A 57,671-nucleotide genomic window follows, 5' to 3' on the forward strand; every position below is an offset into this window, starting at 1 on the left:
CGGCCTCCTTCCTGGCGGCCGTCCCGCTCACGACGGCGCTGCGCTCCCTGCCACGGCGGCCGGTGCTGTGCGGTGCGCTGCTGGGATTCGCCGCCAGCAACACGCTGGTCGCGCTCTCGTCGTCGTATGCGCTCACCTTCGCGGCCCGGCTGCTGGCCGGGGCCATGGGCGGCACGCTGTGGGCGATGCTCGCCGGCTACGCGGCCCGTATGGTGCCCCCCGCGCGGCGCGGGCGGGCCATCGCGGTCGTGCTCGCCGGGATCACCCTCGCCCTGTCCCTGGGCGTGCCCGCCGGTACGGCGCTGGCGGGTGCTGTGGGCTGGCGGGCCGCCTTCGGGGCACTGGCCGCCCTGGCCGTGCTGCTCGTGGTGTGGGTGCGCCTGCGGGTGCCCGGATTCCCCGGCGAACCCCCGCACGCGCGCGTGCCGCTCGTGCGGGTCGCCGTGCGGCCCGGGATCCGCCCGGTGCTGTGCGTGACGCTGTTCCTGCTGCTCGGGCACCAGGTGATGTACACGTACGTCGCCCCGTTCGCCGCGCACGCCGGCTACGGCCGTACGGGGCTGCTGCTGGCCGTGTTCGGGACCGCCACGGTGGCCGGGATCTGGCTGACCGGCGTACTGGTCGACCGGCATCTGCGGCCCACGCTGCTCGTGTCACTGGCCCTGTTCGTGACGGTCCTGCCGGCGCTCGGCGCCGCGGCCGAGTGGCTGCCGGCCGGCGCCGGTGGCGGGGCGCTGCTGCTCGGCGCCGTCGCCCTGTGGGGGGTGGCCTTCGGCGGGGCGCCGACCCTGATCCAGACCGCCCTGGTCGACGTCTCGGGGCCGCCCGACGCCGACGTGGCGACCTCGCTGCAGACCACCGTGTACAACGCGGGGATCGCCGCGGGGTCGCTGAGCGGCGGTCTCGCGCTGGACGCCCTGGGCCCGGGCGCGCTGCCCTGGACGGCGCTGCCGCCCGCCGTGCTGGCGCTGGCGACGGTCGCCCTCGGACGCGGACATGCCTTCCCGGCCGTACGGCCCGGTACGACCGCCGACGGGAAGCGGGCAGCCGTGCCGTCGGCGGCGGGTGACGGGCCGTCCGGCGAGGTGCTCACGGCCACCGAGGCGCGCGTCGACCGGCGCCCGTGCTGACGTGCGCCGGGTCAGCCGAGTTCCAGCGTGGAAACGCCGAACACCCGCTCCGTGGCGTGGTCGCGGACCGGGCCGGTGTACATGCGGGCCGTCTCGAACGAGGCGCTGAATCCGGCCTCTTCGGCCAGCGCGACACCGGCCGCGTTCGGTTCGGGGACGTCGATCGCCACCTCGCGGCCGGCGACATCGGCGGTGAGCGCGGCGAAGAGGGCCCGGGCGTCCTCGGCGGTGTCCGCGAAGAGGGGGCCGATGCGCAGGCTGTCGCGGCCGGGCCGGATCACGCCGTAGCCGGTGAGACGGTCGCCGTCGTGGCGGACGACCGCGCGGTGGCCGGGGACGCTCAGCCACTCGGCGAGGAAACGCGGCCGGTCGGCCGGGGTGCAGGCGCCGTCGTAGGCGGTGAGGGCGGCCAGGTCGCCGGGCCCGGCTGGGCGGACTCCGGCGGGCGGCGCGGTCTCGGGCGCCGTGCCGGTGAACCGGATGGTGCGGTAGGCGAGTTCGAAGCCGGAGCGGCGGTAGTTCTCCTGCTGGTCGACGACTCCGTCCAGGCCGACGACCCGGTCTCCGGCGTGGGCCAGGGCGGTCTTCCAGGTGGTGAGGCCGTGGCCGTGGCCGCGCAGATCGGGACGGACCAGGTAGAAGCCGAGGAAGGCGTAGTCGGCACCGTAGTTGACGACGGAGATCGCCGACACGGGCTCTCCCTCGATCCGGCCGAGGAAGAAGCCGTCGGGGTCCTGGGCGAAGAAGGCCCGGCCGTCGGACAGTCCCGGATTCCAGCCCTCCGCCGCCGCCCACTCGCCGACCACGGCCCAGTCGGCGAGGGTCGCCTGTGTGACGACAAGGTCCTGGGGGGCCGGAGAGGTCATCGGTGCGCTCCATTCCATAGGGGTTCGGATGTGGCGGACGGCGTGCCGCGCCGACCGCATCCGCAGCATCCTTGCCGATCACACCCCGCCCGCGCCACGGGGGGATCAGCCGTTGCGTGCCTCAAACCGCCCGGCCGACGGCGGTGTTGGAGAAGGCCGGCACAGGCGCCGCCGCGGACGTGGGACCGGTCCCGCTGCGCGGCCGGGGGTTCCCGCATCGCCTGTCCGGCCGGAGGTTCCCTCGCCCGCACCCCATGCCCGGCCGGAGGTTCCCTCGCCCGCACCCCATGCCCGCCCGGAGGTTCCCACGCCCGCACCCCATGCCCGCCCGGAGGTTCCCGCACCCCGCGCATGTCTCAGGCCCCACCGGGCCGACGTCCGGTGGGGCCTTTCGGGTGGGGTCAGCGGTCCCGGCCGGGGCGGAAGCGGCGGTACAGGACCGTGCCGGTGAGGAGGAGGGCGGCGCTGCCGGCGACCGCGGGGGCGGTCAGGTCCGCTCCGGTGTGGGCCAGCGTGGCCACGGTCGGCCGCGGTGCCGGGGGCACGGTGCGCGGCGCGGGGTGCGACTTGACGGGAGTCGGCGCCTTCGGAGGCGGCGTGGGCGTGGTGGTGTTGGCGGAGTGGTTGCCCACGGCCGGGTTGCCGACGCCGACCACGTTGACGCTGTTGCCGGTGACGTTCACCGGCACGTGCACCGGCAGCTGGATGGTGTTGCCGGAGAGCACACCGGGCGAGTCCTGCGTCCCGCCCTGCGCCGAGGCGCCGCCGGAGGTGGCCGAGGCGTCCTTGTCGGTGCCGCCGTTCTCACATGCGTTGCCGACGGCGGGATTGAGGAGCCCCACCACGTCGACCGTGTTGCCGCACACGTTCACCGGCACGTGCACCGGCACCTGGATGGTGTTGCCGGAGAGCACACCGGGCGAGTCGGCGGCCGAGCCGTCGGCCGCGGCCCCGTCGGCCGCGAAGGCGGCGCACACCGGCATCGCCACGGCCATCGCGCCGGAGGCGGCGACGACTGCGATCCCACCGTTTCGGGTTGCCCGTCTCATAGGTTTCCCTGCCTTCCAGACATCGTCGCGGGCACTCGCCCGCGTCGGATAAAACGCGGGCGACCCGTTCGGGTTATGGCTTTTCGGCTTTTCACCCCACCGGGTGACATGATCGCTCGAATCGCACGTAAAGTAATCGAATGATCACCAATCCGAATGGAGCGCGCGAAGGCTAGATCATCGGGCACCGTCCCACTCGTCCGGAGGCGGCCCCCACCGGGCCCGCATATGGTGAGCGAGGGTGCCGTCCCGGTCCGCAGCGGGTGCGCCCCGGGAGGCGATCGATGCTGGCCAAGCTGTCCACACGGCCCGCCGCGCGGCGCTGCGCGGGCGCCGGAGCGCTCGCCCTGGCACTGCTCGGGGCCGGGCTGCCCGCGGCCGCGGCCGAACGGCCGCAGCCGGACCTGTCCCGCTTCTACCGGCAGAAGGCCGTATGGGCCGCCTGCAAGGGCGCGGACACGGCCAGGGATCTCCAGTGCGCGAAGGTGACCGTCCCGCTCGACTACGCGCACCCGGGCGCGGGGACGCTCGACCTCGCCCTGGCCCGCTACCGGGCGACCGGCCCGTCCCGGGGCTCGGTCCTGCTGAACTTCGGCGGACCCGGCGGAGCGGGCGTCAGCGAATTCGCCGCGGGCGGCAAAGACTTCATGGACCTGACCAACGGCTACGACGTGGTCACCTTCGATCCGCGCGGTGTCGGCCAGTCCTCCCCCGTCAGCTGCGGCGACGACCAGGGCGCGGCCGCCCCGGGACCGGCGCCGGAGGGCAACGGCGACATCACCCGTCCGCAGGCGCTGCTGAAGCAGCTGCGGCGGTCCGCCGACCAGTGCGCCAGGAACTCCGGTCCGGTGCTGGCACACATAGGCACCGTGAACGCCGCCCGGGACATGGACGTCATCCGCCAGGCCCTCGGCGACAAGAAGCTGAACTACCTCGGCTTCTCCTACGGCACACGGCTCGGTGCCGTGTACGCGGCGCAGTTCCCGCACAAGGTGGGCCGGATGGCCCTGGACGGCGTGGACACCCTGACCGAGCCGCTGTCCGAGCAGGGGCTGGCGGGCGCCGAGGGGCAGCAGACGGCGCTGGACGACTTCCTGGACTGGTGCACGACGGACATCGCCTGCCCGTTCGGACAGGACTCACGGGCGGCCGGGGCCCAGGTCGTGCAGCTGGTGCGCTCGCTCGACGAGAACCCGGTGCCCACGGACTTCGGGAGCCCGTTCTCCGGGCAGGACCTGGTGGGCGCCATCGGACAGGCCCTCTACAGCAAGGAGCTGTGGCCCTCGCTGGAGCGTGCGCTGGCCTCCCTGGTCGAGGACGGCGACACGCGGCGGGTGCTCAGCTTCTCCTCCGGCGGCGGTTTCGCCGTGCCCGTGCGGCAGGACGGCCGGGCACCCGGCCAGGACCGGGTCCGGGAGAAGAAGGCCGGCCAGGACCGGGAGAAGAAGCGGAACGGCGGGCTGGTCGACGCCCAGGACGTCCCCGCGGACAACCTCCCGGCCGCGCTGATGGCCATCAACTGCGCGGACGACCCCGACCGGCCCGCCGCGGCGCGGATCACCAAGGACCTGAAGGACCTGCAGACCGCCTACGACAAGGCGTCCCCGGTCTTCGGCCGCTTCCGGCTCACCCAGCTGCTGATGTGCTATGGCCGCCCCAAGGGCACGGACTTCATCCGGGACCACGTGAAGAACGTCCAGTCGGCCGAGATGCTGCTGGTGGGCACGCGCGGCGACCCGGCGACGCCGTACCGCTGGACCGAGGAGACCGCCAGGCGGCTCGGCCCGTCGGCCGTGGTGCTCGACAACAAGGGCGACGGACACACCGGCTACTCGTCGTCCACCTGCGTGCACCGCAAGGTCAACGACTTCCTGCTGTACGGATCCCTGCCGGCCGGCGGCAGCTCCTGCCCGGCGGACGGAAACGCCTGGAGCTCCATCCCGAACGCGACCAACCGATGACAGGAGCGGCGCAAACGGGTAACAGGGTCGATCCCGGCACAACCTCCTGGCCGCCCCGGTCGTCACACCAGGTACGGCGCGCCTCGGCCCGCCGTACCTGTACCTGACCACGACAGGGGAACCCGCCATGCGCATCCGCGCCGCCATCGCCGTACCCGCCGTCTCCGCCGCCGCCGCGGCCCTGCTGCTGGCCGCTCCCCAGAGCCAGGCGGCCCCGGGGCACGCCACGCCCGCCCGCTGCGCGGAGAAGGCGCTCACGCTGCGGGCCAAGGCCGCCGCCCACGATCCGTCCCTGGTACGCGTCGGCGTGACCAACCGGGGCACCCGCGCCTGTGTCGTCGACCGCGTGCCCACGATGACCTTCGGCGGGCTGGACGGGGCCGCGCTGCCGGTGCCGCAGGGCGGCACCGGCACGTATCTGCTCGGGGCGGGCAAGACCGGTTACGCGGCCCTGCGCACCATCGCCGACCCGGCGGACCCCGAGGCCCGCCGGGCGGACTCGGTCACGGTGGCCGCGTCGGCGTCCCAGTGGGGCAGCACCTTCACCGCCGCGCAGCTCGGCACGGGACGGGACGTGCGGGTGTGGGAGCCCGTGACGACCTGGTGGCAGCCGACGGCGGCGGCCGCGGACCGGGCGCTCGGCGTCAGCTGAGGGTCACCTCCGGGGAGTAGAGGTCCAGCCACTGGGCGAGGTCCAGGGCACGCTCCAGGCCGCGCCGCCCCGACTGGGTGCTGACGGGGGTCTCGCGTTCGGCGGCCTCCCGGACACGCTCCCGGTCGACCAGGTCGAAGACGGGGTGGGAGCGCCGGGCCAGGAGCTCCTGCGCCTGGCCCTGGAGGGCTCGGCCGTACCGCGGGTCCTGGGTGGACGGGTACGGACTCTTGACCCGCTCGTACACCGACTGCGGCAGCAGGTCCGCGGTGGCCTCCCTGAGCAGGCTCTTCTCCCGGCCGTCGAAGGACTTCAGCGACCAGGGGGTGTTGTAGACGTACTCGACGAGCCGGTGGTCGCAGTACGGCACCCGCACCTCCAGGCCGACGGCCATGCTCATCCGGTCCTTGCGGTCGAGCAGGATCCGGACGAAGCGGGTCAGGTGCAGATGGCAGATCTGCCGCATCCGGTACTCGAAGTCGCTCTCGCCGTCCAGGCGGCGGATGCCGGCGACGGCGGTGCGGTAGCTGTCGGCGACGTAGGCGTCCAGGTCCAGCGACTTGGTGAAGTCGGGGCGCAGCATCTCGGTGTCGTCCCCGAAGTGGCCGGCGAAGTTCACCAGCCAGGGGAAGGTGTCGGCGCGGCGGGCCTCCTCGTCGAAGAACTGGAGGTAGCCGCCGAACACCTCGTCGGCGGACTCGCCGGAGAGGGCGACCGTGGACTGGTCGCGGATGGCGCGGAAGAGCAGCAGGAGCGAGGCGTCCATGTCGCCCATGCCGACCGGCAGATCGCGGGCGCGGATCCCCTGTTCGCGCACGGCCGGGTCGGCGAGGGACTGGGCGTCGAGGACGATGTCCTGGTGGTCGGTGCGGGCGAGCCGGGCCACATCGTGCACGAAGGGCGTGTCCGGGGTGCCGCGCAGCTCGTCGGCGACGAAGTTGTCGGTCTGGCCGACGAAGTCGACGGCGAAGCTGCGGACCTTCTCCCCCTGTTCGCCGAGCTGCCGGGCGGCGAGCGCGGTCATCGCGGAGGAGTCGAGACCGCCGGAGAGCAGGGTGCAGCGCGGGACGTCGGCGACCAGCTGGCGGCGCACGATGTCGTCGAGGAGCGAGCGCACGGTGGCGATGGTGGTGTCGCGGTCGTCGGTGTGCGGCCGGGTCTCCAGTTGCCAGTAGACGCGGCTGCGCAGGCCGTTGCGGTCCACGGTGACCACGGTGCCGGGTTCGACCTCGCGCATGCCGTCCCAGACCGCGTGTCCGGGGGTCTTGACCATGGTGAACATCTCGCGCAGGCCGTCCAGGGCGACGCGCGGCCGGGCGAGCGGGTTGGCGAGGATCGCCTTGGGCTCGGAGCCGAAGAGCACGCCGTCCGGGGTGGGGTGGTAGTAGAACGGCTTGATGCCCATGCGGTCGCGGATCATCACGAGCTGATCGCGGCGGCCGTCCCACACGGCGAAGGCGTACATGCCGTTCAGCCGCTCGGCCACGGTGTCGCCCCACTCCAGATAGGCGTGCAGGACGACCTCGGTGTCGGAATCGGTGGTGAACCGGTGGCCGCGATCGGCGAGTTGACGGCGGAGCTCGGTGAAGTTGTACGCCTCGCCGGAGTAGACGAGGGCGACGGTTCCTTCGGGCGTGTCGACGGACATCGGCTGGCGGCCGCCGGGGAGGTCGATGATGGCGAGCCGGCGGTGTCCCAGGGCGGCGGGGCCCTGGATCCAGGTGCCGCGGTCGTCCGGGCCGCGGCAGGCCATCGTCTCGGTCATCGCATCCAGTGCGGTGGACTCGGCGGTCAGGTCACGGTCGAAGGAGACCCATCCGGTGATGCCGCACATGCGCTACCTCCTGCCTCCGGCCCGCGACCCTCCCCCGCTCACCTGGGCTTTCCGGCATGGGCGAAGACGACCGCAGAACCAGTTGTATCGAGCACCTATACGACGAGCCTCCGTCAGGCGGGCGCGGCGGGCAAGGCAGGGGATTCCCGCCTCCCAGTGTTTTCGGCCGTGTTTTGCCGTTGTTAAATCCGATGACCGCCGTGGCTCCCGGGCCGGGGCACCGGGAACCGGCCAAAGGTAAAAACTTCACCAATCGTCTCGTGCGTCACGGCTGTGGGGTCAGGAACGAGTCGAGTGCCGCGGTCAGCTCGGCCGGCTTCTCCACGGGCAGCTCATGGCCCGCGTCCAGGATGCGCACGACCGCGTCCGGGTAGGCCTTGGCCATCCTCAGCATCTGCTTCACCGGCAGCTGGACGTCGTGGTAGCCGTGCACCATCAGGGTGGGCGTACGGATCTCACCGACGCGGTCGAGGACGTCGAAGGCCCGCATGGCGCCGTACAGCGTCATGACGACCTCGCGCGGGGTGCCGGCGGAGGCACGGATGTACTCCCGGACCTCCTCGCGCGGGTGGCCGGGGGCGAAGGCCCGCTGGATGTTGGTGGCGATGAACAGCTTGTAGGGCACCAGGGTGGAGGCCGCCATGAGCAGGCCCCGGCCACGGCTGTAGGTCATCCGGCCGATGGAGTTGACCAGCACCATGCGCTCCACCCGCTCGGGGTGGGCGAGCGCGATGGTCTGCGAGATCATCCCGCCCATGGAGTGGCCGACCAGCACGAACCGCTCGACCTTCAGGTGATCGAGGAGGGCGAGGACGTCCCTCGCCAGCTCCGCGATCGTGCGCACCCCGGCCCCGCTGCTCTCGCCGTGCCCGCGCAGATCCAGCCGGATCACCCGCCGGCCGGTGGAGAAGTGCGCCAGCTGGTGGTCCCAGCGGTGCCGGTCGGCCGTCCAGCCGTGGACGAACACCAAGGGCACGTCCTCGGCGTCGCGGGGGCCCTCGTCGTCGTACGTCAGGGCCGCTCCGTCGACTTCGAGCTGCGGCATGGGGCCTCCTGGGGTGCGTTCGGTTACTGCCCGGTACGGTAACCGGCCGTACCGGCCTCCGTCACCGGCCTCCGCCAGGGAATTCCCACCGGTGCCGCCGGGAGATTCTCACGGGTGCCCGCCCGGAGACCCCACCGGTGTCCGCCGGGGACTCCCACCGGTGTCCGCCGGGAGTCCTCACTGCTGTCCGCCGAGGAATTCGACGATGTGCCCGAACACGTCGAGGGCGGCGCCCCGGCCGAGGAAGGTGTCCAGGTGGCCGTAACCGGGGATCTCGGTGTACGAGACGTCCAGCTGCGGCTGCCGGTGGGCCAGCACCTCGTGGCAGAGCCGCTGCGAGTCCAGCCACAGCCCGTTCTCGCTGCCCGCGAGCAGCAGCACCGGGGTGTCGATGCGGCCGGCTGCGTCCAGCGCGTTGGGCGGCAGCGCCCGGTAGCGGTGGTCGGTGTCGTGCCAGCGCACCACGCTGCGGGCCAGCTCGATCCGGCGCAGGTGGGGCAGGATCCACAGCGGTGCGGGGCCGAGGAGCTCGGCGAGCCGGTCGTGGGTGACGGCGTCCAGGTTCTCGTGCACGAAGAGTGAGGCACCCGTGCCCCAGGCCGAGTTGTGCAGGATCTGACAGGTCGGGTCCGGACAGCTCGCCCTGCGGGAGGCCAGGGCGAACAGCGGCGTGTACTTCGACCACAGGCCCACCTTGCGGAAGTCGACCGGGATGTGGTCGATCCGCGTCTTCAGCAGCTCCCCGGCCACGGACATCCGCAGCGAGGTCCGGCCCGCCAGCTTCGGCGTCAGGAACACCCCTTGGGACACCACACCGGCCAGGCCCGGGACCAGCCCGGCCGCCATGCTCATCGAGAGGGTGAGCGAGCCGATGCAGTGGGCGATGACGGACAGCGGCCGCTCTCCGATGCGCTGACGTATGTGGGCGACGGCCTCGGGGATGTCGTACAGCGCCACGTCGTCGTAGGTGTACCGGCGGCCGGTCTCGTTGTAGGGCAGCCGGCAGCTGCCCCGCCAGTCCAGCAGCCAGGGCTCGTAGCCCTCGTCGAGCAGGACGTCGACGAGGTTGCGGATCTCCGGCAGCAGGAACATGTCGGCGGAGGCCGTGTGTCCGTGCAGGAGCAGGACGGCCGGGCGGTTCGGCTCGCCGGTGTCCACGCGGGTCAGGCCGAGGCGGACGCCGTCGCTCGCGCGCAGCGGTATCTCCTCGATGCGGGCCGGGTCGAGGCGGTGCCGCAGGGGGCGCAGGGCCGCGCCGGTGCGGACCTTGCGGAGCGCCGGCCGGGCCGTCCGGGAGGGGGTGGTCCTGAAGATCATCGGTGGTGCTCCGTGAGGGTCGGGGTGCGACGCAGGTCGAGCAGGTCCGCGGCGGCCCGGGCGAAGGGGGCGACGAGGCCGCGGCCCATCTCGAGGCCGAACCAGGCGAGCCAGGTCAGCTTGGCGGCGCGCTTCTCCTGGCCGGTCAGACGCGGGTCGACCTTGATGCCGTCGATCTGGTCGCGGACGTAGGAGTCGGCGGGTACGACGACCTCGCCCAGCAGGCTCGCGGCCTCGCCCTCGCGGCCGATCTCCACGGTGAGCGCGCGGGTCTGCCGCCACAGGTCACGGCGGGCCCGGGCGTATTTGCGGCCCTCCAGCCACCACAGGCCGCCGTCCGGGTCGCGCAGCGTCAGCCGGTAGCGCAGGAGCTGGTGCCTGAGGCCGTGCTGCTGCGGGATGCCCTCGTCGGGGCGGACCCAGACGTCGCCGCGCTCGACGGTCAGCGGAGCGGGGTGGATCGCGGTGCAGGTCACCGTGCCGGCTACGTCCACCCGGCGCTCCTTGACCAGCTGGTACATGCTCGCGATGGACAGGGTCAGCGCCATCGAGCACGGGGTCTCGGCGGCGGCGCCGACCGGGCCGACCGTGCCCTCGGTCGTCTCGGCGAACCAGAGGTAGGGCTGGTCGTCCTTGTGCGGGAGCCGGGCCAGGCCGTCACCGGCGAGCTTCTCGAAGGTCTTCAGCTGTGCCTGGGCGTCGTAGCGGGCGGCGGGGGTGAGGCCGAGGGCGGCGACCAGGGCGTCGGTCCGCTCGGCGCCGGCGGCGGGGCCCTTGAGGGTGGCCTCGCACAGCTTCAGCGCGGTGGGGCTCTGCAACACCCGGGAGAGGAAGCCGAGTTCGGGTACCGGCTCGGCCTCCAGACGGGCGAGGGTGTCGGTGCGCCACTCGTCCCAGTCCTGGACGCGTACGTGCATGCCGCCGAAGGCCATGTCCCGGACGACGTCGTCCAGGGTGTTGGGCACACCCGTGAGGTTGTAGTCGAAGCCCCAGGCGTCGGGCTCGCAGACGGCGGCGACCGCGACCCGGCTGACCCAGTCCACCGGGGCCGCGTTGAGGTAGCGGAACGCCGGTACGGTGCGGAAGCGGCCGAAGGCGGAGATCAGCCCGCTGCTGAGGTCCTGCGGGTTGTAGGCGCCGGTCCTGGTGTGGCCGCCGATACCGCCCGGCCGCAGCGCGGTGACGACGAGTCCGTGGTCGCGGGCACGGCGCAGGGCCACCTCGGCGGCCCACTTGGACTGGTCGTAGCCGGAGACGAGCCGGTCCACGTGCGCCAGCGGGTCGTCCTCGCCCATCGAGGTGATGCCGACCTCGTTGAAGACCGCGACGGACGAGATGTGGTGCAGCGGCTTGGGGCGGCCGGTCGCGGCGAGTTCGGCCAGGGTGAGCGCGCCGAGGACGTTGCTGCCGCGCAGCGACTGGTAGCCGCGCAGGAAGTCCACGGCGGCCGCCACGGCGACGACGCTGTCGAGTTCGTGCGCGAGCGTGTGCCACTGTTCGTCGGTCAGGCCCAGGCGGGGACGGCGGATGTCGCCGGGCAGCACGGTGATGCGGCGGCGCACCTCCGAGGACCACGGCAGCCGGTAGCTGCGCAGCTGGGCGCCGAGCCGTTCGGTCGCGGCCGCCTCGTCGGCCGCGCGGACCAGGCAGTACACGTGGGCGTCGGAGTGCCGCAGCAGGTCGAGCAGCATGTGGCTGCCGAGGAAGCCGGTGGCGCCGGTCAGCAGGATGCGGCGCGGCGGCAGCGGTTCGGGTACGTCGGTGAAGGGCAGCCGGTCGGCGAGGGCGAGGTCGGCCAGGATCTGGTCGAGGTCCTCCCGCCGGGCCCGGGAACGGGCGTCGCCGTCGCGGTACGGGCTGCTCGGTACGGCGGGCGGGGTGCGGGGGGCCGGGACGGGCAGGGTGCCCGGAGCAGGTGCGGGGGTCGCCAGGGGGGCCGGCGGGGCCGAGGGGGCCATGGCCGAAGACGGCCCGGCGGCGGGCCTCATGGGCGTCACGGCCGAAGACGTCGCCGCCGAAGACGTCAGCGCCGCGGGCGTCTCGGCCGAGGGGACCGCCGAGGGGACCGCCGAGGGGACCGCCGACGCGGCGGAGGGCGTCGACGCGGCGGAGGAGGCCTCTGCCGTCGTGCCCCCGAGCAGCGGCAGCCACCTCCGGGCCAGGCTGATGGGCCGGGCGTCGGCGAAGATCTCGTCGAGCTCGACCTCGATGCCCAGCTCGCCCTCCAGTTCGGCGACCAGCTCCACCGCGTGGACGGAGGTGCCGCCCGCGTCGAAGAAGTCGGCGTCCGGTGCCAGCCGGCCGGCCGGCAGATGGCGGCCGGCCGCGGCGGCGATGGTCGCCGTCAGACCGTCCAGATCCGGGACCTGGGCGGGGGCGGGCCCGGTCACCGCGCCCGCAGCCCGGACCTTGGCCAGCAGGCCGGCCACGCCGAGTCCGCCGTCGCTCCGTTCGATCGACTCGGCGATCGCCCGGCGGCCGGCCGTCGCCGGATCCTCGTTCACGTCACGCATGAGAGCCCTTCGCGTTGTGCTTGGTCGTGTTCCTCACTGCTGCTCCCAGGAGCGGAACGCCCGCAGGTGTTCGGGCGTGGCGACGACGTCCAGCCGCCCGTCGTCCGGGTCGGCTCCGCCGAGCGCGGCGAGCAGCCGGCGGGCCGGGGCGTTGCGCGGGGTGCGCTCCGCGGTGAACCGGACCTTGGCGCAGCCCAGCTCCTCGGCCCGGTCGGCGAGACGGGCGAGCAGCCGTTCCTCGACGCCCCGGCCGAGGGCCCGGCAGCTCATCAGCCAGGCGAGGACGTCGAGCCGGTCCCCGTCGGCCCTGACCGCGAGGAGTGCGATCTGGCCGTAGTCGCCGAACCGGTCCCGGGCCGCCGCCGTCCACACCTCGCCCTGCTCGCGCCAGCGGGCGAGGTCGCCGCCGTCGGCGGTACGGGCACGCAGGGTGAACTGGTTGGTCCGGCGCACGAGTTGCTCACCGCGCTCGACGTCGTCCTCGCCCAGCTCCCTGATGTCGACTTCGAGGTCCAGCCGGGCCAGGAACTCCTCGAAGCCGGCGCCCGCACGGGCGGCGTCCCGCTCCTGCTCCTGTGCGTAGAACCGGGCACGCAGGCCGTCCTCGGCGGTCGCCGCCCGAGGGACCAGGGGCCACAGCCGGAGCATGAACGAGGTGAGTTCGGCGGCGGGCGGGCAGGTCACGGACAGCACCTGCGGCAGCGCCGAGCGCATCTTGGCGATCTCGGCCGGGTTGTCGTCCAGGAACAGGAAGCTGTCCAGGCCGAGATTGAGGGTGCGGGCGGCCTCGGCGAGCCGGCCCGGCTTGGGGCCCCAGGCGGCGGACAGCACGCTGAAGTGCTCGGCCTTCAGCACACTGTCGGGACGGTCCAGGACGGCACGGACGGTGGCCTCGTCGTTGTTGCTGACCAGCACGAGCAGTGCGCCCGCTGCCCGCCACCGGAGCAGCCTGCGGGCCAGCAGCGCGCGCGGCCCGGTGAGGTCCACCGCTTCCGGACCGGCCTCGCCCGCCACTCCGCCCCACAGGGTCTCGTCGCCGTCGACGGCGATCACCTTGGGCGCGGGACGTCGTACCGCCCGGACGACCTCGGCCAGACGCAGCGCGACGGCCGCCTGGAAGGCCGGGGTGAAGGGCAGGTGCGCCAGGCGCTCGGTGCGCTCGTCGAAGTGGTCCTCGACGCGGTGGTGCCGGGTCCACTCGTCGGGTCCGAGCACCGCGATGCCGGGCAGTTCGGCCAGGTCGGCGGCGAGCCCGCGCTCCCAGGCGAGGAGGCGTTCCGCTGCCCGGGCCGTGGGCAGGATACCGACGACCAGGGGCCTGCGGGTGCGCTCGGCGAGGGACTTCAGCGCGGCCGGGTAGGCGGTGCGCAGTTCGGCGAGGACCTTGTCGTCCACCGGTCCGAAGCGCTCCAGGTCGGCGGCCCGCAGCAGGACGACGCCCACCGCGGTGTCCGGGGCGGCGAGCACGCCGGACGGATCCTGCACGGCGGCGAGGACCTGGTGGTACGGCGCCTCGGTGACGCTCGCCCGGTCGTCCTCCAGGGCCGCCTCGCACATCAGGGGCAGATCGCCGAGCGCGAAGGTGGCGGCGAGAGCGAGCCGCGGGCCCTCGGCCGGAGCCCGCCGTGGGTCTTCGGCCCGAGCCTGCCGTGGGTCCTCGACCGCAACCTGCCGCGACTCCTCGGCCGGAGTCCGTTCCAGGGCCGCCGGAATCTCCCGGACGGTCCCGACCTCGGGCCCAGCACCGGTACCGACCGCCGTGTCCTCCCGTACCGCCCTGGTCCCGGCGGCCGCGTTCTCCCCCACCGTCCCGGTCGCGTCCTCGGCCGTCTCGGCGAGCAGCCGCAGGAACTCCTCACCGAGCCCGGTCGCGGTGTCCGCGTCGAGGATGTCGAGGTTGTGGTCGAGGCGGACGGTGCCGGCGTCCGGGGTCATGGTGACCATCAGGTCGAGGTCGGTGTGACCGGCCCCGGCGGGAAGCACTTCGAGGTTCTGCAACCGGCCCGAGAAACGGACGTAGTTGAAGTAGACCTCGACCAGGGGCGCGTTGGCGCGGTTCAGGCCCTGGCGGGCGAGGGTGGCGAGGACGTCGGAGAACATGGCGCCCTTGGCCAGGATCTGCTGCAGCCGGCTGTCGGTGCGCACCAGTACGTCGGCCACCCGCTCACCCGCCGTCGCCTGGGCGGGGAAGGGCACGGGGACGCCGAAGAAGCCCACCGCGCCGTACGCGTCGGCGTGGATGCGGGTGTCCACGGGCACAGCGAGCACGAACCGTTCCCGCTGCCGCTTCCTGGCCAGCAGCACGGTGAGGGTGCCGAGGCTGAACGCGGCGGGGGTGACTCCCAGGCCGCTCGCCGCGGCCGAGACGCGTTCCACAAGCCCGTCGGGCACGGTCAGGGTGACGCTCCCGGCCCGGTAGGAGCGGGTCTCGGGGCGTGGCCGGGCGAGGGTCAGGTCGAGGCGTTCGCTGCCCTGGAAGGCCGCGCGCCACTCGTCGCCGGGGCCGTCGCCGCCGCCTTGCTGGGCCTCGATCAGCAGATGAATGTCCCGGTTGGTGACGGTGGCGTCCAGCGGTGTGCCGGAGAGTTCGGCGTCGATCTCCGCCGCCACCAGGAGCAGGGACTGCAGGTCGCTGACCGCGTGGTGGGCACCGAAGACCAGGATCTGGCCCTGCGGGCCGCCGTCGACCAGTTCGAACCTCCACAGTGGCGGGGTGGCCAGGTCGAACGGCGGCTCGAGGAGCAGGCGCAGCCGCTCGGCGGCCGTCGCGGTCGTGCCTTCGGCCTCGCCGTCGGTCCACCGCAGCAGCGGCACGGGCAGCGCGCGGTCCACCCGCAGCTGCCGTCCGCCCTCGGCGCCGGTGACGACGGATGTGCGCAGGGCCGCGTGCCGGGCGGCGAGCCGGTCGAGGATGCCGGTGAGGGACTCCCGGGTGACCGCAGTGGTCAGCCGCACGGCCAGGCCGACGCCGTGGGCCGCGTCGGGCATGTCGGGCCGGGCGCTGCGCAGGAGTCGTACGACGTCCCGGGTCGCGGGCCGCAGTTCGGTCTCGGGCACCTCCTGGGCGGGTGCGTCCGCGGGTGCGCCCTGGGCGCGGGCGGTCGGTGCGGCGCGCTCGGGCAGGGCCTCGCCGAGGACGCGGGCGAGGCCACGGATGTCGGCGGCGGAGAACACTTCGGCGGCCGGGAGTTCCACACCCAGCTCACGGGCGAAGGCGTTGCGCAGCCGGACCAGCATCAGGGAGTCCAGGCCGAGTTCCTTCAGTGCCGTGGTGGCGAACACGTCCACCGCGCCGCCGGAGACCTCGCCGACGCGGGCCCGCACATAGGCTTCGAGCCATTCGGTGCGCTCCTGCGCGGTGGCGACCGCGAACACCTTCTGCACGAGGTCGTCGGTGTCGCCGCCGCCGGTCGGGACGGACACCAGGTCGGCCAGGAGGGGGCGGCTGCGGGCCGCGTCCGGGTCCAGGGCGAGCAGGTCCCAGTCGAGGGCGATCGGGGCGAGCTGGCGGCGGTCGGTGGTCAGCACCCGTTCGAACAGTTCGCCGCCGTCCTGCGGGGAGAAGGCGACCAGGCCCGAACGGCTGGTCTCGGCGGCCCTGGTGCCGGACCCGGCGACCATGCCGACGCCGGACCAGGCGCCCCAGTCCAGGCTCAGCGCCCGCCTGCCGGACCGGGAGAGGTGGTGCGCCCAGGCGTCGAGGAAGGCGTTGGCTGCGGAGTACGGGCTCTGTCCCGCCGAGCCCAGCAGACCGGCCGCCGAGGCGAACAGGACCAGGTTCCGGGCCTCCGGGACCAGTTCGGTGAGCAGGGCGGTGCCGAGCACCTTGGGTGCGAGGACGCGCCGCACGCGTTCGTCGGTGAGGTTGGCCAGTGTGGCGTCGTCCAGGACACCGGCGGCGTGGACCACGGTGGTGACGGGGCCGGCCTCGCGGCGTACGGCGTCCAGGGCGGCGGCGAGTGCGGGGCGGTCGGCGACGTCGGCGCGGGGCAGGTGCACGGTGACCCCCTGCTGCTCCAGGCCGCGGATCCAGGTGGTGGCGGCCGCGTCGGGCGTGCCGCGACTCAGCAGGGCGAGGCGCCGGGCGCCCCTGCGCACCAGCCGTTCGGCGACGACACGGCCGAGGCCGCCGAGGCCGCCGGTGATCAGGTGCACGCCGTCCGGCAGTTCGGCGGAGTGGCCGTCGTCGGGGCGGGTGCGGGCCAGGCGCGGGACGAGGCGGCCGGCGCCGCGCAGTGCGACGAGGCGTTCGTCGTCGGCGTGCCACAGCTGCGTCCACAGCGACTCGGTGCCGCCGTCGGCGGGCAGGTCGACCAGTGTGGTGGCGAGTTCGGGGTGCTCCTGGGCCACGGCGAGGCCGAAGCCCCAGGCGAGGGCCTGCTGCGGATGCGTCACCGCCGTGCTGTCGTCGGCGGCCTGGCTGCCGCGTACGACGACGAACAGGCGCGGTGCCCGGCCCTGCGGCCGTTCGCGCCCGGCGAGGGCGCGGACCAGGTGCAGGGTGGTCAGGCAGCACAGCCTCGCCGCTTCCTCTGCGCTGTGCTCGTCGCGGACCGGCGGGGCGTCGAGCGCGGACAGCTGGACCACCCGGGCGGGCGGGGCGTCCGCGAACGCGTCGTCCAGGAGCCGGGCCAGGTGGGCCGGTTCGGCCGGGTCGAGGACGTAGCGGCCGGGGCCCTCGATGCGGTACGCGGTGCCTCGGCGGGCTAGGACGTACGGCGCCGAGTCGCCGAGGCGGTCGGCCAGTTCGCCGGCGACGCCGCTCTCGTCGGCGAGGACGAGCCAAGTGCCCTCGGCGGGCTGGTCCTGGGGTGCGGGGCGGGGCTGCCAGCGGGTCTCGAAGAGGGCGCCGTCCAGCGGGGAGAGCGCGGCGAGCCGGAACTCGTCGGCCGCCAGCACGAGTCGGCCGTCCTCGTCCCACAGGCGCAGGTCGAGCAGGGCGGTGTCGCCGTCCACCGAGCGCAGGTCGCAGCTCACCCAGGCCGGTGCGGTGCGCAGGCCGGTGAACCGTACGCGTCCGGCGCCGGCGGGCACGAAGGCCCTGCCGGCGGGTGCGTCCGCGGGCAGCGCGGCGCAGTGGAAGGAGGCGTCGAGCGTGGCGGGGTGCAGGAGGTGGCCGGCGGCGGGCCGGGCGGCCAGGCGGGCGACCGCGGTCGTGCGGCCGTCGCGGTGGCCCTCCTGAAGGCCCCGGAAGGCGGGGCCGTAGTCGATACCGAGGGCGGCGAGGCCGGCGTAGACGGCGGGCAGGTCGACCGGCTCGGTGCAGCGCTCGCGCAGCGCGGCGAGGGCCGGTGCGGCATCAGCGCCGGGTTGCGGTGCGGTGGCGATCCGCCCGGTCACGTGCTGGTGCCACTGGCGCTCACCGGCCGGGGCGGATGCGACGGTGAAGTCCCGGAAGCCGTCCTCGGCGGCCCTCAGCACCAACTGCAGCCGTACGGGGCGGCCGGTGTCCAGGCGCAGGGGCTGGAGGAACCGCACGTCGGCCAGGTGCACCTCGTCGTGGTCGGAGAGGGCGGCGGCGGCCTCCAGCGCCATGTCGAGGAAGGCGGCGCCCGGCAGCCAGACCTCGCCGGTGACCCGGTGGTCGGTGAGGTAGGCGAAGCGGCTGTCGTCGAGGTCGATCTCGCTCTGGAAGAGGTCGCGGCCGGGTTCGTCGCTGGCCTGGACGTGGGTGCCGAGCAGCGGTGAACCGTCGCCGGAGGCCGAGTGGACGGGGGCGAGCCAGTGGCGTTCGCGGGCGAAGGCGTAGGTGGGCAGGTCCGCGCGGCGGCCGTGCGGGAAGAGCGCCGTCCAGTCGGGCGTGTGCCCGGCCGTGTACAGCTCCCCCAGCCTGCCGAGGAGTACCTCGTGTCCGTCCCGGCCGCGGTGCAGCGAGCCGATTCCGGCCGCGCCGGTTCCGGCTTCGGCGGCGATCGCCTCGATGGCCGAGGTCAGCGAGGGATGCGGGCTGAGTTCCACGAAGTGGCGGTAGCCGTCGTCCAGCATCCGGCGGATCGTTTCCGCGAAGCGGACCGGCTGCCGGAGGTTGGCGAACCAGTAGCCGGCGTCCAGGCTGTCCCCCATGACCGGTCCGGCCAGCACGGACGAGTAGAGCGCCGTCGCGGTGCGGGTGCCGCGGATACCGGAGAAGCGTTCCAGCAGTTCGGCCCGCAGGGGTTCCATGAGCGGGGTGTGCGAGGCGAACGGCGTCGACAGGACGCGGCAGGGGACGCCCCGCTCCTCGAGCCGGTGGCGCAGCTCACCGAGCGCGTCGGACTCGCCGGAGACGGCGGTGGCGCCGGGGCTGTTGACCGCGCCCACGAAGAGCCGGCCGGCGTAGGGGACGAGCAGGTCCTCGACCTCGGCGGACGGCAGTTCCACGGCGAGCATGCCGCCGTGCCCGACGAGCGGCACCACCGCGGCCGCCCGGCCGGTGACGGCGGTCACGGCCTCGTCCAGGGTAAGGGCTCCGGCACTGTAGGCGGCGGCGATCTCGCCGAGGCTGTGGCCGACGACCGCGTCCGGGGCGATGCCGAGTTCCCGCCAGGCGGCGGCCAGGGCCGCGTTGACGGCGAAGAGCACCGGCTGGAGGTATTCGGTGCGGTCGAGCGGGGAGAACTCCTCCGGTGCGCGCAGCACGTTGAGCACGGACCAGCCGGCGTGCCGCTCGACAGCCGCGTCGATCCGGGTCAGCTCCGTGCGGAAGGCCTCGCTGTGGGACAGCAGCCCCAGCCCCATGCCGGTCCACTGGCCGCCGTGCCCGGCGAACACGAAGGCCACCTTGCCGTTCTGGTCCTCGCGCGGCGCGGGCACCGGCTTGCGTCCGCTGCCCACCGCCTTGAGGGAGGAGAGCAGTTCGTCCCGGTCGCCCGCGACGACCGCGGTACGCCACTCGAGGTGGCTGCGGTGCCGGGCCAGGGTGTGGGCGACGTCCGGGAGGGCGGTGTCGGCGCTGACGTACCGGGCGAGCCGGTCCGCCTGTCCGCGCAGCCCGGCCTCGCTGCGGCCGGAGAGCACGAACAGCCGCTTCCCGTCCGGCAGTTCCCGGGTGGCCGGGGACGGCGCGGCCGGGGCCTCCTCCACGATGACGTGGGCGTTGGTCCCGCTGATGCCGAAGGCGCTGATTCCGGCCCGCCGCACCCGCCCTTCCTCCGCCGGCCAGGCGACCGGCTCCTGGAGCAGCCGCAGCCCGCTGCCCTCCCACTCGACGTGGCGGCTCGGCGTGCCGGCGTGCAGGGTGCGCGGGAGGGTCTGGCGGCGCAGTGACTGCACGACCTTGATCAGTCCTGCGACGCCCGAAGCGGCCTGTACGTGACCGATGTTGGACTTCAGCGACCCCAGGTACAGCGGCCGGTCCTCGGGGCGGGTGTCCGCGAAGACCTCGGCCAGGGCACCCGCCTCGATCGGATCGCCGAGGGTGGTCCCGGTGCCGTGCGCCTCGATGTGGTCGATGTCGGCCGGTGCCAGCCCGGACAGCTCCAGCGCGCGGCGGATCACGTCCACCTGGGCCGGGCCGTTGGGCGCGGACAGGCCCTGGCTGCGGCCGTCCTGGTTGACGGCGGTGCCGCGCAGCACGGCCAGCACCTCGTCGCCGTCCCGTTCGGCGTCGCTCAGCCGCTTGAGGACGAGCATGCCCGCGCCCTCGGCCCAGCTCGCGCCGTCGGCGTCGTCGGAGAAGGAGCGGCAGCGGCCGGTCGGGGACAGGCCGCGCAGACGGCTGAACTCCACGAAGGTCTGCGGAGTCACCATCAGGGTCACACCGCCGGCCAGGGCCAGATCGCACTCTCCCAGGCGCAGCGCCTGGGCGGCCAGATGGGTCGCGACCAGCGAGGAGGAACAGGCCGTGTCCACGGTCAGCGCCGGTCCGTGCAGGCCGAGCGCGTACGCAAGGCGTCCGGAGGCGACGCTGAGCGCCGAGCCGGTGCCGACGTAGCCGTCGAGCTGGTCGAGGCGGGAGCCCGCCAGGTAGTCGCTGCCGAACATGCCGACGTAGACGCCGGTGGTGCTGCCGGCGAGCCGGGCGGGCACGATCCCGGCGCGTTCCAGCGCCTCCCAGGACGTCTCCAGGAGCAGCCGCTGCTGCGGGTCCATGGCGGCGGCCTCCTTCGGGGTGATGCCGAAGAAGCCCGCGTCGAAGGACTCGATGTCGTCCAGGAAGCCGCCCTCACGGGCGTAGGACTTGCCGAGGGCGTCCGGGTCGGGGTCGTACAGCGCGTCCACGTCCCAGCGTCCGGCGGGGAACGGGCCGACCGCGTCCCGGCCGTCGGCGACCAGCTGCCACAGGCCGTCCGGGTCGCTCACCCCGCCGGGCAGCCGGCAGGCCATGGCCACGACGGCGATCGGTTCGTCGGTGGCGGCCCGCCGGACTCGCTGCGGTGGGGCCGGGTTCGGGCGGGCGGTCCGGCCGAGGGCGTGGCCGAGGAGGTACGCGGCGAGGCGGTCCGCGGTTGGGTGGTCGAACAGGAGGGTGGCGGGCAGGCGGGCGCCGAGCCGGGCGCCGATGCGGTTGCGCAGTTCGACGGCGGTGACGGAGTCCATGCCGAGCTCGCGCAGCGGCTGGTCGGGGCGGACGGACTCGGCCGAGCGCAGACCGAGGGCGCGCGAGGTCTCCTCGCGGACCAGGGCGAGCACGCGCTCGGCCCGCTCGGCCTCCGGCAGCCGGGCCAGCCGGTCGGCCAGGGCCTCGCCGGCGGGTCCGCCGGGGTGTGCGCCGGAGTGCTGGGCGGGCAGCAGCGAGCGCCACAGAGCGGTGTCCGCGGCGCCCGACTCGCGCAGCCGCGGCAGGTCGAGGGCCCAGGCGACCAGGTGCGGTGCGCCCTGGCGCAGGGACAGCTCCACGAGGTCACGGCCCTGGTCCGGGGTGAGGGCGCGGTGGCCGAGCCGGGCCATGCGGTCCAGGTCGGCGTGGGCTGCGGCGAGGCCCTCGCCGGCCCAGGCGCCGAAGGAGACGGAGCTGCCGGGCAGGCCCAGGGCCCGCCGGTGCCGGGCCAGTTGGTCGAGGAAGACGTTGGCGGCCGCGTAGTTGCCCTGGCCCGCGTTGCCGACCACACCGGCGGCCGAGGACACGAGCAGGAACAGGGCCGGCGGGGCGTCCGCGGTGAGCCGGTGCAGATGGACGGCCCCGTCGACCTTGGGCCGCAGCACCCGCGCCAGCCGCTCGGGGGTCAGCTCGGCGATCACACCGTCGTCGAGGATCCCGGCACAGTGCACGACGCCCTTCAGGGGCAGCTCCTCCCCCACCCGGGCGAGGACGCCGGCGACGGCGGCCGGGTCGGTGACGTCGCACGCGACGACCTCGGTCTCGCTGCCCAGCGCGGTCAGCTCGGCGACCGTCTCGGCCGTGCGGGGGTCCTCGGCGCCCTTGCGGGCCGTCAGCACGAGCCGGGGAACGCCTCGTCGGGCGAACAGACGCGCGATGTGGCGCCCTACGGCTCCCAGGCCACCGGTGATCAGGACGGTTCCGTCGGTGGGGACGGTCCCGGCCGTGGGGACGGTTCCGTCGGTGGCGACGGTCCCGGCCGTGGGGGCTGTCCCGGCCGTGGAAGCAGTCCCGGCTGTGGGGACGGTCCCGGCCGTGGGCTGCTGGTGCTGGTGCCCGGCCGGCCCGCGCAGAGCGTCCGCGGGCCGGGCGCGTACCAGCCGCGGTACGCACAGCACCCCTTCGCGCAGGGCGAGTTCGGGCTCGTCACCCAGGCCGACGGCCGCCCCGAGCGCTGCCACGGGGTCGCCGTCGTCGAGGTCGAGGAGCGTCAGCCCGAGGTCCGGGTGTTCGGCACGGGCACTGCGCGCCAGGCCCCACAGCACCGACCGGGCGTACCCGGGGGCCGGGTCGCCGTCGGCGGCGGCGATCGCGCCGCGCGTCACCCAGACGGTCCGTGCGGGCGCCTGCTCGCCGGGGAGGGCGATGAGGGCCTGCAGTTCGGCGAGGGCGGCGGCAGCCGACTCGTGGGCCACGGCGGCCGGTTGCGCGTCCGGTGCCGGGCGTGGCCAGAATCGTACGACGACCTCGCCGCCCCGAGCGCTGCCGTCCAGGCCGCTGCCGTCCAGGCCGCTGCCGTCCAGGCCGCGCCGGGCGGCCTCGGCCTGCGGGTCGGCCGGGTCGCCCACCACGGTCCAGGTGAGGTCCGGTGCGACGGCGGGCGGCTCCTCGGCCACGGCCGTCCACGCCACCTCGTACAGGTGCCGCGCGTTCTCCGAGGCTGCATCGAGGTCGGCCGGGTCGGCGGCGCGCAGCCGCACTGCCTCCAGCCGCCCGGCAGACAGGCCGTCGGCGTCCCACAGGGTGACGTCCAGCGTGACGTCCGTGGCAGAGCCGCCGGTGCGCCGGACGTGCGCGGTCAGGTCGCCCGTGCCGCTCCAGGGCAGGACGCAGCGGCCCACGGCGACGGGGAGCAGGGCGCGTCCGTCGGCCGTGCCGAGGGCGGCGGTCACATGGAGGGCGGCGTCCAGCAGGGCCGGGTGCAGCGGGTACGGGTCGGCGACGTCACGGGCGGTGGCCGGCAGGGACAGACGGGCGAGGAGTTCTCCGTCGCCGGTCGTGACCGCCGACCGTACGCCCTGGAAGGCGGGCCCGTAGCCGAGGCCGAGAGCTGCGAGACGGTCGTACGTCTGCCCGCTCCAGGCCTCTTCGGCGGTGTCGGGCCACACCGGGGGGCGGCCCGCGGCGGACGCGGACGGCTCGGCCGCCGAGGCGGTGGCGTGCAGGGTCCAGCCGATGGCGTGCGGGCCCCGCGGGCGGCTGTGCACCGTGATCTCGGGCGCGGGGCCGGTGGTGACCACCTCGACGGAGACCTCGACCGTGCCGGCGGCGGGCAGTACGAGAGGGCTGAGCAGAAGGAGGTCGGTGAGGTCGGCCGCCCGGTCCGGGCGGGCCGCGGCGAGCGCGGCGCGGCACAGCTCCATCAGGGTGGTGCCGGAGACCACGGTGCGGCCGAACACGGTGTGGTCGGGCAGCCAGTCCGCGGTGGCCTGCGACCACTCGTTGCGGAAGGTCCAGCGGGTCTCGTCGGCGGCCTGGAGCTGGATGCCGAGGAACGGGTGCGCGGCGCGGTCGAAGAGGGCGGGGCCGCCGGTGGCGGTGTCCGGGTCGGTCCAGTGGCGCTGCGGGTCCCAGGCGTAGGTCGGCAGGTCGGCGGTGGCGGCGTCGGGGACCAGCCGGCGCCAGTCGACGCGCCGTCCGCGCACATGGAGTTCGGCGGCGGCCCGGTCCATGCGGGCCGGTCCGCTCTCGTCCCGGCGCAGCGAGCCGACGGCGGTCAGATCGTGTCCGTTGTCCTCACCGATGGTGCGCAGCGCGGTGAGCAGGGCCGGGTGGGGGCTCAGTTCCACGAAGTGGCGGTAGCCGTCGGCGAGCATGCGCTCGACGGTGGGCGCGAAGCGGACGGTGTCGCGCAGATTGGTGTACCAGTGGTCCGCCTCCAGCTCCTCGGTGACCGGTTCGGCGGTGACCGTGGAGTACCAGGCGATGTCCGTCGGGTAGGTGGTGACGCCGTCGAGTTCGTCGAGGATCCGGTCGCGGACGGGTTCGACCCGGTCGCTGTGGGAGGCGTAGTCGACGTCGAGACGACGGACGAACACCTGGCGCGCCTCGAGCCCGGCGAGCAGGGACTCCAGCGGTTCGACGGCACCCGCGACGACGGTCGCGCGGGCGCTGTTGACGGCGGCGACGGAGACGGCACCGCCGAGGCCGTCCAGTGCGGCCCGGACCTCGGTGTGGGGCAGCGCGATCAGGGCCATGGTCCCGGTGCCGGACAGGCCGGTCAGGGCCTGGCTGCGCAGGGCGACCACGGCGGCCGCGTCGTTGAGGCTGAGCGCGCCGGCCACACAGGCCGCGGCGACCTCGCCCTGGCTGTGCCCGATCACGGCGTCCGGGCGGACGCCCCGGGCCCGCCACACGGCGGCCAGCGACACCATCACGGCGAACAGCACGGGCTGGACGACGTCCACCCGGTCCAGGGACGGGGCGCCCGCGTCGCCGCGCAGAACGGCCGTCACGGACCACTCGGTGAACGGGCGCAGGGCGGCGTCGCACCGGTCCAGCTCGTCGGCGAACACCGGGTCCCCCTCGAGCAGGTCGCGGCCCATCCCGGCCCACTGGCTGCCCTGCCCGGGGAAGACGAAGGCCAGCTTGCCGGCGGAGGCGGGCTGCTCGGGGCCCGCGGTGAGGTCCGGGTCGGGATGCCCGTCGGCTAGGGCCCGCAGGGCGTCCAGGAGCCGGGCGAGGTCGGGCGCCTGGACGACGGCCCGGTGGTCGAAGTGGGTGCGGTGGTGGGCGAGGGTCGCGGCAACCGCGGGGAGCGCCTGCTCCGGACGCGTTTCGAGGGCCCCGAGCAGCCGGGCGGCCTGACCGTGCAGCGAGGGGAGGCTACGGGCGGAGAGGGGGAAGAGGAGGGGAAGGACGGGAGGCTGCTCGGGAGCGGTCTGCCCTTCGGAGGCGAACTGCTCCTCACCATGCTGCCGTTCCCCGGAGGCCGGCTGTTCCTCACCGGTCCGCCGCCCTTCGGGAACGGGCCGCTCCTCAAGAACCTGCTCGCCCCCGGAGACGAGCTGCTCCACGGCGGCGTGCTGCCCTGCCGATATGAGCTGCTCCTCGGCGGCGTGCTGCCCCTCGGAGAGAAGCTGCACCTCAGGAGCCTGCTGCCCCTCGGAAACGAGCCCCTCCGCAAGAACCTGCTCCCCGCCGGAGGTGAACTGCTCCTCAGGAGTGCGCCGCCCTTCGGAAGCGAGCGGCTCCTCCGGAGCCTGCTGCCCTTCGGGTGCGGGGTTGCCCGGGAGTTCCGTTGCCGGGCCGGCTCCGGTGCGGGCCGGTGCCTCCTCCAGGACCACGTGGGCGTTGGTGCCGCTGATCCCGAACGCGCTGACCCCGGCCCGCCGCGTGCGGCCCGCGGCGCGCGGCCAGGCCTGTCCGGCGCTGTGCACGTGCAGGCCGCTGCCGTTCCAGTCGATGTGCTCGGTGAGACGTTCGGCGTGCAGGGACGCCGGGACGTGCTCGTGGCCGAGGGCGAGCACGGTCCTGATGACACCGGCGATGCCCGCGGCCGCCTGCGTGTGGCCGATGCGGGACTTCACGGAGCCGATGCCGAGCGGCCGGTCGGCGGGGCGGTCCGGACCGAACACATTGGCCAGTGCCCGCAGTTCGATGGGGTCGCCGAGCGGGGTGCCGGTGCCGTGGGCCTCGACGTGGTCCAGGTCGTGCGGAGCGAGTCCGGCCGCGTCCAGGGCGGCGCGCAGCACTCGTTCCTGTGCCGGGCCGTTGGGGGCGCTCAGGCCCTGGCTGCGGCCGTCCTGGTTGATCGCCGAGCCCTTGACGACGGCCAGGATCCGGTCGCCGTCCCGGCGTGCGTCCGCGAGCCGCTTGAGCAGGACGAGTCCGCAGCCCTCGGCCCAGACGACACCGTCCGCATCGGCGGAGAAGGGGCTGCACCGCCCGGACGGGGACAGCCCGCGCAGCCTGCTGAACTCGACGTGCCCGCGCGGGGTGACCAGCAGCGTGGCTCCGCCGGCCAGGGCGAGATCGCACTCCCCGCCCGCCAGGGCGCGCGCCGCCAGGTGCAGGGCGACCAGCGAGGACGAGCAGGCGGTGTCGACGGTCACCGCGGGCCCCTGCAGGCCGAGGGTGTAGGCGATGCGCCCGGAGGCCACGCTGGCCGCCGAGCCGGTGCCGACGTGCCCGTCGAGCTGGGCGAGCGAGGCGGCGGCGAGGTAGCCGCTGTCGTACAGGCCGAGGTAGACGCCGGTGGAGCTGCCGTTCAGGGACTCCGGGAGGATGCCGGCGCGCTCGAAGGTCTCCCAGGTGGTCTGCAGGAGCAGCCGCTGCTGGGGGTCCATGGCGGCGGCCTCGCGCGGGGAGATGCCGAAGAAGGCGGCGTCGAAGCGGTCGATACCGCCGTCGAGGAAGCCGCCGCGCAGGGTGTAGGCGGTGCCGGTGGCCTCGGGGTCGGGGTCGTACAGCCCGTTGGTGTCCCAACGGCCCGCCGGGACTTCGGAGATGACGTCCTGGTCGGCGGCGAGCAGCCGCCACAGGGCCTCGGGGTCGTCGGCTCCGCCGGGGAAGCGGCAGGCCATCGAGACGATCGCCACGTCGTCGGCCGGGACGGGCCGGTCCGCGGCGGGACTCGGCGCCGGCACCCGGGCGGGCGGCTGCGCGAAGACGGCGTCGGCCACCGCGGCGATGGTGGGGTGGTTGAAGACGAGCGACGGTTCCAGGGGGCGCCCGGTCAGCGTGGCCAGTTCGGCGGCCAGGGTGACCAACCCGCGCGATCCCAGGCCGAATTCGGCCAGCGGCCGGTCCGGGTCGATGTGCGCGGTGTCGGTCCCGGCCGCCTCGGCGACGGCCGATGCCAGCCAGGCCCGGACTCCCTCGGAGGTCGTCAGGGACGGCTCGGGGGTGTGCTGGGGGGACTCGTTCGCAGGCATCTGGGCAGGCGTCCTCGTGAACTCGGGCTCAGGCTGGATTCCGCACCGGGCGACGGATGCGCGGTACGGCGGAGGGAAGGGGCTGCGGCCCGTTGCGGGGGCCGCAGGGGGTGCCGGGCCGCCGGCGCCGCAGGGCGCACCGGCGGCCGGGCGGGTCACCCCACGGCGTCCGCGGCCGGCACCGAGGAGAGGGTGCCGTCGAGGTACGCGGTGCGGGTGGCGCGGCGCTGGATCTTCCCGCTGGAGGTCTTGGGGATCGTGCCGGGCCGGACGAGAACCACGTCACGCACGGACAGGCCGTGCGCTTCACCCACCGCGCTGCGGATCCGGTCGGTGATCTTCTCGGACTCGCCGGCCCTGTCGGGGGCGATCTCGGCGACGAGAACGGGCTGTTCGCCCCCACCTTCGGCGTCCACGGCGAAGGCCGCGGTGCAGCCGGGGCGCAGGGCCGGGTGCGCCAGTTCGGCGGTCAGCTCCAGGTCCTGCGGGTAGTGGTTGCGCCCGTCGATGACGATGAGGTCCTTCAGCCGGCCGGTGACGAAGAGTTCGCCGTCGCGCAGGAAGCCGAGGTCGCCGGTGCGCAGGAACCGGCCCTCGCGGCCGGGGAGCTGGGCGCGGAAGGTCTCGCGGGTGGCGAGGGTGTTGCGCCAGTAGCCCTTGGCGACGCTCGCCCCGCCCGCCCAGATCTCGCCGACCTCCCCCTCGGGCAGCTCCTGCTGTCCCTCGGGGTGGACGATCGCCACGGTCACGCCCGGGGCGGGCCGGCCGCAGCCGACGGCCGCCGCGTCGGCCTCGCCCGCGTTCGGGGCGCCGTCGGCGGCGGCGAGCAGCGTCGGCGGGGCGTGCACGGTGCCGCCGGTGACCATCAGGGTGGCCTCGGCCAGGCCGTAACAGGGGTAAAGGGCCTCGCGGCGGAATCCCGCGGGGCCGAAGGTGTCGGCGAAGCGGCGGAGCGTGGCCGCGCGCACCGGTTCGGCGCCGTTGAAGGCGACCTTCCACGTGCTGAGGTCCAGGCTGTCCAGGAGGTCCGGACCGGCGTGCTTCAGGCACAGCTCGTAGGCGAAGTTGGGGCCGCCGCTGGTGTGCGGGCGGTAGCGGCTGACGGCGGTGAGCCAGCGGGCCGGCTGCTGGAGGAAGTGCAGCGGGGAGAACAGGGTGGCGGTGGCGCCGAGGTACACCGTGTTCAGGACCGGGCCTATGAGCCCCATGTCGTGGTAGACCGGCAGCCAGCTGACGAACATCTCGTGGTCGTGCGCGGCGATCGCCTCGGGCGTGTGGCCCATGCGCTCGGTGATGACCCGCTCGTTGTCGAGGAGGTTGCCGTGGGTGACCGCGACACCGCGCGGGGCGGCGGTGGAACCGGAGGTGTACTGCAGGAACGCGACGGTGTCCGGGGCGAGTTCGGGTGTGCGCCAGACGGCCGCGGCGTCGTCGGGGATGTCCTCGGTGGCGACGCGGGCGATCCCGTCGAGTTCGGGCAGCTCCCCGGCCGTGGCGTCGAGCGCGGCGATCACGTCGCGGCCGCCCAGGATGACCTTGGCGTCCGCGTCGGCCAGCAGGCGCTTCATCCGGTTCAGTGCCCGGTGGTTCTGGGCCCGGCCCTGCGGGGGCACGCCGGGTACGGCGATCACGCCGGCCGAGAGGCAGCCCAGATAGGCGCAGATGAACTCCAGGCCGGGCGGGTACAGCAGCATGGCCCGCGAGCCGGCCAGTCCGTGCTCCTGCAGCCAGGCGGCGACGGCCCGGGAGCGGGTGGCCAGCCGGCCGTAGGTGAGTTCCTGGATCTCCCCGTCGCAGTCACCGGTCACGAGATGGCGGTACGCGGTGCGCTCGGGATGGTTGGAGGCGTGCTCGGTCAGTAAATCGACCAGGGAACGTGCCATGGGAGGTGTCTCACCTGTCTGAGTACGTGGGCGAGGAAGCGGGAGTGCGGACGTCCCGGTGCGCGACCGGACGGTACGTCGTCAACCCGGCTCCATTGCCGGGTCGTTGGGGACTCCCCGCACAGGGAGCCGGATGACTCCCCGTGATCCCCTCGCAGCAGGTTGCTACCAGCGAGTAGCACCTTAGCAGCCCAAATGATCGGCACGTCGAACGCATGTAAACGCCTTGTGTCCAAGCGAGTTGGCGCACCGCGTCCGAGATGTCACACACTGTGACGAGAGGTGCCGCTGTCAGCCCGAATGCCGGACCACTGAATCGGCCCTATCGTGCTGTCATGGAGCACGCACTCAGTCCCGGAACCCTTGCCGAACTGCGGCGCCCGCGTCCCTACCCGGCGGTGTCCGTGCTGACGCCGACGCACCGCCGCGAACCCGAGAACGGCCAGGATCCCGTCCGGCTGCGCAATGTGGTGGCCGAGGCGAGGAAACGGCTGGAATCCGACCCCTCGGTCACTCGGGAACGGCGCGCCGAAGTCGTGTCACAGCTCGACCGCGCGCTGGCGGAGGTGGACCTCGCGCACGCCGAGGACGGCCTGGTGATCTTCGCCGCCCCCGGTGAGCACCAGGTCTGGTCGCTGGCCCGCACCGTCCCCGAGCGGGTGGTGCTCGCGGACACCTTCCTCACCCGCAACCTGGTCTCCGCGCAGGCCGCCGAGCGGCCCTTCTGGGTGCTGTCGGTCTCCGCGGACCGCGTCACCCTGTGGAGCGGCGGGCCCGACCGGATCACGGAGGAGCACTCCGGCGGCTTCCCGCTGATGCACAACAGGGAGAACTTCGACGCCGAGCGGCAGATGCAGATCGGCGACCAGCCGAGCATTTTCCGGGACGAGGGCACCCGCCAGTACCTGCGCGATGCGGACATCGCCCTGAGCGCGGTGCTGCGTGACCAGCCCCGCCCGCTGTACATCACCGGCGAGCAGGCGGCGCTGTCCCTGCTGGACGAGGTCGGCACCGTCGCCCGATCCGGGGTACAGGTCCGGCACGGGGGCCTGGCCCACGCGGGCCCGGAGGCGGTGTGGCAGGCCCTGCGTCCGGTCCTGGAGGCGGAGGCCCGCAAGGACGCCACGTCCGTCGTCGGGGAACTCGTCTCGGCACGCGGGCACAAGTCCTTCGCGGCCGGGGTGGACGAGCTGTGGCAGAACGCCCGGGACGGGCGTGTCCGGCTCCTCGCGGTCGAGGAGAACTACCGGGTGACCGTCCGCGACGACGGCGGCCATCTCGTCCCGGCCGAGGCCGGTGACCTGGACGCCCGTGACGACATCGTGGACGAGATCGTCGAGCAGTGTCTGGAGACCGGCGCCGACGTCCGCTTCGTCCCCGACGGCACGCTGGGCGACGCCAACGGCATCGCGGGGGTGCTGCGGTACTGAGGCTCGGTCCGGGCGGCGCTCCCCGAGCGGCGTACGCTACGGCGTGATCGCCGGCGGGAGGGAGCGCACGCACATGGGTGAGTTGCTGGGCGTGGCGGTACTGGGTGCGGGGCACATGGGTGCCGACCACGTACGACGCCTCGCCGAGGTGGTGAGCGGCGCCCGGGTGGCCGCCGTGGCCGACCCCGAGGTCGAGCGCGCCGAGGAGGCGGTGGCCGGCCTGGACGGCGTCACCGTGCACACGGACCCGGTGGCCGCGCTGGACGCGCCGGGCGTGGCGGCCGTCCTGATCGCCTCGCCCGGACCCGCGCACGAGGAGGCCCTGCTCGCGGCCTTCGAGCGCGGCCTGCCGGTGCTGTGCGAGAAGCCCATGGTGCCGGACTCCACGGGTGCGCTGCGGGTGGTGGAGGCCGAGGCGCGACTCGGCCGCCGGCTGGCGCAGATCGGCTTCATGCGGCGCTACGACAGCGAGTACCGGCGTCTGAAGGCCCTGCTGGACGGGGGCAGCCTCGGCCGTCCGCTGATGCTGCACTGCACCCACCGCAATGTCGCCTCCCCCGCCGGCTTCACCAGCGCCATGCTGGTCAACAGCTCCGTCTCGCACGAGATCGACGCGGCCCGCTGGCTGCTCGGGCAGGAGCTGACGGCGGTCAGCGTGCTGCGGCCGGCCTCCTCGGCGCATGCGCCGGACGGCCTGGCCGATCCGCAGTTCGTGCTCTTCGAGACGGAGCACGGCGCCCTGGTGGACGTCGAGGTCTTCGTCAACTGCGGCTTCGGCTACCAGGTGCGCTGCGAGGCCGTCTGCGAGGCCGGCAGCGCCCGGATCGGCGACGGGCACACCATGGTGGTCACCTCCCGGGGCAGCGCGGCCGAGGACGTGGCGCAGGACTACCTCGTCCGCTTCGCCGACGCCTACGACCGCGAGGTGCAGGCATGGGTCGACGCCACCCGGCGCGGTGAGGTCGCCGGCGCGAGTGTCTGGGACGGCTACGCGGCCTCCGTCGTCGCCGAGGCGGGGGTCCGGGCGCTGGAGACCGGCGGCCGGGTGGCCGTCACTCTCGCCCCGCGCCCGGACCTGTACGGCAAGGTCAGCCGCTGACGCTCGTGGCGCCCGTCTCCAGGTGCCCGGTGAACCGGCGCGACCAGGTCGCGTCCGAGTCGACGGTCACCGTGAAGTCGTACCAGCCGTTCTGGTACGCGACGGCGTTGAAGTAGTCCTCCTTCGAGGCTCCCGCGGCGACGGTGTAGGTCCAGGGACCGTCGGTGCGGTAGTGGTTGGAGGTGATGGTGAACTTCACCGACGACGAGCCCGAGTTGGTCATCCTGAAATAGACGGCGAGCTTGCCCGTGCCGGGCTCCACGGCGTAACGGGTGCTCACCTCGGCCGACTTGCCCGCCTTGGTGGCGTCCCCCTGGAAGCGGCGCAGGAACCGGTTGGGGCCGACCATGCTCAGGTCGTACTTCCCGGAGCCGAAGCCCAGGCCGATGTTGAAGTAGTCGGAGGCCGTGCCGCCCGGGTCGACGGTGTACTGGAAGGGCGTGGTGTCGCGGTTGGCGTTGGGGTGGATGGAGAAGTGCGCCGCCCGGGCCGCCGGGCCGCCCTGGTTGGTCATGGTGAACCAGGCGAGGATCTTGCCGGCGGACCCGAACTCCAGGTGGTCCAGGTATCCGTTCGGCTGGTACGGCAGCGCGCGGGCCGGGCGGGTGCCGGGCTCCTGAGCGGGCAGGGCGTTGTTCGTCGGCGCGGGGTTGGGCAGCGGGCCGCAGGTGTCGATGCCGATGACGCTCGTCGCGGGCAGGGCGACGGAGCCGTGGACCGGGTTGGCGAAGTCGAAGACGCCGGTCAGGTCGCCGCTCACCTTGCGCCGCCAGTCGCTGATGTTGGGGCACTGGGCGGGCTTGCCGAGGGCCGCCGTCCAGGTCTCCAGGAAGCGCAGCACCGAGGTGTGCTCGAAGACCTCCGAGGAGACCCAGCCGCCGCGCGTCCAGGGCGAGACCACGATCATCGGGACGCGGAAGCCGAAGCCGTACGGCACCCCGTTGAGGAACTCGCCGGCGGTCCCGGCGGGCGGGGCCGGGGGCGGGACGTGGTCGAAGAAGCCGTCGTTCTCGTCGTAGTTCAGGAACAGGACGGTCGAGTCGAAGACGTCCTGGTCGGCGGCGAGCGCCTGGTACACGAGATTGACGAAGTGGGCTCCGTCACCGGGCGGGGCGTACGGGTGCTCGGAGAAGGCCTGGTTGGGGACCACCCAGGAGACCTGCGGGAGCGTGCCCGCGAGCACGTCGGCCTTGATGGCGGCCGCGATGTCGTCCGGGGTCGAACCGGTGGCCTTCGGGACGGAGGACATCCCGCGGTCGTAGAGCGGGTCGCCGGCCTTGGCGTTCGTGAAGTTCTTGAAGTAGGCGCAGGCGTTGTCGCCGTAGTTGTCCGCCGCGTTCTGGTAGACCTTCCAGGTCACCCCGGCGGTCTGCAGCGCCTCTGCGTAGTTCTGCCAGGTCAGGCCGGACTCGTCGCCGCCGTCGTAGCTGGAGGGGTCGACCTTGCCGCTCCACAGGTAGGTGCGGTTGGGGCCGGTCGCGCTGAGAGTCGAGCAGAAGTACGCGTCGCAGATGGTGTAGTTGTCGGCGAGCGCGTAGTGGAAGGGGATGTCGGAGCGGTCCAGGTAGCCGAGCGAGCGGACGTTGCCGACGCCCAGGACCCAGTTGTCCATACGGCCCTTGTTCCACGCGGAGTGCTGCGAGGACCAGGAGTGCGGCAGGTCGCCGTTGCACTGGGCGAGGGTCTCACCGTCCTTGCCGCCGGCGGCCGGGGTGGCGCTGAGCTTCCACGGGTACTGGCGGCCCAGTCCGTTCGGCTGGTCGAAGACCGGGTAGCCGCCGCTCAGGGTGATGCCGCTGCGGTCGTCGAAGCCGCGGACGCCCTTCAGCCGCCCGAAGTAATGGTCGAAGCTGCGGTTCTCCTGCATGAGGATGACCACGTGCTTCACGTCCTTGATCGTGCCGGTCGCCGCGGTGGCCGCGGCCGCCGCTGTGCCGCGGGTGCCGACGCCCAGCGCCGCCCCTGCCGCCACGGAAGCCCCGAGCCCCACGAATCCTCTTCGGCTGATCGGTGTCATTCGCCCCGTCCTCGTCGCCGGAGTGCCCCTGCGGCACACCGCGCGCCAGGGTGCACGCGGTGTTCGTCCAGGTCCATAGCTGTGCGATGAGGCACGGGTGAACAAAAGTCAAAGTCGTCGCACCACAGGACCGGGGCCCGCTCAGACCCCGCCGAACAAGGTGCTCAGTCCCCGCTCCACGACCGCCGTCAGGTCCTCCTGCCCGGCCGGCACCGCGGCGTAGGTGTTCATCAGGAACCGGCGCAGCGCCGAGGTCGGGAACTGGATCAGGGCCAGGCCGCAGGGCGAATGGAACTCCAGAACCGTCCGCGTGCGGCCGTACGGCCATATCTGTACGTCCCCGTGTCCCGCCGGGGCCCGCAGCCCCTGGTCCAGCAGGGAGCGCGCGAACGTCCAGGTGACCTCGTCGCCCGCCAGGGTGGCCTCGGGCGGGAAGTCCACGAAGACGGCCAGTGGATCGTCCGCGCTGTAGCGCAGCGTCGCCGACACCGGGACCTCCTGGTCCTCGGCGGTGATCAGACGGGCAAGGGCGGGCTGTTCGATGATGAGGTCCATGCCTATAAGGAGTCCGCGGAGGCCGTTCACAGGACGCTGAATCCGGACAGAGTTGGCGCGCGGCACACGTCGGCGACATCATGGAACACCAGAGCGACGAACATGTGACGGAGCGCCACACCGAAGCACCCGAAGTCGGCCATCTCCCGTAGTACACCTACGACTTGAAGCCTTCTGCGACTACACCTTCGGTACCTTCGGAGCACGCCGGGAAGACTCTGGCATATGCCTGAAGCACCACCGTATCGTGTGTTGCCAAATCCCTTACGGGGCGTCGCGGGCTGTGCGACAGTCGTAACGGTCCCTCCCGTCCCCCGTGGCCGTACCGTCCCCTCATCGGAGTGCGTCATGCCGTCCCCAGTCTCCGCGGACCGCTCAGCCGCCCAGCCGCCCGGGCGCGGCTCGGTCGAGGCGTTGATATCGCAGACGCGGCGGCTCAAGGGTGACGTGGACGCGGTACGGCGGGACGCCCGGAGCGAGGATTCGGACGCCCAGGAGCGCTGGCAGCGGGCTCTGTACGACCTCGCGCTGCACCAACTCGACGATCTGGACGCCCACTTGGCGCAGCTGCGGGACGGACCTCAGCCCGCGCCGGCCGACCCCGTCGACACCCCGGTCGCCCGGCCTGCACCGGGCGGAACCGCGGGCGGTTCGCTGCTCAGCAGGGTCGGCAGCGCGGAGTGGAACCTGCTCACGGACGAGGTGAGCTGGTCCGGGGAGCTGTACCAGATCCTGGGTCTCGACCCGTCCGGCCCCGCGCTGACCCTGGACGAGCTGCCCTCCCTGGTCGTGGAGGAGGACCGGCCGAAACTGACCGCGATGGTGACGGACTGCCTGGTCGACGCCAGGCCGATCGACGGCGAGTTCCGCGTCGTACGGCCCGACGCTGCGGTGCGGACCGTCCATATGATGGGCGAACCCGTGCTCGGCGCCGACGGCAGCACCGCCTCGATGTGGGCCGTGCTGCGGGACGTCAGCGAACTGCGCCGCAGCCAGCGGACGGTGCACGAGACCCGTGACTCGTTGCACCACCACCGCCGGGAGGCACAGACCGAGCACCGGCTCGCGGTCGAGCTGCAGGAAGCCGTGCTGCCGCCATGGCGCGGCTCCTTGCGGCTCCCGCACCGGGGACGGCAGACCCTCGACCTCGCCGCCCACTGTCTGCCGGCCGCCACGAGCACGCTGATCGGCGGCGACTGGTACGACGCGCTGGAGATGTCCGACGGCGCCACCCTGCTCAGCGTCGGCGACCTCACCGGGCACGGCGTCGCCGTCGCCTCGGGCATGGCGATGCTGCTGGGAGCCGTGCGCGGGATGGCGATGGCCGGAACCGAACCCGGCCCGCTGCTCGCCATGCTGAACCAGTTACTCGACGCCACCGTGCAGCCCGCCCTCGGCAGCGCCGTCTGCTGCCGCTACCGGCCGGACACCCGCACCCTGGTGTGGGCACAGGCAGGACACCCCGCCCCGCTGCTGTACCGCAACGGGACGGGGCGCGTGCTGACCGCCCCGGAGGGCGTCCTGCTCGGCGCCACCACGGGCGCCGTCTACGGGCAGGCCGAGGTGACCCTGGAGCCGGGCGACCTGCTCCTGCTGTACACCGACGGACTGGTGTCCGGGCGCAGCGCGACGACCGCTGTGCCCCCTCTGCTCGACCTCGCCCCGGACTTCGGGGCGGCGCGCACCGCGCAGGACTGTGTGCGCACGGTCGTGGCGGAGTTCGGTGGAGCCGGACGTGAGGACGACGCGTGCGTGCTCGTCGCCAAGGTCACCGCATGAGCTGATCTGCCGAGGTCACCGCATGCACTGTTCCGCCGAGGTCACCGCATGCACTGACTCCATCGTCACTGCAGCGGTCACCGCATGAGCTGATCCGCGGCCGGCCGACGGCGCAGGGGCCCCTACGCCTGTGCGCTGTTGTCGTCCCTGCCCTTCGGGCTCGGCAGGGCGAGCCGGATCTCCTCCCGCAGTTCATGGATCTTCGGATAGCCGGCGTACTCCGCGGTGAGCCGGTACATCTGCCGCAGCCGGTCCCAGGTGCGGCGCGAGGAGTTCGAGCCCATCGACATCAGGGCCAGCCGTGCGTAGCGGTCGGCCTGTTCGGGGTCGTCGGCGATGAAGCAGGCCGACGCCATGGAGAGATGGTCGAAGATCTTCGACCGCTCCCGTCCGTCGACGCGCAGGGAAAGGGCCTTGTCCGCGTAGTACTGGGCGTGGACGGCGGCGCCCGGGTCGAACTCGGCGAGCGTGCGGTAGGCGAGGGCCTGCATGCCGTACAGGTCCTCGTCCTTGAAGGTCTGCATCCAGGACGGCGCTTCCACGTCCGAACGGTCGGAGACGAAGAGGTCCTCCGCATGTCCGAGTGTGCGGCGCATGGCCTGGCTCTTGCCCATCGACGCCTGCGCCCAGGCCTCGATGGTGTGGAACATCGCCTTCGTACGCGGCTGGAGGCGCTCCCCCGCGCCCGACTGGGCGAGCTTCATCAGGTCCAGTGCGTCGTCGGGACGGCCGAGGTGCACCATCTGCCGGGCCGCCCTGGACAGGGCCTCCCCGGCCCGCGGCCGGTCACCGCCCTCGCGGGCGGCATGGGCGGCGATGACGAAGTACTTCTGGGCCGTGGGCTCCAGGCCGACGTCGTGCGACATCCAGCCCGCGAGGACGGCGAGGTTGGCGGCGACGCCCCACAGGCGCCGCTGGAGATGGGGTGGATGGTGATAGGCGAGCATGCCGCCCACCTCGTTGAGCTGTCCCACGACCGCCTTGCGCTGGAGCCCGCCGCCACGGGCCGCGTCCCAGGCGCGGAACACCTCGACCGAACGCTCCAGCTCCTCGATCTCCTGCGACCCGATGGGGGCGGCCTCATAGCGGTCGAACCCTGCGGGGTCGGCGTGCAGGGGGTCGTCGAGGACAGGGGCGTCGGCCTTCAGGGTCGGATCGGTGTGCAACCAGTCGTACATGGCGCTGCTGAGTGTGGATCCCGCGGCGAGCGCGGCACCCGCGCCCACCAAGCCGCGTCGGTTGAGCATGAGGTCCATTCCCGTGAATTCGGTGAGGACCGCGGCGGTCCGTTCGGGCGCCCACGGCACGCCGTCGGGATGTTCCGCATTCCCGTCGCCCTGCCGTTTTCCCGCACGCCCGTGCCGTACCAGACCGAGGTCCTCGATGGTCACGACACGGCCGAGACGCTCGGTGAACAGAGCCGCCAGCACCCGCGGTACGGGATCGCGCGGGATCTCTCCCGTGTCGATCCACCGCCGCACCCGGGAGGTGTCGGTCGACAGCTGGGGGTGGCCCATGGCCGCCGCCTGCTTGTTGACCAGCCTCGCGAGTTCGCCCTTGGACCAGCCGGCCAGGCCGAACAGGTCCGCAAGGCGGGTGTTGGGTTGTCCGCTCACGTCAAGCCCCCAGGTTCTCGGCTGAGTTGACAGTAGCCCCGTGGAGGTTGCCGGGCGACTATTCGCCACGGTTCGCCAGGGTGCGCCAGATGGTGTGCCACTGGGCATCGGGTGTCAGGTAGGAAAGCGCCACCCCGACCCGGTCGCCGCTGGTTGTCGCTAGTAGTCGCTAGTGATCGCCGGTGCTGAACGAGTGCATTCCCCAGGGTGCACCCGGGCGACCGGGCCGGGTGGGCGCACGCACTCAAAGCCATCACTTCGAGCGCGGAATCCGCGCACGGAATTCGAGCGTGACTCTGAGCTTCGAGCGTGACTTTGAGCATGGACTTACAGGCAGGCACCGCAGGCACACGAAGGGATCTGTATCTCCCATGTACGCAGCATCGTCCTCCGTGTCCGCTCCGCTCCGGCCGCTGCGTCCCCGCCCGGCGGGCGGCGCACCGTACCTCGACCCGGCGGCGCGGCCGGGAGTCCCCGTGCTCGGCGCGGGCCGGCCACGGCGCGTTCCGGGACAGTCCGGTACCCAACCGCTCAGCGGGAGACTCGACTTGTCCGGTCCGCAGGGAGCACAGCTGCGCACCGCGATCGCCTCGGTGCACCGGATCTGTCCGGAGTTCGCTCCGGTGCAGGTGCTGCGCCGCAGCGGGCGGTCCGTCCTCCTCGTGGGGACGACGGGACGCAGCACGGCCGTGGCCAAGTGTCTCCTGGACCAGTCGCCGGCCTGGTCGGAGCGGATCCGACACGAAATAGCCGCATACCGCGCGTTCGTCCGGCACCGGCCGCCGGTGCGGGTGCCCAGGCTGATCGCGGCGGACCCGGACAACTGCACCTTGGTGATCGAGCGCATGCCGGGCCGGGTGGCGGCGCTCCAGCGGCATCCGGTGGAGGCCCCGCCCCGACCGGACATCCGGGCCGCACTCGGAGCGATCTGCAGGCTGAACGCCTGGCGGCCCCCGGCAGGCATCTTCGACGCTCCCCTGGACTACGCGGCCCGCATCTCCCGGTACCACGAACTGGGGCTGCTGACCGACCGGGACCTGGGCGATCTGCAGAAGCTGCTGCACGGCATCGCGCACGCGGCGGGCCGCCAGGGGATGGGCCAGTTCTGCCACGGCGACGCCCTGCTGTCGAACATGCTGCTGTCACCGGCCGGTCCAGTGCTGGTGGATTGGGAGCATGCGGGCTGGTACCTGCCGGGGTACGACCTGGCGACGCTGTGGCTGGTCCTCGGGGACGCACCGGTGGCCCGGCGTCAGATCAGCCAGATCGCCCAGTCGGCGGGCCCGGCCTCCCGGGATGCCTTCCTGGTGAACCTGATGCTCCTGCTGACCAGGGAGATCCGCACCTACGAGACGGCCGTGCAGCGTTCGATGCACGACGCGACCCCGGCGGCACCGGGCATGGCCCCCCCGGGCGCTGCGCCGTCCGGCGAGGAACAGCGGCTGCTGCTCAGGCGGCTGCACGACGACTGTCAGCTGGCCCGCAGGGCCGTGCGCGCGGCGGTCGGCACTCGCTGACGGGGACGACGGTTCCGCGGTGCGCCCAAAGCGGCGGCGCATCGCGGGCCTTCGTATGTGCGGACCCGGCCGGCGGACGTCCATTGGTGTACGCCACTGACGCTCCGCAGGCCCGCGCAGCAACGCGGCGAAACTCGCCGAAACCCTCCGTGACATGGGGAATCCCTGTCCTGAAAGGCATCATTGACGGATCGTCGGCGAGCGGGTACCACTGTCCCAGCTCGGCGCCGCACGCCCCGCCACGCCACGCCCGTCACAGGAGGCAGCATTGCGAGGTTCCGCCACCGACCCCACGCCCACTCCCGGCCACAGACATCTGCGGCGGACCGCCGGCACTCTCGCCTCCGCGGCCCTGCTGCTGCCCCTGCTCGGCGCGGCCCCCGCCGCGAGCGCCATCTCACCCTCCCCCGCCCGCCTCCAGCACGCCTACGCCTTGGCGGCCGACCGGTACCACGTGCCACAGAGCGTCCTGCTGGCCGTCTCCTACCTCCAGTCCCGCTGGGACACCCATGCCGGGGCGCCCAGCGTGAGCGGCGGCTACGGCCCCATGCACCTCACCGACGCCCGCACCGCGCTCGCCACGACCGAGCACCTGGCCGAGGGCACCGAGGACGCCCGGGGCGACAGCGCCCGCGCGGCCCTGCACCCCGACATCGAGCCGCCGGCGGACTCGGCGCTCCCGGCCCGTCTCAAGACGCTGCCCAAGGCGGCCGAGCTGACCGGACTCACGACAGCGGAGCTGCGTTCCGACCCGGCCGCCAACATCGCGGGCGGCGCGGCCCTGCTCGCGTCCGCCCAGAAAGCGCTCGGCGAACCGCTGAGCGCCGACCCGGCGAACTGGTACGGGGCGGTGGCCCGCTTCTCCGGCGCGGACGACAGGGCGACCGCGGCGGCCTACGCGAACGACGTGTACGACGTGCTGCGCACCGGCGAGGAGCGCACCACGGACGACGGCCAGCTGGTCACCCTGGCGGCTCAGCCGCACCTCGCCCCCGACACCGCCCCGCTGGCGCGGGCCGGACTGCGCACGGTCCCGGCGGACGGCACCGAATGCCCGGCGTCGGTGTCCTGCGAGTGGATCCCGGCGCCGTACGCCCAGTTCGGGGACGACGACTACGGCAACCACGACCTCGGCGACCGTCCGGTGTCACAGCGCATCAAGTACATCGTCATCCACGACACGGAGGGCGCCTGGGACGGGGTGCTCAACCTGATCCAGGACCCCACGTACGTGTCCTGGAACTACACCATCCGGTCCACCGACGGTCTGATCGCCCAGCACGTCAAGGCGAAGGACGTGGCCTGGCACGCGGGCAACTGGGACATCAACGCCCGGTCCGTCGGCATCGAGCACGAGGGGTTCCTCGCCTCGCCGGACGCCTGGTACACCGAGGCGATGTACCGGTCCTCGGCGCGGCTGGTGCGGTACCTGGCCCACAGGTACGGCATCCCGCTGGACCGGCAGCACATCCTGGGCCATGACAACGTGCCCGGACCGACCACCTCGACCATCCCCGGCATGCACACGGACCCGGGCCCGTACTGGGACTGGCGCCACTACTTCCAGCTGCTGGGCCGTCCTTTCACGAGCACGGGCGGCCGGCACTCCGGTCTGGTGACGATCCTGCCGGACTACTCCGCCAACCAGCCGGTGTACACGGGCTGCACCACCCCGGGCCAGCCCTGCGCGGCGCACGGCTCCGACGAGGTGCGGCTGTACTCCGACCACGACGAGAACGCGCCGCTGATCAAGGACATCGGCCTGGGCACGGCACCGACCGACGGCGTGAACGACCTGTCCTCCCGGGTCTCCACCGGTCAGCAGTACGCGGTCGCCGACCGCTGGGGTGACTGGACGGCGATCTGGTACCTCGGGCAGAAGGCCTGGTTCAAGAACCCGCGCAAGGATCCCACGGCGGTGCGCGCGGCCGGTCTCGTCGTCACCCCGAGGGACGGCCTGGCGAGTGTCCCCGTGTACGGCAGGGCGTATCCGGAGAAGGAGGCCTACCCGGCGGGGGTGCCCGCACAGTCGGTGGTGCCGCTGCCGTACACGATCCCGGCAGGGCAGAAGTACGTGGTCGGCGATGTGGTGCCCGGCGAGTACTACTACTCGGTCACCTTCACCACCGATTCGCATCGCGTCGTGGTCGGCAAGGATCTGTACTACGAGATCCAGTACGGCCACCGGGTGGCGTTCGTGCGGGCCGCGGACGTCCGTCCGGAGGGCTCCGCACACTAGCGCGGCCTGCTGGTCAGCCCTGCTGGAACAGCTCCGCCGGGAGCGGCTTCAGCAGGGCGTACAGGTCGTCGGTGATGGGGCGGTCCCAGGCGGCGATGGTCACCAGGATGCCGTCGCTGCGGTCGAACTGGACACAGGAGATGCGGCTCTCGGAGAGCTTCAGACGGCGCACGATCAGCAGGTTGTCGCCCTGGAGGACCGGTGTGTCCTCGGTGCCGACGACGATGACCTCCTCGTCGTTCTCCAGCGCCAGCAGCAGCTGGCCCACCTCGAAGGGGACCTCGTCCTCGGTGACGTCCCGGGCCGGGGAGCCCTCGGGGAGGTTGCCGATGATCATGGCGGGGCCGCGACCGCCGAACAGGTCGTAGCGCAGGAAGACACCCTGGCAGGTGCCGTCGGCGGCGGGCAGCAGACCCGCGCCGAGGTTGCCCGGCCAGTCGCCCGGGTCCATGGCCAGCACGTCGAAGTCGGGTCCCGCAGGAGTGGCGCTGCGGCGGCGGAGGAACGACATGCGGCCATGGTACGTGTACGGGCGTCGTCGGCGACGTGCGGGCGCCCTCCCGGGGCGCGCCCGCACCGTCCGACCGTCACGGAGCGTGCCGGTGCGGGGGCACGGTGGTGTCACTCCTGCGGCGGCGTCGGCGGTACGACCGCCACCGGGCTCGCCGCGTGCAGCAGCACGGCCTGGGTGACCGAGCCCATCATGCGGGCGGGGGCGAGCAGGCGCCGCCGGTGGCGGCCGACGACGACCAGGTCGGCGTCCTTGGACGCGGCGACGAGATGACCGGCCGCGTCTCCGGGCAGGGCCTCCACGTCGGCGCGTACCTCGGGGTGTCGTGTGTGGTGCGGGGCCAGGAAGCCCTCGGCGAGGGTCCGGGTCTCGTTCTCGACGGCGTCCTGGTCGATCGGGGGCGGCACCAGCTGGCCGGGGGCGGACCAGGTCTGCACCGGCCAGGGGTAGGCGGCGATCACCTGGACGCGGGCCTTGCGCAGGGCGGCCTCGGTGAAGGCGAAGTCGAGGGTGGCCTCGTCGGGGCTGTCGGCGTGCACGCCGACGACCACCCGGGGCCCGGGTTCGGCCGGCCCGTCGCCATGCACCTCGCGGTCGGGCGGGGGCACGACGACCACCGGGCACGCGGCGTCGCGTGCGGCGGCCAGGCCGTTGGAGCCGAGCAGCAGGCTGGCGAAGCCGCCGCGGCCTCGCGAGCCGAGGACCAACAGCTGGGCGTCCATGCCGAGTTCGGGCAGCACCGCGCCCGGTACGCCCTCCAGCGCGACGTACTCCGCGGGCGGCGTGTCCGGCTCGTCCCGCAGCAGGGCGCGCACCTCGTCGAGCACCGGGTCGCCCTGCGCGTCGGGCGGCCCGGCGACCAGCACGTCGGCCTGCCCCCAGGCGGCGTACTGCCGTACGTGCACCACCCGCAGGGGTGCCGCGCGGCGGCGGGCGGTGTCCAGGGCCCATTCCAGGGCCCGCCGGCTGTCCTCGGAACCGTCGACCGCGGCGATGACCGGCGCACTGCTCATGTTTCCTCACCTCCGGAACACGACCTTCCCCTTGCCGGGGCCAGCCTCGCTCAGCGTGGGCCCCGGCAGGGCGCTGTTGATCGCGTGTCCGGAAATCCGCTCGCAACACCCCCGGATCGGCTCCCGATGCCGCCCGGGATGCCGGGCGGGCCGGAGGGAAGGGCGCTCAGGTCAGGTCGAACTCGCCTTCCCGTGCCCCGGAGACGAAGGCGCCCCATTCCGCCGGGGTGAAGATCAGGGAAGGGCTCTCCGGCCGCTCGCTGTTGCGCATCGCGATGAATCCCTCGACAAAGGCGATCTGGACATCGCCCAGCCCTCGGCTGCTGGACTGCCACTCGGCCTTGCTGAGGTCCAGCTCCGGCTTGTCCCAGCCCACGAGCGGCTTCTGCTGGGTGGTGGTCTCGGCCACGTCCGTGCTCCTCCCGGTTCGTCGTCCGCGGTCAGCCTAGCGAGCGGTTCCGACCGCGGACAGGCCGTGTCAGCAGGACCTTTCAGGAGCCGGGGGGCTGTGATCCCACGAGCCACATGGAGAAGAACTGCGAACCCCCGCCGTAGGCGTGCCCGAGCACCTTCCGGGCTCCGTCCACCTGGTGTTCCCCGGCCCGGCCGCGGACTTGGAGGGCGGCCTCGGCGAAGCGGATCATGCCGGAGGCGCCGATGGGGTTGGTGGACAGCACACCGCCCGACATGTTGACGGGCAGATCGCCGTCCAGCTCGGTCACCCCGGACTCGGTGAGCTTCCAGCCCTCGCCCGGCTCGGCGAAGCCGAGGTTCTCCAGCCACATGGGCTCGTACCAGGAGAACGGCACGTACATCTCGACGGCGTCGATGTCCCGGCGCGGGTCGGCGATGCCCGCCTGGCGGTAGACGTCGGCGGCACAGTCCTTGCCGGCCTGCGGGGAGACGAAGTCCTTCCCGGCGAAGAGGGTCGGCTCGCTGCGCATGGCGCCGCCGAGCATCCAGGCGGGCGGCCGGGGTGCGCGGGCGGCTCCGGCGCGGTCGGTGAGGACCATGGCGCAGGCGCCGTCGGAGGACGGGCAGGTCTCGGAGTAGCGGATCGGGTCCCACAGCATGGGCGAGGCCTGGACCTTCTCCAGGGTGATGTCGTGCTCGTGGAGGTGGGCGCAGGGGTTCTTCAGAGCGTTGCGCCGGTCCTTGTAAGCGACGAGGGAGCCGACGGTGTCGGGGGCGCCGCTGCGCCGCATGTAGGCGCGCACGTGCGGGGCGAAGAAGCCGCCGGCCCCGGCGAGCAGGGGCTGCTGGAAGGGGATCGGCAGGGACAGGCCCCACATGGCATTGGATTCGGACTGTTTTTCGAAGGCGAGGGTGAGGACGGTGCCGTGGACGCGGGCCGCGACCAGGTTGGCGGCGACCAGCGTGGTGGAGCCCCCGACGGAGCCGGCGGTGTGCACCCGGAGCATGGGCTTGCCCACGGCACCGAGGGCGTCGGCGAGGTACAGCTCGGGCATCATCACGCCCTCGAAGAAGTCGGGCGCCTTGCCGATGACGACGGCATCGATGTCGGCCCAGGTCAACTCCGCGTCCTCCAGGGCGCGCAGGGCCGCCTCTCGGACGAGTCCGGCGATCGACACGTCCCGGCGGGCGGCCACGTGCTTGGTCTGGCCGATGCCTACGACGGCCACGGGCTCCTTGCTCATCGTGGATCCCCTTCGAGTACGGCGACCATGTTCTGCTGCAGGCAGGGCCCTGAGGTGGCGTGGGCGAGGGCGCGGTCGGACGCGCCGCGGTGGATGCGGGCGGCGGCCTCGCCGATGCGGATGAGTCCGGCGGCCATCACCGGGTTGGCGGCGAGGGCACCGCCGGAGGGGTTGACGCGGACACCGTCGCCGAGCCGGAGTGCCTTGCGCAGGACGACCTCCTGCGAGGTGAAGGGGGCGTGCAGCTCGGCGGTGTCCACGGGCCGGTCGAAGGCACCGGCCCTCTCGGCGGCCAGCCGGGTGGACGGCGAGTCGGTGAGGTCGCGCACGCCCAGGGAGTGGGCCTCGATGCGGTGGTCGATGCCCCTGATCCAGGCGGGCCGCTCGCACAGCTCGCGGGCCCTCTCGCCGGCCGCGAGGATCACGGCGGCGGCGCCGTCGCCGACGGGCGGGCAGTCGCCGGTGCGCAGCGGACGCACGACGTAGTCGCCCTGGGGCACCGGACCCTTGTGCTGCGCATGAGGGTTGGCGGCGGCATCGGCCCTGCTGCGGGACGCGACGGCGGCGAGCGCGGGCTCGTCGGTGTCGCCCGCGTCGACGAGGGCCTGGGCCTGGAGGGCGGCCAGGGCCACGGCGTCGGGCCACAGGGGGGCCACGTAGTACGGGTCGAGCTGCCGGGTCAGCACGTCCCGTACCGAGCCCGGTGAGCACTTGCCGTAGGAGTAGACGAGCGCGGTGTCGGCGTCTCCGGTGAGCAGCTTGGTCCATGCCTCGTACAGCGCCCAGGCGCCGTCCATCTCGACGTGGGACTCGGAGATCGGCGGCCAGGCGCCGACGCCGTCCAGGGCGAGGGTGAAGGAGAAGGCGCGGCCGGCCAGATAGTCGCTGGAGCCGGAGCAGGTGAAGCCGATGTCGGCGGTCTTCAGGCCGGTCCGGTCCAGGACCTCGTGCAGCACCGGCATGAGCATCTCGACCTCGGAGGACTCCTCGGTGGAGCGCCGGTGGTCGGTCTGGGCGAAGGCGACGACCGCGATCTCCCTTGTCACAGCAGCTCCTTGTAGGTGTCGTAGTCGGCGTCGGGTTCGCCGGTGGGCCGGTAGTGATCGGGGTAGCGGGCGCCTTGCGTCCACACCGGCTCGACCCTCAGGCCCATGCGCACCTGGTCGTAGGGGATGCCGCCGATCCGGGCGTGCAGGGCGAGGTCCGCGCCGTCGAGCGCGATGTGCGCGTAGACGTAGGGCACTTCTATGTCGAGGTTCTTGGCCTTGATGTTGACGATGCAGTAGGTGGTCACCGTGCCCCGGGGGCCCACCTCGACCTGTTCGGATGTGGCCACGCCGCAGGTGGGGCAGGCGCCTCTGGGCGGGACGTACACCTTGCGGCAGGAGGGGCAGCGCTCGCCGACGGTGCGCTGCGCGGAGAGGGCACCGATGTAGGCGGACTGCGCGCGGCCGGGCGAGTAGGTGTAGTCGAGCCGGGCGGGGGCGACGATCCCGGTGAGCGGGTTCTCGAACTCGCCCGGGTGGCCGTCCGGTTGTTCCGGTGCGCCGTCGTACGGCTCGAAGCACGCGATGTCGGTGATGGCACCGGCGGGTTCCTCGGCCCACCGGATCCGCACCCGCATGCCGGTGCGGACGGCTTCGGGGCCGGGGGCGTCCAGGGCGTGCAGCAGGGCGGTGTCGGCGCCGTCGAGGCGGACCAGGACCCAGGCGAAGGGGGTGGCGAGGGGCTGGCCGCGGCGGGGCTCGTGGTTCCAGGCCCAGGTGGTGACCGTGCCGGTGGGGGCGACCTGCACGAGGTCGCGTATCTCCTCGGCGGTGACGGGGTCGTACTCCACGGGCGGCACCAGGGTGCGGCCGTCGGTGGTCTTCACCCCGAGGACCAGGCGTTCGCGCAGTCCGGTGAGGAAGGCGCTCTGGACGGGGCCGAGGGACCGGGTGAAGGGGAACTCGACCACGAGTGGGGCTTTGAGGACTTCGGGCATCGGGTTTTTCTCCTTCTGTCGCCCGGAGGGTCACGCGCGCTTGTAGACGGGGGGCCGCTTCTCCGCGAAGGCGCGGGCGCCCTCCTTGGCGTCGGCGGTGTCGAAGACCGGCCAGCCGCGGGCGAGTTCGGCGGCCAGTCCGTCGGTCTCGGTCATCTCGGCGCTCTCGTACACCGATGCCTTGACGGCCTCCACGGCGAGCGGTCCGCAGGCGTTGACCTGCTCGGCGATCTCCAGGGCCCGGGCGAGTGCGGTGCCGTCGGCGACGACGTGTCCGATCAGCCCGATGGCGGCGGCTTCCCCTGCGCTGTACGGCCGCCCGGTGAGCAGCATCTCCAGGGCGTGGGTGCGCGGGATCTGCCGCTGCAGCCGTACGGTCGAGCCGCCGATCGGGAACAGGCCGCGCCTGACCTCGAACAGGCCGAAGGTCGCGGATGCGCCCGCGACCCGGATGTCGGTGCCCTGGAGGATCTCGGTGCCCCCGGCCACGCAGTGTCCCTCGACCGCGGCGATCACCGGTTTGCGCGGCCGGTGGTGGCGGAGCATGGCCTTCCAGTGCAGATCGGGGTCGGCCTTGAGCCGGTCGCGGTAGTGCTGCCCCGCCATGCCGTCGCCGGCCAGCGCCTTGAGGTCCATTCCGGCGCAGAAGGTGCCGCCGGCCCCGGTGAGCACGATCGAGCGGATCGTGTCGTCCTCGTCGGCCTCGGTCCAGCCGTCGTACAGGCCGACGAGCATGGGAAGCGAGAGAGCGTTCTTCGCTTCGGGCCTGTTGAGCGTGAGCACCAGAGTGGCGCCTTCGCGCTGCACGGTGAGGTGTTCCGTCCCACCCATTGCCCATCTCCCCTCGGTAAGAACGAGAACAGGTTGCAGGAGGCGGGGAGGCACTTCAAGGGTTTTCTGACAGACAGTCAGATTTCCTTGCGCGGACCCTTCACAGTTGCCGCGCCCTTTGCTCTGATGACCGGCGAACCGGTGGATCGCCAGGCCGTCGGAGGTCAGGAGGAGCGGTGGAGTTCAATCTTGCCGATCTGTTCGAGTCGGTCGTCGACGTGGTACCGGACCGCGAGGCCCTGGTGTACCTCGACCATCCCGGCACCGGCGCGGAACGGCGCCTGACCTACGCGGAGCTGGACGCGGCCGCCAACCGCATCGCCCACCACCTGATCGACAGCGGGATACGGCCCGGGGAACACCTGGGTCTCCACCTGTACAACGGTGTCGAATACCTGCAGACGGTCCTCGGCTGCCTCAAGGCGCGGGTCGTTCCGGTCAACGTCAACTACCGCTATGTGGAAGATGAGTTGGCGTACCTCTACCAGGACGCCGACCTGGCCGCGCTCGTCTTCGACGCGGAGTTCGGCGACCGGGTGGCGGCGGCGCTGCCCCGCGCGCCGGAGCTGCGGCACCTGCTGCGGGTGGGCGGGCCGGCCGAGGTACCCGGCGCCGTGGCGTTCGCAGAGGCCGAGGCGTCGGGTTCGCCCGGGCGGGGTTTCCCGGCCCGGTCGGGCGACGACCAGTTCATCGTCTACACCGGCGGCACGACCGGCATGCCCAAGGGGGTGATGTGGCGCCAGGAGGACCTGTTCTTCGCGGGTCTGGGCGGCGGGGCGCCGACGGGCGAGCCGGTGAAGACGCCGCAGGAGCTGGCCGAGCGGGTCGCGGCCGGCGGGTCGGGGATCACCTTCTTCCCCACTCCCCCGCTGATGCACGGCACCTCCACCCTGACCGCCTTCATCGGCTTCAACTTCGGCCAGCGGGTCGTGCTGCACCGCAAGTTCGTGCCGGAGGAGGTGCTGCGCACCGTCGAGAAGGAGAAGGTGACCAGCATGTCGCTGGTCGGGGACGCGATGCTCCGGCCGCTGATCGACGCCCTCAACGGACCGATGAAGGGGACGGACTGCTCGGCGCTGTTCAGCGTGTCCTCGTCGGGTGCGATCATGTCGGAGACCGTGCGCCGGCAGTTCCGGGAGCTGGTCCCGAACGCCCTGCTGCTGAACAACTTCGGTTCCTCCGAGTCGGGCTTCAACGGAACGGCCACGGACGACTCGGGCCCCGAGCGGGGTTTCCGCATCCGGGTCAACACCCGTACCCAGGTGGTGGATCCGGCGACCCACGAGCTGGTCGCGGCGGGCGAGATCGGCCGGGTCGCCCAGTGCGGCCATGTGCCGCTCGGCTACTACAACGACGTCCGCAAGACCGCCGAGACGTTCTTCGAGAAGGACGGGGTGCGCTGGGTGCTGCTCGGCGACATGGCGACGGTGGACGAGGAGGGTGTGGTCACCGTCCTCGGCCGGGGCTCGCAGTGCATCAACACCGGGGGCGAGAAGGTGTACCCGGAGGAGGTCGAGCAGGCGCTCAAGGCCCATCCGGACGTCTACGACGCACTGGTCGCCGGGGTCCCGGACGCCACCTGGGGCAACCACGTGGCGGCCGTGGTACAACTGCGCGCGGGCGCACGACGGCCGTCGCTGACCGACATCCAGGACCACTGCCGCACCCGGCTCGCCGGTTACAAGGTCCCGCGCCAACTGGTGATCACGGACTCCATCCAGCGCTCCCCGAGCGGCAAGGCGGACTACCGGTGGGCACGGGAGGTGGCGGTGGCCGCGGACCGGTGAGCCGCCGGCCGCGTCGTCGGCCCCCCCTTCGCCCCCCGTCGCCCCCCTTCGTCCAGCCGGGCCCTCGGCCGAGGAACCACGCCACGGCGGCAAGGAACTCTCCGGCCGTGCCTCATGCACCGCGGATGGCCCGCACCCTATTCAGCCGGCGGCACGGCCGCCGCCCCGCTCCCGTCGAGAAACGCGGTGACACGGTCGGCGAACCACTCCGCGTCGTCCAGCCAGGGATAGTGGCCGGCGCCGGGCTGGACGGTGAACTCGGCGACCGGAAAAGCCCCGGCCGCGCGCCGGGCGAGGGCGGGGTCCGGGCCGCCGTCGGCTCCGCCCGCGTACACCAGGACCGGGGCGGTCAGGGCGGCGAGCGCGGCACGGGTGGCGTCCGGGGTGAAGGCACCCTCACCGAAGTACCGGTCGCCGGCCTCGTCGTTGGTCTGCTCCTCGGCGGCCCCGTCATGGGTGCGCGCGGCGTCGTCCCAGCGGCCGTAGAAGAACGGCATGAAGACCTCGTCGAAGTCGCCGCGGCCCGTGAGCCACGCCTCGAACCCGGGGAACGCCTGCGCGAACCACGGCTCGTCCGCCCTCAGCCGGGCCGCGGCCAGCCGTTCCTCGGGCGTCGTCCGCATACCGAGGGCCGAAGGATTGGGAGTGATCAACGCCAGCCGACGCACCCGGTGGGGGTAGCGGGCCGCGTAGAGGATCGCCAGGCAGGCGCCCGCCGAGTGGGCCAGCAGGTCCATGCGGTCCAGGCCCATGTGGGCGCGCCACGCCTCCACGTCGTCGACCATCCGGTCACAGCGGTACGTCGCCGGGTCGGCCGGTACCGCGGAGTCCCCGGTGCCCCTGAGGTCGAGCAGGGCCAGGCGGCGGCGGGCGGTGAGCCCGCCCAGGTCGCCGAGGTAGGCGGAGGCGCGCATGGGCCCGCCGGGCAGGACGGCGAGGGTCTCGCCCTCACCCCGGAAGTGGTGGGCGAGCCTGGTGCCGTCGGCTGTGGTGAAGGTCGGCATGCGGTGATCATCCTGTTCCGGCCGCCCCGGCCGCAACGGCTTTGCGCATCGGGCGGATTCGCGGCTGCTTGCACGGCGGGCGTTCGCGGTGCGGCTCCCTGCACTGCGAGCGTTCGCGGGGGGAGCGGGATCGATGGACTCGCGAAGCCGCGACAACGCCGGCCGGGCCGCGTATCGCGCAAGTGGCCCCTCTTGCATGTGTGGCTGCCGGTAAGCTCCTGAAGGACTCACACGGGCCGGGACGGGGGCGAGCCGTGGATTCGATGGCGCTGTTGTCATTAGGGGCTGTGGGCGGGTCACTACGCGGGTTCATCGACGCCTACACCCAGACCATGGCCTGGCGCACGGCCCGCCGTGAACACCTCAGGGCAGCGACGACGACGGCGACGGCCGGCCGGCTCAACGCGGCGGCACGACCAGGGCTGGGAGAGTTCTTCGACCCGGTACCGGAGATCGCCGCAGGGGTGTTCCACATGGTGCTGGGGGCCGGTGCCGCCTCCGTGTTCGGACTTTCGGGGCAGATCAACGGCGCCTACGCAGCCATTGCCGTCGGTGTGTCGGCACCGGCCCTGCTGATCCATCTGGGTCAGGTGCCCGCAGTCAACGAGGCGGTCGCCGGAGCACCGCGCCCGCCGGCCCCGTCGATACCACAGCCACCACAGCCGCCACAGCCGCCCGCTCCGGCCGCCGACGCACCACCGGCGCGGGAGTCGGCCCCGTGACGGCGTCCGCCTCCTTCGTGCGCCGGGCCGTCGCCGCGGCGCTCGGCCTGCGCCGCGTCCGCGGCGGCCGTCCGCGCCCGGTGGGCAGGGCCGTACCGCATCCCCTCGGCCGTCGCGTGATCGCGGCGATCCTGGGCATCCCGTTGCACGACCGGCCGTTCCCCGCACCCGCGCCCCGCTCCCCTTCGATCCGCACGGACGCGGCACCGGAGCACCCCTCACACGTATGGGACCTCGATCCGGCGGTTCTCCTGCCGGGCGTGTCGCAGCACGGTGCGTCACCTGCCACCCGCCACCTGCGGTTCGGCTGGATCGTCGGCGGCCTGGCCACGCTCCTGGTGGGCGTGACGGCCTCCTCCCTCGTGACCTACCAGGCGGCACAGCCCCCCGAGGGCGCCACTCCGGTCGTCTGCGCCCAGGGCACGCTCGGCGTCGTCGGCGACGCCTCGTTCCAGCCGTCGCTGCAAGCCGCCGCCGACGCCTACCGACAGCACTGCCGCGCGCTGGACTTCCACTTCCGGATGGCAGGCTCGACGGCGGGTCTGGAAGCCCTGAAGTCCGCGAAGCCCAACGGCACCCTGGTGGCGTTCACGGAGGGACCCGGCGGGGACACGGATTCCACGGCTCTGCAGCGCCGGCCCGTTGCGGTCCGCGCCTTCCACGTCGTGGTCAACCGTGAGGTGGGTGTCACCTCGCTGACCACGGCGCAGTTGCGGGCGATCTACCGCGGCGACTTGAGCAACTGGGCGTCGGCCGGAGGGAAGGAGCTGCCGATCCGGATCGTCAGCCGGGCCGCCGACTCGGCGACCCGGTCGGTCTTCCAGCGAACGGTGCTCGACGGCCTGGGCGAACCTCCCGCGTCCTCCACCGACTGCCTCACCCGGACCGACCCCCACGCCGAGGCGCTCCGCTGCGAGACGGACTCCGCCGCCGAGGTGCTGGACAAGGTCCGGCATGTTCCCGGTGCCATCGGTTACGTCGAGGAGGGCCTCAACGGTTCGGACCCGCAGGGCGATGCCGTATCCATCAGGATCGACGGGGTGGAGCCCGACCGCGCCGCGATCGAGAGCGGCACATATCCGTTCTGGGCCGTCGAGTACGCCTACACCTTCCCCGGTCTGCCGCAGGACAGCCCGGCCGCCTCCTTCCTCGCGTTTCTGTCCACGCGGGACGGTGCGGATGTGCTGAGCAAGCGGGGCAGCATCCCCTGCGACGCGGAGACGGCGCGTCTGTGCGGCACTTGACCTCGCAGGGAGCGGGGACGGGGACGGGGCCGGGGCTTCCGACGCCTGGAGATGCCGTACTCCTGCCCCGTACGCCCCTTGCGTCCCAGGTCCGGCCGTGAAAATCCGCGCACATCCCTTGCCTGGAACCGGACGGCCTGAATTACTGGCCCCGAACAGATCGACCGAATGATCGGTCGTCCGGAATGCTCGGTGGTGAGGGAGACGTCCCGATGACGGATGCGACGGACATGCTCGACGCGGGCGAGCGGCTCGGGGCCGCGGAGCTGCGGGCGCTCCAGCTGGAACGGCTGCGTGCCTCGCTGCGGCATGCCTACGACCACGTGCCCTTCTACCGGGACTCCTTCGACAAGGCCGGCGTCCGCCCGGAGGACTGCCGTTCGCTCGCCGACCTGGTGCACTTCCCGTTCACCACCAAGAGCGACCTCCGCGAGCACTACCCCTACGGCATGTTCGCCGTGCCCCGCGAGCGCATCCGCCGCCTCCACGCCTCCAGCGGCACCACGGGCCTGCCCACGGTGGTCGGCTATACGGACAACGACCTCTCGGTGTGGGCCGACATGGTGGCGCGGTCGATCCGGGCGGCGGGCGGCAGGCCCGGCGACACCGTGCACGTGGCCTACGGCTATGGACTGTTCACCGGGGGCCTGGGCGCCCACTACGGCGCCGAACGCCTGGGCTGTACGGTCGTCCCGGCGTCCGGCGGCATGACGGCCCGCCAGGTCCAGCTGATCCGGGATCTCGAACCCGGCGTCATCATGGTCACGCCGTCGTACATGCTGACGCTGCTGGACGAGTTCGAACGGCAGGATGTGGATCCGCGCGGCACCTCGCTACGGGTCGGCATCTTCGGCGCCGAGCCCTGGACCGAGCAGATGCGCCGCGAGATCGAGGAGCGGTTCGCGATCGACGCCGTCGACATCTACGGACTGTCCGAGGTGATCGGCCCGGGGGTCGCCCAGGAATGCGTCGAGACCAAGGACGGCCTGCATGTGTGGGAGGACCACTTCTATCCCGAGGTGGTCGACCCGGTCACCGGCGAGGTGCTGCCGGAGGGCGAGCGGGGCGAGCTGGTGTTCACCTCCCTCACCAAGGAGGCCATGCCGATCGTCCGGTACCGGACGCGGGACCTGACCCGGCTGCTGCCCGGCACGGCCCGCGTGTTCCGGCGGATGGAGAAGGTCACCGGGCGCAGTGACGACATGGTGATCCTGCGCGGGGTCAACCTGTTCCCGACCCAGATCGAGGAGATCGTGCTGCGTACCCCCGGTGTGGCTCCGCACTTCCAGCTGCGCCTCACCCGGGAGGGCCGCCTCGATTCGCTCACCGTGCGCGCCGAGGCCCGCCCCGGCGCCACGCCCGAGGTACGGGAGGCGGCGGCCCTGTCCATCACCGCGGCCGTGAAGGACGGCGCCGGCGTGTCCGTGGACGTGGAGATCGTGGACCCGGAGACGCTGGAGCGGTCCGTGGGCAAGATCCGCCGGATCGTGGACCTGCGACCGCGCTAGGTGCACAAGGGCGGCCACCCACGCGAACAGGCTTGCTGGACGTCTTCGGCTTCCTGGACGTCTTCGGCTTCCTGGACGTCTTCGGCTTCCTGGACGTCTTCGGCATCCTGGATTTCGTCGGCTTCCTGGATTTCGTCGGTTCCGCCGGAAGGAAGGCTGTGCCTCAGTGCAGGCGGAGGATCCGGGCGGAGAGCAGGTTCGGATCGGTGGTGGTGAAGTAGGCGGCGTCGGCGATGTACACGGTGTCGCCGCGGCGCGCGAGGGAGGTGGGGTTCTGCAGCCCGTCGGCAGCGGTGAGGACCACGGTGTGCGAGCCGTCGGAGCGGACGAGTTCGACTCTGCAGGCCTGGTTGTCGGCGACCAGGACGCCGTCCCCTTCGCCGGTGAAGGCGAAGTCGTCGACCGTGCCCAGGCCGGTGGCGACGGTGCGGACCGGTCCGGGCGCGCCGTGGCGGCCGATCGGGACGCTGAGCAGCGTTCCGTGATCCATGTTGGTGATCCACACGGCGTTGTCGTGGATCTTCAGTCCGTTGGCACCGAACGCACCCGGTCCGGCGGCGAGTTCGGGTGCCTTCTTCCAGATCGCCGCCGCTCCGCCGGCGAGCGGTATGCGCCAGATGGCGCCGAGTGCGGAGTCGCTCGCGTAGAGGTATCCGTGGTGCAGGGCGAGGCCGTTGGGGACACTGCCGGCCGGCATGGCTGCCACCCGGCTCGGGCTGCCGCCCGGCGGGATCCTCCACAGGCCGGTGAGGTCGTCGGTGCCCGCCGAGTAGAGGACGTACAGGGTGCCGTCCGCGAGCCGGACGATGCCGCCGGCGAAGGCACGGCCGGTGAGCGGCGCGCTGGTCCCGTCCGGCGGGGCGGGCAGGGTGGCCAGCACCTCCAGCCTGCCGTCCGGTGTGAGCCGGTCGATCCGGTGGGCGAAGGACATGGTCAGGTCGATGGAGCCGTCGGCCTCGATCGTGAGGTTCTCGGGCTGGCTGCCGGCCGCCAAATCGAGGTGCCGCACCGTCCGTACGTCGACGAGCGGCGAAGTCGCTGCCGACGCCGGTACGGCGCAGCCCGCGAGAACGGCGGTCACTGCTGCGGCGAGGATCGGGATCCTGCTGATGGGTTGCACGGGGTTCTCCCAGCTCGTCCCGCGCCCGAAGAGGCGCGGGGAATGATGAGGTCAGGTGGCCGGTCGGACGCCGGTGGGGCATGGCCGACGCCCGCCCTGGCACCTGGTTCGGACGGCATCCCGCAGGGCGGGGCCGGTGAGTGTTCTCAGCTCTTGCCTCAGGCCTCGATGCTCTAGCCGTGGGCCTCGACGCCCTTGCCGTGAGCCTCGATGCTCTTGCCGTGGGCCTCGATGGAGAGCGGCTCCCAGGTGCGCCAGGTCTCCAGCCGCGTCCGGTACTCGGCGGTCGCGGTGGCCAGTGGTCCGTCGCCGAAGAAGATCCGCAGCGGCGGCTCGTCCGCGTCGACGAGCCGGAGCACGGCGGCACGGGTGGCGGCCGGGTCGCCGAGCGTTCCGTGCCGCTGCCGCCTGGCCCGCTGGACGTGCATCAGGAGCTCGGCGTACGCGGAGTTCGGGGTCGCGGTCCTGGCGGACGGCCCGCCGAAGTCGGTGGCGTAGGCGGCCGGTTCGATCAGCGTGACCTTGATGCCGAACGGCGCGACCTCTTGGGCGAGTGACTGACTGAGGCCCTCCAGGGCCCATTTCGAGGCCGCGTACATGCCGGAGTTGGGGAAGGCGCAGACGCCGCTGATCGAGCTGACCTGCAGGATGTGCCCCGAGCCCTGCTCGCGCAGGAGGGGCAGCGCGGCCTGCGTCACCCAGAGCGCGCCGAACAGGTTGGTGTCCAGCTGTCTGCGGGCCTCGCGCTCGCTCATCTCCTCGATCATGCCGAACTGTCCGTAGCCGGCGTTGTTGACGACGATGTCGAGCCGGCCGAAGTGGTCCCGGGCCGCGCGCACGGCCTCGAAGACTGCGGCGCGGTCGGTGACGTCGAGCCGCAGCGCGAGGACGAGGTCGCCGTAGACCCTGACGAGGTCGGCGAGATCCGCCGTGTCGCGAGCCGTTACGGCCACTCGGTCGCCGCGTTCGAGGGCGGCGATGGCCCACTCGCAGCCGAAGCCCCTTGCGGCACCGGTGATGAACCAGATCTTGCTCATGTGTGCTCCAGTACAGGTGGCGGGCAGGCCAGGGTGAGGTTGTGCCGCTGCCCTGCGGTACGGGGGGACGAGGGCGGCCTACGGGTCCGGCGGGCGCGGTTCACACGGCCTCCGCCGTGCGGCCGGCCTCGGCGGCCCGCGCGGCGTCCGCCCGGGCCCGGGTGCGGGCGGTCACCCACCGGCCGTAGACCCACACCAGCAGTCCGGCCAGCGGCAGCGCCGCGCCGAAGGCACAGACGCCGGTCCAGCCGTAGGCGGCGTGCAGCGCCCCGGTCACGGCGGAGGAGACGGCTCCGCCGGTGAAGACCGTGGTCATGAAGACGGTGTTGATGCGGGCGCGGGCGTCGCCGCGCAGTGCGTAGATCTCGTGCTGGCTCAGCACCTGGTGGCACTGCACGGCGAAGTCCAGCAGCACCGCGGCCAGGACCAGCAGCGGCACGCTGCCGTGCCCCAGGGCGGCGAGCAGGAACGCCGACGCGGCGAGCAGCAGCGCGGCTCCGCTGGCGCCACGGCCGTGGCCGCGGTCGGCGATCCGGCCGGCGATCGGCGCGGCGGCCGCCCCGGCCGCTCCGACCAGCGCAAAGAGGGCGATGCCGACCTGGCCGAAGTGGTGTTCGTCGATCAACTCGTAGGCAATGGCCGTCCAGAATGTGGTGAACGCCCCGAACATGCTCGCCTGGCACAGGGCCCGGCGGCGCAGCACGGGCTCGTGCCGCACCAGCTCGCCCAGGCTCGCCAGCAGTGTGCGGTAGCCGGTCGTGTGCTCCGGTGCGCGCCGCGGCAGCATCCGGCGCAGGACGACGGCGAGGGCGAGCATCAGGACCGCGGAGATCACATAGATCGCCCGCCAGCCCAGCAGGTCGGCGACCAGGCTCGCCACCGTCCGGGCGAGCAGGATGCCGGTCAGCAGACCGCTCATCACCTGGCCGACGGTCTTGCCGCGCCGCTCGGGCGGGGCCAGGTGGGCCGCCAGCGGCACCAGTATCTGCGCGACCACGGAGGTCGTCCCCACCAGCACCGAGACGGCGAGGAACATCCCGAACACGGGGCTCACGGCGGCCAGCAGCAGTGCCGTCGCCGTCACGAGCAGCATCCGCGTCGTCAGTCGCCGGTTCTCGACCAGATCGCCGAGCGGCAACAGGAACAGCAGACCCAGGGCGTAGCCGGCCTGGGTCAGCGTCACCACCGTGGTGGCCGTGCCCTGGCCGACGCCGAAGGAGCGGGCGACGAGTTCGAGCAGCGGCTGCGCGTAGTAGAGATTGGCCACGGTCAGTCCGCAGGCCACCGCCATGACCAGGGTCACTGCGGGTTTCATCCGCTGTGGTGCGGCCGCATCGGGCGCACTCACCAGTTGACGCATGGGTTCACGCCTTCCTTACGAGGTTCCGGCAGCAACGCTAGGAAGGCGGCGGCGGGCGGAGAAGGGTGTGCTGCACCCCCTCCCGGCCAGGGTGCGGCACACCCAGGCTGCCGGGGCCGCCCGGCGGTACGGTTGCAGACATGACGAGGGGAAACGAGCTCGGCGACTTCCTGCGCGCCCGTCGCGATCTGGTCCCGCCCGAGGAGGCGGGCCTGCCGTCGCACACCTCGCGCCGGGTCAAGGGCCTGCGCCGGGAGGAGGTCGCGCTGCTCGCCGGGGTCAGCACCGACTACTACACCCGACTCGAACAGGGGCGAGAACGGCATCCCTCGGAACAGGTGCTCGGTGCGGTCGCCCGCGCCCTGCGTCTCGACGACACCGCCGCCGCGCACCTGTTCCAGCTCGCTCAGCCCGGGCCGCGAACCGGTGCCGCACCGGTGACCACCGTCAGTCCCGAACTGCTGCGGCTGATGAACCACTTCCTGGATCTGCCGGCCTGCATCGTCGGTCCCGCGCTGGACATCCTGGCCGCGAACCCGACGGGGCGACAGCTGTTCAGCGACTTCGCCCGGATGGACAACCAGCTGCGGATGCTGTTCCTCGACCCGGCCGGCCGCCGGTTCTACCAGGACTGGGAGCGTGCCGCCCGCGGCGTGGTCAGCAACCTGCGTGCGCAGGCCGCCCCTTACCCCGACGACCCGCGCATCGCCCAGGTCATCGGTGAACTCTCCCTGCGCAGCCCGGCCTTCGCCGACCTCTGGGCCCGGTACGACGTACGCCCCTGCACCAGCGACGACAAGCCGCTGTGGCACCCGCAGGTCGGCGAGATGTACCTGCACTACGAGTCGTTCACCGTCGCCAGCGCTCCCGGCCAACGGCTGCTGGTCTACTCCGCCGAACCCGGCACCCCCAGCGCCGACGCCCTCGTCCTGCTGCGCACCCTCGCCGACGACGCCCGTCCCGGCGGGCCCGCGCGCAAGGCGTCCGGGGCGCCCG

36 protein-coding genes (2 of these 36 only partly in view) are annotated in these 57,671 nt (G+C 73.0%); 14 read left to right on the forward strand and 22 right to left on the reverse strand.

Features of this window, described 5'->3' with window-relative positions; translation table 11 throughout:
• Positions 1-1,130, forward strand: the 3' portion of a protein-coding gene (locus ACZ7P3_RS34495) for an MFS transporter (protein WP_472087735.1). It extends 181 nt beyond the left edge of the window; only the last 1,130 of its 1,311 coding nucleotides appear in the window; the start codon falls outside the window, past its left edge; it ends in the stop codon at positions 1,128-1,130.
• Between the two features lie 11 nt (positions 1,131-1,141).
• Here ACZ7P3_RS34495 and ACZ7P3_RS34500 read toward each other — a convergent pair whose 3' ends face one another.
• Together ACZ7P3_RS34500 and ACZ7P3_RS34505 are read right to left on the reverse strand one after the other, a co-directional pair.
• Positions 1,142-1,996, reverse strand: a complete 855-nt coding sequence (locus ACZ7P3_RS34500) for a GNAT family N-acetyltransferase (RefSeq protein ID WP_472087737.1) — start codon at positions 1,994-1,996, stop codon at positions 1,142-1,144.
• A 401-nt stretch (positions 1,997-2,397) separates the two neighbouring features.
• The gene (locus ACZ7P3_RS34505) at positions 2,398-3,045 is read right to left on the reverse strand and encodes a chaplin (RefSeq protein WP_472087739.1); all 648 of its coding nucleotides are present in this window, start codon (positions 3,043-3,045) and stop codon (positions 2,398-2,400) included.
• 284 nt (positions 3,046-3,329) lie between these two features.
• On the opposite strand from ACZ7P3_RS34505, the gene ACZ7P3_RS34510 reads away from it, so the two are divergent.
• Together ACZ7P3_RS34510 and ACZ7P3_RS34515 are read left to right on the forward strand one after the other, a co-directional pair.
• The gene (locus ACZ7P3_RS34510) at positions 3,330-5,006 is read left to right on the forward strand and encodes an alpha/beta hydrolase (protein WP_472087740.1); all 1,677 of its coding nucleotides are present in this window, start codon (positions 3,330-3,332) and stop codon (positions 5,004-5,006) included.
• Between the two features lie 127 nt (positions 5,007-5,133).
• Positions 5,134-5,658 carry a DUF4232 domain-containing protein gene (locus ACZ7P3_RS34515; protein WP_472087742.1) on the forward strand — a complete coding sequence of 175 codons (525 nt, stop codon included), beginning with the start codon at positions 5,134-5,136 and terminating at the stop codon, positions 5,656-5,658.
• Here the strand turns inward: ACZ7P3_RS34515 and asnB are convergent.
• From asnB to ACZ7P3_RS34545, 6 genes are all read right to left on the reverse strand, one after another.
• Positions 5,651-7,492, reverse strand: coding sequence for an asparagine synthase (glutamine-hydrolyzing) (gene asnB / locus ACZ7P3_RS34520; RefSeq protein ID WP_472087744.1), 1,842 nt, complete (start codon positions 7,490-7,492; stop codon positions 5,651-5,653). The genes ACZ7P3_RS34515 and asnB overlap by 8 nt on opposite strands.
• 265 nt (positions 7,493-7,757) lie before the next feature.
• Positions 7,758-8,537, reverse strand: a complete 780-nt coding sequence (locus tag ACZ7P3_RS34525) for an alpha/beta fold hydrolase (RefSeq protein ID WP_472087746.1) — start codon at positions 8,535-8,537, stop codon at positions 7,758-7,760.
• Between the two features lie 177 nt (positions 8,538-8,714).
• Positions 8,715-9,854: an alpha/beta hydrolase gene (locus ACZ7P3_RS34530; protein ID WP_472087748.1), complete on the reverse strand. Its 1,140-nt coding sequence runs from the start codon at positions 9,852-9,854 to the stop codon at positions 8,715-8,717.
• The gene (locus ACZ7P3_RS34535; protein WP_472087749.1) at positions 9,851-12,367 is read right to left on the reverse strand and encodes a thioester reductase domain-containing protein; all 2,517 of its coding nucleotides are present in this window, start codon (positions 12,365-12,367) and stop codon (positions 9,851-9,853) included. Before ACZ7P3_RS34535 ends, ACZ7P3_RS34530 begins: the two co-directional genes overlap by 4 nt.
• A gap of 33 nt (positions 12,368-12,400) precedes the next feature.
• On the reverse strand, positions 12,401-26,761 hold the full coding sequence (locus ACZ7P3_RS34540; protein WP_472087751.1) for an SDR family NAD(P)-dependent oxidoreductase: 14,361 nt from the start codon (positions 26,759-26,761) through the stop codon (positions 12,401-12,403).
• A gap of 155 nt (positions 26,762-26,916) precedes the next feature.
• Positions 26,917-28,644: a fatty acyl-AMP ligase gene (locus ACZ7P3_RS34545; protein WP_472087752.1), complete on the reverse strand. Its 1,728-nt coding sequence runs from the start codon at positions 28,642-28,644 to the stop codon at positions 26,917-26,919.
• A 335-nt stretch (positions 28,645-28,979) separates the two neighbouring features.
• Here ACZ7P3_RS34545 and ACZ7P3_RS34550 point away from each other — a divergent pair, with 335 nt between their 5' ends.
• Both ACZ7P3_RS34550 and ACZ7P3_RS34555 read left to right on the forward strand, forming a co-directional pair.
• On the forward strand, positions 28,980-30,074 hold the full coding sequence (locus ACZ7P3_RS34550) for a baeRF3 domain-containing protein (RefSeq protein WP_472087753.1): 1,095 nt from the start codon (positions 28,980-28,982) through the stop codon (positions 30,072-30,074).
• A gap of 73 nt (positions 30,075-30,147) precedes the next feature.
• A complete protein-coding gene (locus ACZ7P3_RS34555; protein WP_472087754.1) occupies positions 30,148-31,173 on the forward strand; it encodes a Gfo/Idh/MocA family protein in 1,026 nt (341 codons plus the stop codon).
• Here ACZ7P3_RS34555 and ACZ7P3_RS34560 read toward each other — a convergent pair.
• The gene (locus tag ACZ7P3_RS34560) at positions 31,163-33,190 is read right to left on the reverse strand and encodes a phosphocholine-specific phospholipase C (protein ID WP_472087756.1); all 2,028 of its coding nucleotides are present in this window, start codon (positions 33,188-33,190) and stop codon (positions 31,163-31,165) included. The genes ACZ7P3_RS34555 and ACZ7P3_RS34560 overlap by 11 nt on opposite strands.
• A gap of 141 nt (positions 33,191-33,331) precedes the next feature.
• Positions 33,332-33,745, reverse strand: coding sequence for a spore wall synthesis regulator SsgD (ssgD, locus tag ACZ7P3_RS34565; RefSeq protein WP_472087757.1), 414 nt, complete (start codon positions 33,743-33,745; stop codon positions 33,332-33,334).
• A gap of 348 nt (positions 33,746-34,093) precedes the next feature.
• Here ssgD and ACZ7P3_RS34570 point away from each other — a divergent pair, with 348 nt between their 5' ends.
• Positions 34,094-35,524, forward strand: coding sequence for a PP2C family protein-serine/threonine phosphatase (locus tag ACZ7P3_RS34570; protein WP_472087758.1), 1,431 nt, complete (start codon positions 34,094-34,096; stop codon positions 35,522-35,524).
• A gap of 122 nt (positions 35,525-35,646) precedes the next feature.
• Here the strand turns inward: ACZ7P3_RS34570 and ACZ7P3_RS34575 are convergent, their stop codons facing one another.
• Positions 35,647-37,140 (reverse strand): DNA-binding protein NsdB, encoded by a 1,494-nt coding sequence (locus ACZ7P3_RS34575; RefSeq protein WP_472087759.1) that lies wholly within the window; start codon positions 37,138-37,140, stop codon positions 35,647-35,649.
• A gap of 371 nt (positions 37,141-37,511) precedes the next feature.
• On the opposite strand from ACZ7P3_RS34575, the gene ACZ7P3_RS34580 reads away from it, so the two are divergent.
• Both ACZ7P3_RS34580 and ACZ7P3_RS34585 read left to right on the forward strand, forming a co-directional pair.
• Positions 37,512-38,657, forward strand: a complete 1,146-nt coding sequence (locus tag ACZ7P3_RS34580) for an aminoglycoside phosphotransferase family protein (protein ID WP_472087760.1) — start codon at positions 37,512-37,514, stop codon at positions 38,655-38,657.
• Positions 38,658-38,925: 268 nt separating this feature from the next.
• Positions 38,926-40,896 (forward strand): N-acetylmuramoyl-L-alanine amidase, encoded by a 1,971-nt coding sequence (locus tag ACZ7P3_RS34585; protein ID WP_472087762.1) that lies wholly within the window; start codon positions 38,926-38,928, stop codon positions 40,894-40,896.
• Between the two features lie 13 nt (positions 40,897-40,909).
• Here ACZ7P3_RS34585 and ACZ7P3_RS34590 read toward each other — a convergent pair whose 3' ends face one another.
• From ACZ7P3_RS34590 to ACZ7P3_RS34620, 7 genes are all read right to left on the reverse strand, one after another.
• Complete coding sequence (locus tag ACZ7P3_RS34590; protein WP_472087763.1) at positions 40,910-41,407, reverse strand: hypothetical protein; 498 nt, start codon at positions 41,405-41,407, stop codon at positions 40,910-40,912.
• A 110-nt stretch (positions 41,408-41,517) separates the two neighbouring features.
• The gene (locus tag ACZ7P3_RS34595; protein WP_472087764.1) at positions 41,518-42,420 is read right to left on the reverse strand and encodes a universal stress protein; all 903 of its coding nucleotides are present in this window, start codon (positions 42,418-42,420) and stop codon (positions 41,518-41,520) included.
• 166 nt (positions 42,421-42,586) lie between these two features.
• A complete protein-coding gene (locus tag ACZ7P3_RS34600; RefSeq protein ID WP_472087765.1) occupies positions 42,587-42,829 on the reverse strand; it encodes a DUF397 domain-containing protein in 243 nt (80 codons plus the stop codon).
• A gap of 82 nt (positions 42,830-42,911) precedes the next feature.
• A complete protein-coding gene (locus ACZ7P3_RS34605; RefSeq protein ID WP_472087766.1) occupies positions 42,912-44,078 on the reverse strand; it encodes a thiolase domain-containing protein in 1,167 nt (388 codons plus the stop codon).
• Entirely contained in the window at positions 44,075-45,124 is a 1,050-nt protein-coding gene (locus ACZ7P3_RS34610) for a thiolase domain-containing protein (protein WP_472087768.1), read from the reverse strand. Before ACZ7P3_RS34610 ends, ACZ7P3_RS34605 begins: the two co-directional genes overlap by 4 nt.
• The gene (locus tag ACZ7P3_RS34615) at positions 45,121-46,062 is read right to left on the reverse strand and encodes a Zn-ribbon domain-containing OB-fold protein (RefSeq protein ID WP_472087769.1); all 942 of its coding nucleotides are present in this window, start codon (positions 46,060-46,062) and stop codon (positions 45,121-45,123) included. The genes ACZ7P3_RS34610 and ACZ7P3_RS34615 overlap by 4 nt, the downstream gene beginning before the upstream one ends.
• A gap of 30 nt (positions 46,063-46,092) precedes the next feature.
• Positions 46,093-46,893, reverse strand: a complete 801-nt coding sequence (locus tag ACZ7P3_RS34620; RefSeq protein WP_472087771.1) for a crotonase/enoyl-CoA hydratase family protein — start codon at positions 46,891-46,893, stop codon at positions 46,093-46,095.
• A gap of 176 nt (positions 46,894-47,069) precedes the next feature.
• Between ACZ7P3_RS34620 and ACZ7P3_RS34625 the strand changes: the two genes are divergently transcribed.
• Complete coding sequence (locus tag ACZ7P3_RS34625) at positions 47,070-48,680, forward strand: acyl-CoA synthetase (protein ID WP_472087773.1); 1,611 nt, start codon at positions 47,070-47,072, stop codon at positions 48,678-48,680.
• Positions 48,681-48,817: 137 nt separating this feature from the next.
• Here ACZ7P3_RS34625 and ACZ7P3_RS34630 read toward each other — a convergent pair whose 3' ends face one another.
• Positions 48,818-49,684: an alpha/beta fold hydrolase gene (locus ACZ7P3_RS34630; protein WP_472087774.1), complete on the reverse strand. Its 867-nt coding sequence runs from the start codon at positions 49,682-49,684 to the stop codon at positions 48,818-48,820.
• 254 nt (positions 49,685-49,938) lie between these two features.
• Here ACZ7P3_RS34630 and ACZ7P3_RS34635 point away from each other — a divergent pair, with 254 nt between their 5' ends.
• The 4 genes from ACZ7P3_RS34635 to ACZ7P3_RS34650 all read left to right on the forward strand — a co-directional run bounded on the left by ACZ7P3_RS34635 (position 49,939) and on the right by ACZ7P3_RS34650 (position 53,379).
• Positions 49,939-50,406 (forward strand): hypothetical protein, encoded by a 468-nt coding sequence (locus ACZ7P3_RS34635; protein ID WP_472087775.1) that lies wholly within the window; start codon positions 49,939-49,941, stop codon positions 50,404-50,406.
• The gene (locus ACZ7P3_RS34640; RefSeq protein WP_472087776.1) at positions 50,403-51,650 is read left to right on the forward strand and encodes a PstS family phosphate ABC transporter substrate-binding protein; all 1,248 of its coding nucleotides are present in this window, start codon (positions 50,403-50,405) and stop codon (positions 51,648-51,650) included. Before ACZ7P3_RS34635 ends, ACZ7P3_RS34640 begins: the two co-directional genes overlap by 4 nt.
• 212 nt (positions 51,651-51,862) lie before the next feature.
• Positions 51,863-53,158, forward strand: coding sequence for a phenylacetate--CoA ligase PaaK (gene paaK / locus ACZ7P3_RS34645; RefSeq protein WP_472087777.1), 1,296 nt, complete (start codon positions 51,863-51,865; stop codon positions 53,156-53,158).
• Between the two features lie 32 nt (positions 53,159-53,190).
• A complete protein-coding gene (locus ACZ7P3_RS34650) occupies positions 53,191-53,379 on the forward strand; it encodes a hypothetical protein (RefSeq protein WP_472087779.1) in 189 nt (62 codons plus the stop codon).
• Here ACZ7P3_RS34650 and ACZ7P3_RS34655 read toward each other — a convergent pair.
• From ACZ7P3_RS34655 to ACZ7P3_RS34665, 3 genes are all read right to left on the reverse strand, one after another.
• Positions 53,322-54,278, reverse strand: coding sequence for an NHL repeat-containing protein (locus ACZ7P3_RS34655; protein ID WP_472087781.1), 957 nt, complete (start codon positions 54,276-54,278; stop codon positions 53,322-53,324). The two genes, ACZ7P3_RS34650 and ACZ7P3_RS34655, sit on opposite strands and share 58 nt — an antisense overlap.
• 173 nt (positions 54,279-54,451) lie before the next feature.
• Complete coding sequence (locus tag ACZ7P3_RS34660; protein ID WP_472087782.1) at positions 54,452-55,315, reverse strand: SDR family oxidoreductase; 864 nt, start codon at positions 55,313-55,315, stop codon at positions 54,452-54,454.
• 100 nt (positions 55,316-55,415) lie between these two features.
• Positions 55,416-56,675: an MFS transporter gene (locus ACZ7P3_RS34665; RefSeq protein WP_472087783.1), complete on the reverse strand. Its 1,260-nt coding sequence runs from the start codon at positions 56,673-56,675 to the stop codon at positions 55,416-55,418.
• A gap of 140 nt (positions 56,676-56,815) precedes the next feature.
• Here ACZ7P3_RS34665 and ACZ7P3_RS34670 point away from each other — a divergent pair, with 140 nt between their 5' ends.
• Positions 56,816-57,671 carry the 5' portion of a helix-turn-helix transcriptional regulator gene (locus tag ACZ7P3_RS34670; RefSeq protein WP_472087785.1) on the forward strand. 17 nt of this gene lie beyond the right edge of the window, so 856 of the gene's 873 nt are visible here — the first part of the coding sequence; the start codon lies at positions 56,816-56,818; its stop codon lies beyond the right edge, outside the window.

The organism is Streptomyces sp. NPDC107581 (assembly GCF_055657175.1).

Excerpts from the sequence above, each read along its gene's own strand:
- ACZ7P3_RS34500 (WP_472087737.1), bottom strand. The coding sequence starts at position 1,996 with ATGACCTCTCCGGCCCCCCAGGACCTTGTCGTCACACAGGCGACCCTC.
- ACZ7P3_RS34505 (WP_472087739.1), bottom strand. The coding sequence starts at position 3,045 with ATGAGACGGGCAACCCGAAACGGTGGGATCGCAGTCGTCGCCGCCTCC.
- ACZ7P3_RS34510 (WP_472087740.1), top strand. The coding sequence starts at position 3,330 with ATGCTGGCCAAGCTGTCCACACGGCCCGCCGCGCGGCGCTGCGCGGGC.
- ACZ7P3_RS34515 (WP_472087742.1), top strand. The coding sequence starts at position 5,134 with ATGCGCATCCGCGCCGCCATCGCCGTACCCGCCGTCTCCGCCGCCGCC.
- asnB (WP_472087744.1), bottom strand. The coding sequence starts at position 7,492 with ATGTGCGGCATCACCGGATGGGTCTCCTTCGACCGTGACCTGACCGCC.
- ACZ7P3_RS34525 (WP_472087746.1), bottom strand. The coding sequence starts at position 8,537 with ATGCCGCAGCTCGAAGTCGACGGAGCGGCCCTGACGTACGACGACGAG.
- ACZ7P3_RS34530 (WP_472087748.1), bottom strand. The coding sequence starts at position 9,854 with ATGATCTTCAGGACCACCCCCTCCCGGACGGCCCGGCCGGCGCTCCGC.
- ACZ7P3_RS34535 (WP_472087749.1), bottom strand. The coding sequence starts at position 12,367 with ATGCGTGACGTGAACGAGGATCCGGCGACGGCCGGCCGCCGGGCGATC.
- ACZ7P3_RS34540 (WP_472087751.1), bottom strand. The coding sequence starts at position 26,761 with ATGCCTGCGAACGAGTCCCCCCAGCACACCCCCGAGCCGTCCCTGACG.
- ACZ7P3_RS34545 (WP_472087752.1), bottom strand. The coding sequence starts at position 28,644 with ATGGCACGTTCCCTGGTCGATTTACTGACCGAGCACGCCTCCAACCAT.
- ACZ7P3_RS34550 (WP_472087753.1), top strand. The coding sequence starts at position 28,980 with ATGGAGCACGCACTCAGTCCCGGAACCCTTGCCGAACTGCGGCGCCCG.
- ACZ7P3_RS34555 (WP_472087754.1), top strand. The coding sequence starts at position 30,148 with ATGGGTGAGTTGCTGGGCGTGGCGGTACTGGGTGCGGGGCACATGGGT.
- ACZ7P3_RS34560 (WP_472087756.1), bottom strand. The coding sequence starts at position 33,190 with ATGACACCGATCAGCCGAAGAGGATTCGTGGGGCTCGGGGCTTCCGTG.
- ssgD (WP_472087757.1), bottom strand. The coding sequence starts at position 33,745 with ATGGACCTCATCATCGAACAGCCCGCCCTTGCCCGTCTGATCACCGCC.
- ACZ7P3_RS34570 (WP_472087758.1), top strand. The coding sequence starts at position 34,094 with ATGCCGTCCCCAGTCTCCGCGGACCGCTCAGCCGCCCAGCCGCCCGGG.
- ACZ7P3_RS34580 (WP_472087760.1), top strand. The coding sequence starts at position 37,512 with ATGTACGCAGCATCGTCCTCCGTGTCCGCTCCGCTCCGGCCGCTGCGT.
- ACZ7P3_RS34590 (WP_472087763.1), bottom strand. The coding sequence starts at position 41,407 with ATGTCGTTCCTCCGCCGCCGCAGCGCCACTCCTGCGGGACCCGACTTC.
- ACZ7P3_RS34595 (WP_472087764.1), bottom strand. The coding sequence starts at position 42,420 with ATGAGCAGTGCGCCGGTCATCGCCGCGGTCGACGGTTCCGAGGACAGC.
- ACZ7P3_RS34605 (WP_472087766.1), bottom strand. The coding sequence starts at position 44,078 with ATGAGCAAGGAGCCCGTGGCCGTCGTAGGCATCGGCCAGACCAAGCAC.
- ACZ7P3_RS34615 (WP_472087769.1), bottom strand. The coding sequence starts at position 46,062 with ATGCCCGAAGTCCTCAAAGCCCCACTCGTGGTCGAGTTCCCCTTCACC.
- ACZ7P3_RS34620 (WP_472087771.1), bottom strand. The coding sequence starts at position 46,893 with ATGGGTGGGACGGAACACCTCACCGTGCAGCGCGAAGGCGCCACTCTG.
- ACZ7P3_RS34630 (WP_472087774.1), bottom strand. The coding sequence starts at position 49,684 with ATGCCGACCTTCACCACAGCCGACGGCACCAGGCTCGCCCACCACTTC.
- paaK (WP_472087777.1), top strand. The coding sequence starts at position 51,863 with ATGACGGATGCGACGGACATGCTCGACGCGGGCGAGCGGCTCGGGGCC.
- ACZ7P3_RS34660 (WP_472087782.1), bottom strand. The coding sequence starts at position 55,315 with ATGAGCAAGATCTGGTTCATCACCGGTGCCGCAAGGGGCTTCGGCTGC.
- ACZ7P3_RS34665 (WP_472087783.1), bottom strand. The coding sequence starts at position 56,675 with ATGCGTCAACTGGTGAGTGCGCCCGATGCGGCCGCACCACAGCGGATG.